At 75.2% G+C, this 57,245-nt stretch carries 47 protein-coding genes and 1 pseudogene (2 of these 48 running past the window's edge); 15 read left to right on the top strand and 33 right to left on the bottom strand.

Annotation, left to right across the window (positions count from 1 at the left end; all coding sequences use genetic code 11):
* Both KBX06_RS18005 and KBX06_RS18000 read right to left on the bottom strand, forming a co-directional pair.
* A protein-coding gene (locus KBX06_RS18005) for an MFS transporter (RefSeq protein WP_210836310.1) crosses the window boundary here: on the bottom strand, nt 1-5 show its 5' end (the start). It extends 1,597 nt beyond the left edge of the window; the window shows 5 of its 1,602 coding nt (coding positions 1-5); the start codon lies at nt 3-5; its stop codon lies beyond the left edge, outside the window.
* A gap of 31 nt (nt 6-36) precedes the next feature.
* Complete coding sequence (locus tag KBX06_RS18000; RefSeq protein WP_210836309.1) at nt 37-705, bottom strand: DUF899 domain-containing protein; 669 nt, start codon at nt 703-705, stop codon at nt 37-39.
* A gap of 358 nt (nt 706-1,063) precedes the next feature.
* Here KBX06_RS18000 and KBX06_RS17990 point away from each other — a divergent pair, with 358 nt between their 5' ends.
* Nucleotides 1,064-4,528, top strand: coding sequence for a BTAD domain-containing putative transcriptional regulator (locus tag KBX06_RS17990; protein WP_247686130.1), 3,465 nt, complete (start codon nt 1,064-1,066; stop codon nt 4,526-4,528).
* Nucleotides 4,529-4,795: 267 nt separating this feature from the next.
* On the opposite strand, the gene KBX06_RS17985 is transcribed toward KBX06_RS17990, so the two are convergent.
* The 3 genes from KBX06_RS17985 to KBX06_RS17975 all read right to left on the bottom strand — a co-directional run bounded on the left by KBX06_RS17985 (nt 4,796) and on the right by KBX06_RS17975 (nt 8,778).
* Complete coding sequence (locus KBX06_RS17985; protein WP_210836308.1) at nt 4,796-5,209, bottom strand: SgcJ/EcaC family oxidoreductase; 414 nt, start codon at nt 5,207-5,209, stop codon at nt 4,796-4,798.
* Between the two features lie 66 nt (nt 5,210-5,275).
* On the bottom strand, nt 5,276-5,668 hold the full coding sequence (locus tag KBX06_RS17980; protein ID WP_210836302.1) for a hypothetical protein: 393 nt from the start codon (nt 5,666-5,668) through the stop codon (nt 5,276-5,278).
* Between the two features lie 80 nt (nt 5,669-5,748).
* Nucleotides 5,749-8,778: a hypothetical protein gene (locus tag KBX06_RS17975; protein WP_210836301.1), complete on the bottom strand. Its 3,030-nt coding sequence runs from the start codon at nt 8,776-8,778 to the stop codon at nt 5,749-5,751.
* Nucleotides 8,779-9,124: 346 nt separating this feature from the next.
* On the opposite strand from KBX06_RS17975, the gene KBX06_RS17970 reads away from it, so the two are divergent.
* Nucleotides 9,125-10,474 carry an acyltransferase gene (locus KBX06_RS17970; RefSeq protein ID WP_210836300.1) on the top strand — a complete coding sequence of 450 codons (1,350 nt, stop codon included), beginning with the start codon at nt 9,125-9,127 and terminating at the stop codon, nt 10,472-10,474.
* A 73-nt stretch (nt 10,475-10,547) separates the two neighbouring features.
* Complete coding sequence (locus tag KBX06_RS17965) at nt 10,548-11,939, top strand: NAD(P)/FAD-dependent oxidoreductase (RefSeq protein ID WP_247686129.1); 1,392 nt, start codon at nt 10,548-10,550, stop codon at nt 11,937-11,939.
* Nucleotides 11,940-12,075: 136 nt separating this feature from the next.
* Here the strand turns inward: KBX06_RS17965 and tpx are convergent, their stop codons facing one another.
* The 14 genes from tpx to KBX06_RS17895 all read right to left on the bottom strand — a co-directional run bounded on the left by tpx (nt 12,076) and on the right by KBX06_RS17895 (nt 26,804).
* The gene (gene tpx / locus KBX06_RS17960; protein WP_210836299.1) at nt 12,076-12,603 is read right to left on the bottom strand and encodes a thiol peroxidase; all 528 of its coding nucleotides are present in this window, start codon (nt 12,601-12,603) and stop codon (nt 12,076-12,078) included.
* 180 nt (nt 12,604-12,783) lie between these two features.
* A complete protein-coding gene (locus KBX06_RS17955; RefSeq protein ID WP_210836298.1) occupies nt 12,784-14,019 on the bottom strand; it encodes an MFS transporter in 1,236 nt (411 codons plus the stop codon).
* Complete coding sequence (gene treY, locus KBX06_RS17950) at nt 14,016-16,337, bottom strand: malto-oligosyltrehalose synthase (protein WP_210836297.1); 2,322 nt, start codon at nt 16,335-16,337, stop codon at nt 14,016-14,018. The genes KBX06_RS17955 and treY overlap by 4 nt, the downstream gene beginning before the upstream one ends.
* Complete coding sequence (gene malQ, locus KBX06_RS17945; protein ID WP_210836296.1) at nt 16,337-17,839, bottom strand: 4-alpha-glucanotransferase; 1,503 nt, start codon at nt 17,837-17,839, stop codon at nt 16,337-16,339. Before malQ ends, treY begins: the two co-directional genes overlap by 1 nt.
* A complete protein-coding gene (locus KBX06_RS17940; RefSeq protein ID WP_210836294.1) occupies nt 17,820-19,247 on the bottom strand; it encodes a glycogen synthase in 1,428 nt (475 codons plus the stop codon). The genes malQ and KBX06_RS17940 overlap by 20 nt, the downstream gene beginning before the upstream one ends.
* Entirely contained in the window at nt 19,244-19,978 is a 735-nt protein-coding gene (locus tag KBX06_RS17935) for an HAD family phosphatase (protein WP_210836292.1), read from the bottom strand. Before KBX06_RS17935 ends, KBX06_RS17940 begins: the two co-directional genes overlap by 4 nt.
* A complete protein-coding gene (locus KBX06_RS17930) occupies nt 19,978-20,253 on the bottom strand; it encodes a MoaD/ThiS family protein (protein WP_210836290.1) in 276 nt (91 codons plus the stop codon). Before KBX06_RS17930 ends, KBX06_RS17935 begins: the two co-directional genes overlap by 1 nt.
* Before the next feature lie 14 nt (nt 20,254-20,267).
* A complete protein-coding gene (locus tag KBX06_RS17925) occupies nt 20,268-21,041 on the bottom strand; it encodes a thiamine biosynthesis protein ThiG (RefSeq protein WP_210836288.1) in 774 nt (257 codons plus the stop codon).
* Nucleotides 21,042-21,318: 277 nt separating this feature from the next.
* Nucleotides 21,319-21,918, bottom strand: coding sequence for a nitroreductase family protein (locus KBX06_RS17920; protein WP_210836334.1), 600 nt, complete (start codon nt 21,916-21,918; stop codon nt 21,319-21,321).
* A gap of 240 nt (nt 21,919-22,158) precedes the next feature.
* Entirely contained in the window at nt 22,159-22,974 is an 816-nt protein-coding gene (locus tag KBX06_RS17915; RefSeq protein WP_210836286.1) for a SigB/SigF/SigG family RNA polymerase sigma factor, read from the bottom strand.
* A gap of 235 nt (nt 22,975-23,209) precedes the next feature.
* Nucleotides 23,210-23,677, bottom strand: coding sequence for a MaoC family dehydratase (locus KBX06_RS17910; RefSeq protein WP_210836284.1), 468 nt, complete (start codon nt 23,675-23,677; stop codon nt 23,210-23,212).
* Nucleotides 23,674-24,846, bottom strand: a complete 1,173-nt coding sequence (locus KBX06_RS17905) for an acyl-CoA dehydrogenase family protein (protein WP_210836282.1) — start codon at nt 24,844-24,846, stop codon at nt 23,674-23,676. Before KBX06_RS17905 ends, KBX06_RS17910 begins: the two co-directional genes overlap by 4 nt.
* 34 nt (nt 24,847-24,880) lie before the next feature.
* Nucleotides 24,881-25,639: a 3-oxoacyl-ACP reductase FabG gene (fabG, locus tag KBX06_RS17900; RefSeq protein ID WP_210836280.1), complete on the bottom strand. Its 759-nt coding sequence runs from the start codon at nt 25,637-25,639 to the stop codon at nt 24,881-24,883.
* A 16-nt stretch (nt 25,640-25,655) separates the two neighbouring features.
* The gene (locus KBX06_RS17895; protein WP_210836278.1) at nt 25,656-26,804 is read right to left on the bottom strand and encodes an acyl-CoA dehydrogenase family protein; all 1,149 of its coding nucleotides are present in this window, start codon (nt 26,802-26,804) and stop codon (nt 25,656-25,658) included.
* Nucleotides 26,805-26,892: 88 nt separating this feature from the next.
* On the opposite strand from KBX06_RS17895, the gene KBX06_RS17890 reads away from it, so the two are divergent.
* Genes KBX06_RS17890 through KBX06_RS17880 form a run of 3 tightly spaced genes read left to right on the top strand, consistent with a single transcriptional unit; the run spans nt 26,893 to nt 30,101 of the window.
* Complete coding sequence (locus KBX06_RS17890; RefSeq protein WP_210836276.1) at nt 26,893-27,558, top strand: TetR/AcrR family transcriptional regulator; 666 nt, start codon at nt 26,893-26,895, stop codon at nt 27,556-27,558.
* 48 nt (nt 27,559-27,606) lie between these two features.
* On the top strand, nt 27,607-29,025 hold the full coding sequence (locus tag KBX06_RS17885) for an aldehyde dehydrogenase family protein (protein ID WP_210836274.1): 1,419 nt from the start codon (nt 27,607-27,609) through the stop codon (nt 29,023-29,025).
* On the top strand, nt 29,022-30,101 hold the full coding sequence (locus KBX06_RS17880) for an alcohol dehydrogenase catalytic domain-containing protein (protein ID WP_210836271.1): 1,080 nt from the start codon (nt 29,022-29,024) through the stop codon (nt 30,099-30,101). Before KBX06_RS17885 ends, KBX06_RS17880 begins: the two co-directional genes overlap by 4 nt.
* Nucleotides 30,102-30,197: 96 nt before the next feature.
* Here KBX06_RS17880 and KBX06_RS17875 read toward each other — a convergent pair whose 3' ends face one another.
* The 3 genes from KBX06_RS17875 to KBX06_RS17865 form a co-directional block, all read right to left on the bottom strand.
* Nucleotides 30,198-32,963, bottom strand: coding sequence for a LuxR C-terminal-related transcriptional regulator (locus KBX06_RS17875; RefSeq protein ID WP_307854670.1), 2,766 nt, complete (start codon nt 32,961-32,963; stop codon nt 30,198-30,200).
* An 87-nt stretch (nt 32,964-33,050) separates the two neighbouring features.
* On the bottom strand, nt 33,051-33,680 hold the full coding sequence (locus KBX06_RS17870; RefSeq protein ID WP_247686128.1) for a TetR/AcrR family transcriptional regulator: 630 nt from the start codon (nt 33,678-33,680) through the stop codon (nt 33,051-33,053).
* A gap of 85 nt (nt 33,681-33,765) precedes the next feature.
* Nucleotides 33,766-34,533, bottom strand: coding sequence for an SDR family oxidoreductase (locus KBX06_RS17865; RefSeq protein ID WP_307854669.1), 768 nt, complete (start codon nt 34,531-34,533; stop codon nt 33,766-33,768).
* Between the two features lie 246 nt (nt 34,534-34,779).
* On the opposite strand from KBX06_RS17865, the pseudogene KBX06_RS17860 reads away from it, so the two are divergent.
* Nucleotides 34,780-35,112, top strand: a pseudogene (locus tag KBX06_RS17860) (acetyl-CoA C-acyltransferase); the annotation flags it as partial.
* Between the two features lie 87 nt (nt 35,113-35,199).
* On the opposite strand, the gene KBX06_RS17855 reads toward KBX06_RS17860, so the two are convergent.
* The 6 genes from KBX06_RS17855 to KBX06_RS17830 all read right to left on the bottom strand — a co-directional run bounded on the left by KBX06_RS17855 (nt 35,200) and on the right by KBX06_RS17830 (nt 41,196).
* Nucleotides 35,200-36,483, bottom strand: a complete 1,284-nt coding sequence (locus KBX06_RS17855; protein WP_210836263.1) for an ABC transporter substrate-binding protein — start codon at nt 36,481-36,483, stop codon at nt 35,200-35,202.
* A gap of 91 nt (nt 36,484-36,574) precedes the next feature.
* Nucleotides 36,575-37,690, bottom strand: coding sequence for a branched-chain amino acid ABC transporter permease (locus KBX06_RS17850; RefSeq protein WP_210836261.1), 1,116 nt, complete (start codon nt 37,688-37,690; stop codon nt 36,575-36,577).
* Complete coding sequence (locus KBX06_RS17845; RefSeq protein ID WP_210836259.1) at nt 37,687-38,565, bottom strand: branched-chain amino acid ABC transporter permease; 879 nt, start codon at nt 38,563-38,565, stop codon at nt 37,687-37,689. Before KBX06_RS17845 ends, KBX06_RS17850 begins: the two co-directional genes overlap by 4 nt.
* A gap of 27 nt (nt 38,566-38,592) precedes the next feature.
* Nucleotides 38,593-39,315 (bottom strand): ABC transporter ATP-binding protein, encoded by a 723-nt coding sequence (locus tag KBX06_RS17840; RefSeq protein ID WP_210836257.1) that lies wholly within the window; start codon nt 39,313-39,315, stop codon nt 38,593-38,595.
* Nucleotides 39,312-40,097, bottom strand: coding sequence for an ABC transporter ATP-binding protein (locus tag KBX06_RS17835; protein ID WP_210836256.1), 786 nt, complete (start codon nt 40,095-40,097; stop codon nt 39,312-39,314). Before KBX06_RS17835 ends, KBX06_RS17840 begins: the two co-directional genes overlap by 4 nt.
* Nucleotides 40,098-40,293: 196 nt before the next feature.
* A complete protein-coding gene (locus KBX06_RS17830; RefSeq protein WP_210836255.1) occupies nt 40,294-41,196 on the bottom strand; it encodes an alpha/beta hydrolase in 903 nt (300 codons plus the stop codon).
* 270 nt (nt 41,197-41,466) lie between these two features.
* On the opposite strand from KBX06_RS17830, the gene KBX06_RS17825 reads away from it, so the two are divergent.
* The 8 genes from KBX06_RS17825 to KBX06_RS17790 all read left to right on the top strand — a co-directional run bounded on the left by KBX06_RS17825 (nt 41,467) and on the right by KBX06_RS17790 (nt 49,489).
* On the top strand, nt 41,467-42,258 hold the full coding sequence (locus tag KBX06_RS17825) for a shikimate dehydrogenase (protein ID WP_210836254.1): 792 nt from the start codon (nt 41,467-41,469) through the stop codon (nt 42,256-42,258).
* Nucleotides 42,259-42,432: 174 nt separating this feature from the next.
* Nucleotides 42,433-43,365 carry an STM4015 family protein gene (locus KBX06_RS17820; RefSeq protein WP_210836253.1) on the top strand — a complete coding sequence of 311 codons (933 nt, stop codon included), beginning with the start codon at nt 42,433-42,435 and terminating at the stop codon, nt 43,363-43,365.
* Nucleotides 43,366-43,371: 6 nt separating this feature from the next.
* Entirely contained in the window at nt 43,372-44,322 is a 951-nt protein-coding gene (locus KBX06_RS17815; protein ID WP_210836252.1) for an STM4015 family protein, read from the top strand.
* 1 nt (nt 44,323) lies between these two features.
* Complete coding sequence (locus tag KBX06_RS17810) at nt 44,324-45,412, top strand: STM4014 family protein (protein WP_210836250.1); 1,089 nt, start codon at nt 44,324-44,326, stop codon at nt 45,410-45,412.
* Nucleotides 45,400-46,203, top strand: coding sequence for an STM4013/SEN3800 family hydrolase (locus tag KBX06_RS17805; RefSeq protein ID WP_210836249.1), 804 nt, complete (start codon nt 45,400-45,402; stop codon nt 46,201-46,203). The genes KBX06_RS17810 and KBX06_RS17805 overlap by 13 nt, the downstream gene beginning before the upstream one ends.
* A complete protein-coding gene (locus KBX06_RS17800) occupies nt 46,200-47,522 on the top strand; it encodes an STM4012 family radical SAM protein (RefSeq protein WP_307854668.1) in 1,323 nt (440 codons plus the stop codon). Before KBX06_RS17805 ends, KBX06_RS17800 begins: the two co-directional genes overlap by 4 nt.
* Nucleotides 47,519-48,472: an STM4011 family radical SAM protein gene (locus KBX06_RS17795; protein WP_210836247.1), complete on the top strand. Its 954-nt coding sequence runs from the start codon at nt 47,519-47,521 to the stop codon at nt 48,470-48,472. The genes KBX06_RS17800 and KBX06_RS17795 overlap by 4 nt, the downstream gene beginning before the upstream one ends.
* An 87-nt stretch (nt 48,473-48,559) precedes the next feature.
* Complete coding sequence (locus tag KBX06_RS17790; RefSeq protein WP_210836246.1) at nt 48,560-49,489, top strand: diacylglycerol kinase family protein; 930 nt, start codon at nt 48,560-48,562, stop codon at nt 49,487-49,489.
* 22 nt (nt 49,490-49,511) lie between these two features.
* Here the strand turns inward: KBX06_RS17790 and KBX06_RS17785 are convergent, their stop codons facing one another.
* The 5 genes in view from KBX06_RS17785 to KBX06_RS17765 are tightly spaced (at most 56 nt apart) and all read right to left on the bottom strand, a layout consistent with a single transcriptional unit that may run on beyond the window.
* Nucleotides 49,512-50,687 carry a PLP-dependent aspartate aminotransferase family protein gene (locus KBX06_RS17785; protein ID WP_210836245.1) on the bottom strand — a complete coding sequence of 392 codons (1,176 nt, stop codon included), beginning with the start codon at nt 50,685-50,687 and terminating at the stop codon, nt 49,512-49,514.
* A 56-nt stretch (nt 50,688-50,743) separates the two neighbouring features.
* Nucleotides 50,744-51,604, bottom strand: a complete 861-nt coding sequence (locus tag KBX06_RS17780; protein ID WP_210836243.1) for a carbon-nitrogen hydrolase family protein — start codon at nt 51,602-51,604, stop codon at nt 50,744-50,746.
* Nucleotides 51,586-51,915 carry an AzlD domain-containing protein gene (locus KBX06_RS17775; protein WP_210836240.1) on the bottom strand — a complete coding sequence of 110 codons (330 nt, stop codon included), beginning with the start codon at nt 51,913-51,915 and terminating at the stop codon, nt 51,586-51,588. The genes KBX06_RS17780 and KBX06_RS17775 overlap by 19 nt, the downstream gene beginning before the upstream one ends.
* Nucleotides 51,916-51,920: 5 nt before the next feature.
* Nucleotides 51,921-52,808 (bottom strand): AzlC family ABC transporter permease, encoded by an 888-nt coding sequence (locus KBX06_RS17770; RefSeq protein ID WP_210836239.1) that lies wholly within the window; start codon nt 52,806-52,808, stop codon nt 51,921-51,923.
* Nucleotides 52,801-57,245: the 3' portion of a non-ribosomal peptide synthetase gene (locus KBX06_RS17765; RefSeq protein ID WP_210836237.1), read on the bottom strand. Its footprint extends 526 nt past the window's final position; 4,445 of the gene's 4,971 nt are visible here — the last part of the coding sequence; its start codon lies beyond the right edge, outside the window — the gene reads right to left on this strand; its stop codon occupies nt 52,801-52,803. Before KBX06_RS17765 ends, KBX06_RS17770 begins: the two co-directional genes overlap by 8 nt.

Below are 57,245 nucleotides of genomic sequence, written 5' to 3'. Positions count from 1 at the left end.
TCCATGGTGGTCCTTCCTCGGAGTCGCCTGCGGCGCCTAGTTGTCGTACTCGTCGTGCAGTCGCCACCAGCCGTACGGCTCCGCCTGTGGGCGTCCGTCCGGGGTGTCCTCCCACGTCTCCTGGCGGCCGAGCGGGGTGAGGTCGAGCAGGGTCCAGTTGCTGCCGAGCGACTCGACCCCCCGCTCCGAGGTGAAGTAGGTGCGGTACACCTCGTCGCCGTCGCGCAGGAAGACGCTCAGCCCGAACGACTCCCCCGCCTTCGTGGTGAGCCCGAGGTCGGTGTTGAAGTCGGTGCCGTACGACGAGTACCAGGGCACCGTCCAGCCCATCCGCTCCTTGAACGGGGTGATCTCCGCCAGCGGCGCCCGCGAGACGAGCGCCAGGGTGGTGTCCCGCGCGTTCAGGTGGGCCGGGTGACCGAGGTTGTCGACGAACATCGAGCACCCCTCGCAGTAGTGCGGCTCGCCCGGCCTGAGCATGAAGTGGTAGACGATGAGCTGACGCCGGCCGTCGAAGATGTCGGCCAGGTTGGCCTTCCCGCCGGGGCCGTCGAAGACGTACTCCTTGTGGATCCGCGTCATCGGCTGTCTACGGCGCTCCGCGGCCAGCGCGTCCCGGGCCCGGGTCGCCTCCTTCTCCTTGGTCAGCAGCCGTCCCCGGGCGGCCTCCCATTCCGACTGCGACACGATCGTCGGCAGGTTCATGTGTCTCTCCATTCGTGGTTCTCGGCTGTCCCCCACCGGAAACGGCGACGAGCGCGGGCGCGCCGCCGTACGGAGGCGACGCGGGCCGCTGCCCGGGACACACGTGTGGGCACGCTCCCGCGCTGAGGACGCGGCCCGTCGTCCGGCCGGTCGGCGGGGCCGATCGGAACGGACCGACCGGCGACGACGTCGTGCCGCGACTTCCGGCGTGCCCTCCTCGCGTCGCCGGCCCTGCCCCCTGGCCCGTCCCACTCTGCCGCCCGCCACTCCCGGTTCACTCCCGGTACGCTCCCGGTCGCCGCGCCGCCGCGCCGCGACGTGACCGCCCGCCGTCGGTGCGCTGCGCTACGGTGACGCCATGCGTTTCGGGCTCCTCGGTCCGTTGGCGGTCTGGACGACGGACGGCGCACCGGTCAACGTGCCCGATCTCAAGGTTCGTGTCCTGCTCGCCGACCTGCTGGCGCACCAGGGCCGGCCCGTGCCCGTCGACCGGCTGGTCGACGACCTGTGGGGCGAGCGGCCGCCGGCCAACCCCAGCGGGGCCCTCCAGACGAAGGTCTGGCAGCTGCGGCGGGCGTTGAACGACGCGGAGGCCGGCGGCCGGGACCTGGTGGTGTCCCGGCCGCCCGGCTACCTGCTGCACGCGCCCGGGCAGACCGACGCCGACCGGTTCGACGCCCTGGTCGAACGGGCCACCGGCACGCCCGCGTGGCCCGCCCGGGTCACGCTGCTGGACGAGGCCCTGGCGCTGTGGCGCGGCCCGGTGCTGGCCGACTTCGCCGACGAGCCGTTCACCCGCGCGCTGGCCACCCGGCTGGAGGAGCAGCGGCTGGTGGCCGTCGAGGAGCGGGCCGCGGCCCGGCTGGCCCTGGGCGAACACCAGCTACTGGTGGGAGAGCTCGCCGACCTGGTGGTGCAGCACCCGTTCCGGGAGCGGGCCCGTGCCCTCCAGCTGCGCGCCCTCTACCGGGCCGGGCGGCAGGGCGAGGCGCTGGCGAGCTACGCCCGCTTCCGCCGTCAGCTCGCCGACGAGCTGGGCCTGGATCCGGGGCCGGAGCTGGTGGCGCTGCACCGGGCGATCCTGGCGCACGATCCGGTGCTGCTCGCCGACGCGCCGGCGGCGACGGCGGTGCTCACCGGCCGGGCCGGCCTCCGCACCGACCCGAACCAGTCCGCTGGCCCGGGCGGCGCAGGCGGGCGGCGCGACCCCGGCGGTGCCAGCGGCGCGGGCGGCGGGGACGGCCCGGCGGGCCCGGACGGTCCGCGCGGCGCGGACGATTCCCTGACGAGATCGCTCTGGTCGGCCGGCAGCACCAACACGCCGCCCCCGGCGGGCTCGGGACGGGTGCCGCCGCGGACCAACCTGCCGGCCCCGCTGACGCCGCTGGTCGGGCGCGCGGAGGCCGTACGGCACGTCCACGACCTGCTGCGCGTCGAACGGCTGATCACCCTCGTCGGCCCCGGCGGGGTGGGCAAGACCCGGCTGGCGGTCGAGGCGGCCCACCAGCTCGCCGAGGCGTACCCGGACGGGGTGTGGCTGGTCGAGCTGGCCTCGCTGCGCCCCGACGACCCCGCGGCGCTGGCCGGCTCGCTGCTGGCGGTGCTCGGCATCCGCGAGGCCACCGGGGCCGACCGAGGGCCGACGGGCGCCCCGGCCACGCCCGCCGACCGCCTCGTCGACGTGCTGCGCGGCCGGTCCCTGCTGCTGGTCCTCGACAACTGCGAGCACGTCGTGGAGCCGGTCGCCGAGCTGGCCCAGCGGGTGCTGCCCCACGCCCCGGGCGTACGCCTGCTGGCCACCAGCCAGGACCCGCTCGGCGTGGCCGGTGAGCGGGTCTGGCCGGTCCCCCCGCTGGAGCTGCCCGACCCGGAGGTCACCGAGCCCGAGGTGCTCGCCCGCTCCAGCGCGGTGCAGCTCTTCGTCGCCCGGGCCGCCGCGGCCGTCCCCGGGTTCGCCCTGGACGCGGCCAACGCCCGCGCCGTCGCCGAACTCTGCCGCCGCCTCGACGCGGTGCCGCTCGCGCTGGAGCTGGCCGCCACCCGGGTGCGGGCGCTGGGCGTGCACGGGCTGGTCGACCGGCTGGACGACCGGTTCCGGCTGCTCTCCGGCGGCCACCGGGGCGCCCCGCCGCGCCAGCAGACCCTGCGCGCGATGATCGACTGGAGCTGGGAGCTGCTCTCCGACCCGGAGCGGGTGGTGCTGCGGCGACTCGCCGCGCACGCCGACGGCTGCACCGTGGAGGCCGCGGAGGCGGTCTGTGCCGACCGGGAGCTGCCCGCCGGCGACGTGCTCGGGCTGCTGGTCCGGCTGGTGGACCGTTCGCTGGTGGCGATGACCGAGGGGGCCGGCGAGCCGCGGTACCGGCTGCTCGAGTCGGTGGCCGAGTACTGCCTGGCGCGGCTGCGCGAGGCCGACGAGGTGGCGGTGGTGCGCCGGCGCCACCGACGCCACTACGTCGAGCTGGCGCGGCGGGCCGACGAAGAGCTGCGCGGGTCGGCGCAGCGGCGCTGGCTGGCGCAGCTGGACCAGGAGACGGCCAACCTGCGCCTCGCGCTGGACGGCGCGCTGGCTGACGGCGACGCGGCCGGCGCGCTGGAGCTGACGACCGCCCTGGCCTGGTACCGGTACCTGCGCGGCCGACTGCGCGAGGCACGCCGGTCGATCGAGGCGGCGCTCGCCGTGCCCGGCACCGTCCCGGCCTCGCTACGGGCGGCGGCCACCTGCTGGCGGGCCGGGCTCGCCCTGCTGGAGGCCGGCGGCGACCACGCCCCGCTGGTGGGCCCGGCGCTGGCGGGTTGGCCGCCGGACGAGGACCCGGCGGGGCGGGCGCGGGCCGCCTGCTTCCTCGGCCTCGCGCTGCTCAACACGGGCGACGTGGCGACCAGTCAGGAGCTGGTCGACGACGCGCTGGCGCAGTTCGAGCGGCTCGGCGACCGGTGGGGGGTGGCGATCGCGCTGAGCCTGCGGGCCGGGCACGCCCAGTCCCGGGGTGACCTGGAGGCGGCCAGCCGGGACGGCGCACGCAGCGTGGCGCTGTTCCGCGAGCTGGGCGACCGGTGGGGCCAGCTCCAGGGGTCCTTCGCGCTCACCTCGCGGGCGGAGGCCGTCGGCGACTACCCGGAGGCGACCAGGCTGCACCGGGAGGGCCTGCGGATGGCCGAGGAGCTCGGGTTGTGGCTGGAGGCGTCCGACCGGCTCTCCGGCCTGGGCCGGATCGCGCTGCTCAGCGGCGACTACGACCGGGCCCGGGAGTTCCACGAGCGGGCGCTGCGGCTGGCCGCCGAACAGAACTTCAAGCCCGGGGAGCTGTACGCGCAGATCGGCCTCGGGCTCGGGGCCCGCCGCGAGGGCCGGCTGGACGCCGCCGAGGAACTGCTGCGGGGTGTCCTGGAGTGGACCCGCCAGCCGGGCCTGGACGCCGACGTGGTGCGCGCGCTGCTCCTGGCCGAGCTGGGCTTCGTCGCCGAGCAGCGCGGCGGGGCCCGGAGCGCGCACGAGTTGCACGCCGAGGCGTTCGACGTCGCCACCGCCACCGGCGATCCCCGGGCGCAGGCGCTCGCGCTGGAAGGGCTGGCCGGATCGGCGACGCTCGACGGGCGGCCCGCCGACGCCGCCCGGCTGCTCGGCGCGGCGGCGATGGCGCGGGCCTCGGTGGGGGCGCCGCTGCCGGCCGGGGAACGTGGCGACGTCGACCGGATCACCGGGGCCGCGCGGGCCGCGCTCGGCGCGGCCGCGTTCGCCGGCGAGTTCGAGCGGGGCACGGCGCTCTCCCCCGCCGAGGCCTACCGCTCGCTGGTGGCCGGTCTTCCCCGCCCCGCCTGAGCACGCGAGCAGACCGGCCCGGGCACAGCCCGCGCGGACGGGCGGAACGGGCGGAACGGGCGAGACGGGCGGGACGCTGCGAACCGGGCCTCGGCCGAGCCGTCGTGAACGAGCCGGCCCGAACGGCCGCGGGCAGGCCGGGCGTCGCCGGTGCGCGCGGCCGGCACCCGACAAGGGGCCACCCGGACGCGCCGACGCACCCCGTACGCCCCGTGGGCGCGGCGGAGGGCGTCGGCGGCCGGGCGGCCCATTGCCGGATGCGTGCCGTCAGCGGTTGGCCGTGCCCTTGGAGTTCTGGTAGGCGGCGATGCCCCACCCCCCGTCCACCCGGACCACCGTCGAGGTGGCGAGGAACGCGCGCTCGGCGACGAACTCCGTCTCCCCCTCCAACAGCACGCTGCCCTGGGTCACCAGCAACGCGATGTCGTCGGTCAGGAAGCGAACGTCGAGCGGCTCGACGAGGACCCGGGTCCCCGCGTACGGCCCGCCGAAGCCGGCGGCCATGTAGGAGCGGATCTCCTCCCGGCCCTTCATGTAGGCGTCGCCGATGAGCGTGCCGTCCTCGACGAAGATCGCCGCGAACGCGTCGGCGTCGTTGGCCGCCCAGGCCGTCACGATGCGTCGCGCGACGTCCCGTACGGCCGTCTCGTCGCTCACGACGGCGGCATTGCCTGCGGACATGTCGTTCCTCCTCCTCGTTTGACCGGTACGCCGCGGGCGTCCGGACGTGCGGGCCGCGTGGGCGGGTCAGCAGGTGATGCGGACCTCGGGAGAGGTCACGTAGGCCATCATGTTCGGGTCCCAGACGACGGACCGGTAGATCCGGGTGCCGCTGGCCCGGCACGGGAATTCGAGCCGCGTCGTCGACCCGGGTTCCATGTAGCGATCCAGCACCGTCCGCCAGCCGGTGTCGGTGGTTTCGTAACGCATCAGCCAGATGACCGCGAGGACCATGCAGTCGTTGGTCGCGACGCTCCGGACCATCACGCCGGTGGGGCTCTTCTCCGGGGTGCTCGGCGCGCTTATGCAGCTCTGCGGCTCCGCGACCGCCGCCGCGGCGGCGGTCGGGCCCGAACCGGCCGCGCCGACGGCGAGGACGACGGCCAGCGTCACCGACAGCCATCTCGATACCGTTGCCATGTTTCCTCCTGTCCGGCCGGCCGGCCGGCTCCCGCACCGGGGCGCGGGAGCGGCGGCCGGCCTGCCCGTGTCGTACCGGATCACTTCGCGAACCGGTACGCGTCGACGATGGTCTGGTCCAGCCGGTTGCCGTGCGAGTCGACCAGGGTGGCGCGCAGCGACACCGTCCGGGTGCCTCTCGGCGCGTGCACCACGGCGCGGTAGCCGCCGTCGCCCGCCAGCACCACCGGGGCCTTGCGCCAGGTGCGGCCCCCGTCGACGGAGACCCGCACGGTGAGCTGCCGGACCCGACCCACGCGGGCCTCCGGCTGGGACATCACCGACACCGGCAGCAGGGTCACCGGCGCCCAGCGGGTGACATTGTGGTCGTCGACCGTCGGCGCGTACCGGACGACCCACAGCGGGAAGATCTCGTCGGCCTCGCCGGCGGTGCCCGACCGGAACGTCCACGTCGCGTCCACCCGCGTCGACAGGCCGGAGTACGACGGTCGGCTGGTCCGCTTCTCCACGCGGAACGTCGCGGGCCCCGGCGGCACCTCGGCCTCCAGGTTCCCGGCGCCGGAGGCGCCCACCAGCCGGCCGTCGCGGTACATCCGGGTCGACGCCGCGTCGGTGAGGGAGCCGGCCCGGTGCCCGTCCTGGTCGGAGTACATGGGGATGCCGAACCAGACGGTGTCGCCGCGCCGGCCGGCGTGACCGGCGAAGTCGAACATCGGCCCCAACACCGCCGCGTTCCACCGGTCGGTGTACCGCTGCCCGGCCTGGTACGACTGGTTTGCCTGGCCGAAGGCCGTGATCTCGACCGGTAGCCCGTCCCCGCCTGGGACGTTCTCGCCGAAGGCGGCGCTCCACAGGGTCGCACCGCCCTCCAGCAGGTGCGTCGTGCGCGCCGGCAGTCTGTACGGCAGCAGCGGAGTCAGCGTGCCGTTGACGCCGGGCGCGGTGGGGAACATGGCCTTGGTCGCCGCGCGGCCGGTCACCTGGGCGACCAGCCGGCTGTCCACCGTCGCCAGGTCCCGATCGGCCACCTTCCGGTCGAAGCCGGTGAAGAAGCCGCCCGGGCGGGTGTCGAGCAGCCCGTAGCTGTAGGGGGTGTCGCGGAAGTCGCCCGCCGGGCCGGGCACGGCCCAGGCGGAGTGGAGGTAGCCGGTCATCCGCTCGGCGGGCAGGTCGGGGCCGAGCTGCCCGGAGCGCAGCCCCTCGAAGCCGTCGAGGGCCAGGGCGAGGCCGAACCCGGTGCCGTCCTCGGCGCGCCGGTCGAAGCCGAGGTCGACGATGGCGGTGCGGGCGTCCGGGCGGGGCACGGTGGTGCGTACCGGGGCGGTGCGCCGGGCGTCCATGGTCACCGTGGCGTCGGCGTCGAGGACCAGCTCCGGCTGGACCAGGCGGTGCCAGGTCGACTCGGTGTCGCCGAAGTCGACAACGTCGCCGACGAGGACGTAGCTGCCCTTCGGCAGCCGGGCGGTGGCGACGCCGTCCTCGCCGTACAGCAGCGCCCGCAGCTCGCCGGTGAGGTCCAGCACCATCGTCTCCGCCCGGCCGGTGGGCCGACCGTCCGGCCCGAGGTGCCGGACGGTGAGCGCGTGGCTCTCGACCTCCTTCTCCACTTCGACCCGCGAGCGGACGGCCAGGTCGGGCGCGTCGGCCGGGGTGGCCGTGACGGTGCCCGTGTAGCGGCCGTCGGGCCCGTCGTGGCGGGTGTCTGCGGTGACGGTGGCGCTCGCCGATCCGCCCGCCGGCACGGTCACCGTGGCCGCGTCGAGCCGCAGCGCCCCGGCGGGGGCGGGCGTGCCGTCGGGGCCGGTCAGCGCGGCGTCGAGCCGCAGCTCGACGGGCCGGTCGCCGTGGTTGTGCCAGGTGAGCGTCCGCTGCCGCGGCCGGTCGTCGGTGTGCGGCCACCGCTGGACGCCGAAGTCGAGCAGCGCCGTGGCCGGGAGTGCGTTCCGCCGGGCCAGCGCCGCCGCGTCGAGCGCACCGTCCACCTCGGAGGCGGCGAGGGCGGCGCGGAGCCGATCCGCGGACCAGTCCGGGTGACGCCGGGCGAGCAGGGCCGCGCCGGTCACCGCGCCGGACGGCGGCAGCCCGGTCGCACGCCCGTCGGGCCCGTCGTGGGTGGCGGTCGTCCGGGCGCCGGGTCCCGGCGCGGCGGGCCCGTCCGGGGCGGGGGTCAGCACGAGGGCCCCGGTGCGTTCGCTGATCCGTTCGACCGCCCGGCCGAGCGGGCCGGTGCCGAACTGCTCCGCGCCACCGACGCCGAGGTCGACGACGTCGGCCCGGCCGGCGGCCCACTCCAGGCCGGCCAGGACCGCCGACTCGGGGCACCGGCCGTCGTCGGCACAGACCTTGCCGTCGAGCAGCGTCGCGCCGGGCACGGCGGCGGCGGTACGGGTGCCGTGCCCGTGCCGGTCACCGGTGCTCGCGCCGACGAAGACCCGCCGGTGCGCCACCCGTACGGCCGGCCCGGCCCGCTCGGCGTCGACGCCGGTGCTCAGCACGGCCACGGTCGGCGCGGCGCCGCCCGCCGACGGGGCCGGGGGCAGGTCGGTGGACGGCGCCGGCACGGGCGCCGGGGTCAACGGCGTGTCCAGCCAGATCCGCTCGATGCCGGCCCGCTGCTCGTGGATCGCCGACCAGGCCGAGGCGACGTCCGCCTTGACCACGGTCACCGCGCTCGCCCCGGCTACGGCGAACCGGCCGGTCGTGCGCAGCCCCGGCCCGGTCAGACCGGCCGCGGGATCGGCGCCGCGTCGCGTCACGATCAGCGGCAGCCCGGGGCTGCGGGCGTCGTCGTAGCCGGCCCGGACCAGTGCCGTGACGTCGAACAGGCGCCGGTCCAGCAGCCCGGCGGCGACCAGCGGGCGGGCGTCCTCCGGGAGGACCGTGCGGTGCCCGCCGGCGCGGTGGCTCGTAAAACGGGTGCCGGCGCGGCCCGGGGCGGCGGTCACGGTGACCCGCGCGCCGTCCGGGGAGACGGTGACCCGGTCACCGGTGATCAGGGTGACCCGATGGTCGGACTGGCCGGCGGGCGCCGGCGCGGGTTCCGCGTCGCCGCCCGCGACCGCGGGGGTCTGCTGCCCGGTGATCACCAGTACGGCCGCCAGGGTCGCCACGCCCCCGACCGCGACGGCCCTTCGGCGGCGCCCTCCGCTACCGGTTGCCGCACGTTTCTCGCCCACCCTGTTTCCCCCTCCGCCGTTCGGTCCGCCACACGTACGGCGGTCATCGGTGGTGCCTGGTCATCAGGATCGTCGTCCGGCCCCTCCGGGCCCCGCATCTCCCGTCGTGCGCTCATCCCGTCACCGGGCGATGGGCTGCGCACGGTGGAAGGTGCGCCGGGTCCGGCGGAGCAGCACGATCCGACAGTGGAGCGGACGGACGCGCCGGGGCGCCCGAGTCGGCCGAGGTGGAGCTCAACCAGATCCCTTCCGGACAGTGCGGGCGCGTGAGGAGCGGACGATGACATCAGTACGAGGGGACGTGCCAGGGGCCACATCCGCCACCGGTGGGCCCGCCCCACCGAGGATCTTCTTCCCGGAGCTGGAGGGCTTGCGGGGGGTGGCAGCCGTGATGGTCATGCTGACCCACATCGCGCTGACCACGGGCGTGATCGCCTCCGAGATGTACGGCGCGACCGGCAACCCGGTCGCCGGACCGATCTTCAACACCATGGACGTCAGCGTGCCGATCTTCTTCGTCCTCTCCGGACTGGTGCTGTACCGGCCCTTCGCGCTGGCCACCCTGACCGACCGGCCCGCACTGGCGCTGAAGCCGTACTTCTGGCGGCGGGCCCTGCGGATCCTGCCGGCGTACTGGTTGCTGGGCGTGACGGCGCTGCTCGTGCTCAACGCCGACGCCGTCACCGGGCTGTGGCACGTGCTGCGCCCGCTGCTCGTGCTGCACGTCTACCAGCCGAACGCGATGCCCACGGGCATGGAGCAGACGTGGAGCCTCGCGACCGAGGTCGCGTTCTACGTCACCCTGCCGCTGCTGGCCTGGGCGTTGCGCCGCTGGGCGGTACGCGCCGCCGACCCGGGGGCCCGCGCGAGGCGGCTGCTGGTGCCACTGGGCGCCCTGGTGCTGACCGGCGCCGGCTTCGCCGCGTACCACCACCTGCCCTCGATGGGCGCCTTCCCGATTCAGCACCTCTGGCCGACCGAGTACATGGGCTACCTGGCGGTCGGCATGATCCTGGCGACCCTCTCCGCCGTCGCCGAGGTGGCGCCCGGGCGGACGCCGGCCGCGTACCGGTTGCTCGCCCGGCACCCGGGCGCCGCGTGGATCGGCGCGGTGCTGGCGTACGCGGCGGCCTGCTCCCCGCTCGGCGGCCCGAACGAGATGAACTATCCGCCGCTCGGCCCGGCGATGGTCGACCACACCCTCTACCTGGCCATCTCCCTGCTACTGGTGGCGCCGCTGACCCTGCCGGGGGGCCGTCCCGGCTACATGCGGGCGGCCCTGTCCAACCCCGTGCTGCGCTTCCTCGGCCGGGTCTCCTACGGGGTCTTCCTCTGGCACGTCTTCTACCTGTGGGTCTACTACGCCACGACCGGCACGCCGCTGGGCACGGGCAACTTCTGGCTGGTGACCACGGCGGTGGCCGGCGCCAGCGTGGTCACGGCGACGCTGAGCTTCTACCTGTTGGAGCGCCCGGCGATGGGGCTGCGGCCGTGGTTGGGCCGGGCGCCCGTGGAACCGGGGGCCCAGGCGCCGAGCACGGTCCGCGAGCAGCTCCCGGCCGGCCCCGAGGCGGCGCAGTGGGAGCCGCGCAGCACCGAGCCGGCCGCCCCGGCAGTAGCGGCCGAGTGAGAGCGACCGCAGACCGGCACCCCCTGTACCGGGCGGGAGGTCCGCCCGGCGGCGAACCGAGAGGAACCACACGATGAGCGACACCGCGAGAGGCCGGGCCGTCGTCCTCGGCGCGAGCATGGCCGGACTGTTCGCCGCGAGCGTGCTCGCCGAGGCGTACGGCGAGGTGGTCCTGGTGGACAGGGACCGGCTCGCCGACGCGACCGAGGTGCGCCGCGGCGCACCGCAGGGGCGGCACCTGCACGGCCTGCTCGCCCGGGGTCAGCAGGCCATCGAGGAGCTGCTGCCCGGCTTCACCGACGAGGCGACCGCGGCCGGACTGCGCTCGGGCGACCTCGGCACCCGGATCCGCTGGTACTTCAACGGCCACCGGCTGAAGCCGGCCGAGACCGGCCTGCTGGTGGTCGGGGGCTACCGGCCGGGCATCGAGGCGCTGGTACGGCGTCGGGTGCTGGCTCTGCCGGGGGTACGGCTCGTCGAGGACGCCGACGTCGTCGCCCCGGTCGCCACCGCCGACGGCAACCGGATCACCGGCGTACGGATCTACCACCGCAGCGCCGACGTCGCCGAGGTGCTCGACGCCGACCTGGTGGTCGACGCCACCGGCCGCGGCTCCCGGACCCCCACCTGGCTGACCGAGCTCGGCCACGGTCCGGTGCCGGAGGAGCGGATCAAGATCGGGCTCACCTACACCAGCGCGCGGTTCCGCTTCTCCCACGACCCGTTCCACGGCGACGTCTCGATCAACCCGGTGGCCACCCCCGCCCATCCGCGCGGCGCGTTCCTCGCCACCCTGGGCGGCGACACCGGGCTGCTCTCGCTCACCGGCATCCTCGGCGACGAGCCCCCGACCGACCGGGAGGGCTTCCTGGCGTACGCGGCGTCCCTGCCGGTGCCCGACATCATCGACGCCATCCGGGACGCGGAGTTCCTCGACGAGCCGGGCTCGTTCCGCTTCCCGGCAAGCGTCCGGCGCCGCTACGAGCGGGTGTCCCGGCTGCCGGAGGGGCTGCTCGTGGTCGGCGACGCGGTCTGCACGTTCAACCCGGTCTACGGCCAGGGCATGACCGTCGCCGCCCTGGAGGCGCTGGTCCTGCGCCGGCACCTCGCCGGCGGCGGGACGCCCGGGCCGCGCGCCTTCTTCGCCGACATCTCCCGGCAGCTCGACGCCCCCTGGGAGGTCGCCGGCGGCGGCGACCTGGCCCACCCGCGGGTGGAGGGTCCGCGCCCGCTCAAGGTGCGGATGGCCAACGCCTACATCGCCCGGGTGCACGCCGCCGCCACCCGGGACAGCCGGGTCACCGACGCCTTCCTGCGGGTGGCCGGGCTGATCGACCCGCCGCAGTCGATCATGCGCCCCTCGGTGCTGCTGCGCGTGCTGCGCGCTGGCAGGCAGCCGGCCGGCTCCGCCGCCACCCCGTCGGGCCCGCTGCCGACCCGTCCCCCGGCCCGCGACCGCGGCTGAGGCGGATCCGCGCTCCGCATCGACCGGTCGCCGCCGGCGGGCCCGGGTGCGCCGAGGGGCGGACACGCCGACGCGGTGGCCACGACGTACCGACGTCGTGGCCACCGCGTACGCGCGGGACGGGCCCGGAGGTGGGTCAGCGGGACGACGCGGACCTGGCCGCGGCGGTCGCCTCCTCGTAGCGCGGGTGCTCGCCGACCTCGCGCACGTACTCGACGTGCACGACGCGGTCCCCGGCGTCGACCACGAAGACCGCCCGGGCGAGCAGCCGGAACTCCGCGATGACGACGCCGTAGGCGAGCCCGAAGGACAGGTCGCGGTGGTCCGAGGCCGTCCGGACCCCCTCGATGCCGGCGGCGCCGCACCACCTGGCCTGCGCGAAGGGCAGGTCCACGGAGATGGTAAGCACGCTCACCCCCGGCAGGGCGGCGGCCTCCTCGTTGAACCGCCGCGTCTGCTGGTCGCAGACGCCGGTGTCGAGCGACGGCACCACGGACAGGATCCGCACCGTCCCGGCCGACGAGGCCAGGTCGACCGGCGAGAAGTCGTTGGCCAGCGCGGTGAAGGCCGGCGCGGGATCGCCGACGCGCACCTCCGGCCCGAGCAGCGTGACCGGGCGACCCCGGAACGTCGTGACGCCGGCACGTTCCAACGCGACTGTCATCAGGTTCTCCTTGCGTCCAGCGGGAGGTGGCGGGTCGGCCGGCGCCGGCGGGACCCGCCGGGCGCCGGGGGCCCCGGGGGCGCGGCCGGCACCGGGGGGGGGTACGCCGGCCCGCGCCGCAACCAGCATCGTCCGCCGCGCCCGACGGCCGCACCTTCGCGCGTGCCGCGTCGCGCCGGGTCAGCGCACCGCGTCGGCGTGCTCGACGGTGGCCGCCGGCTGGTCGGTCGGCGGCCGGCGGCGCAGCAGCGGCACCGGGATCAGGGAGACGATCCCGGCGGCGACCGACAGCACCACGTAGTTGGTGGTCGCCAGCACCACCCCGGCCACCACGCTGGCCACGGCCGAGGCGGCCCACACGAGGGCGTCCACCCGGCCCTGCACCGCCCGCCGGGCGGCCGGGGCCAGCGCCTGGGTGAGCAGGGCGCTGCCGCCGACGAAGGTGAGGTTCCAGCCCCAGCCGAGCAGGAAGAGCGAGACGACCAGGCGGGTGAGGCCGCTGCCGTGGGTCGCCGGCCACGACGCCACCACGACGGAGGTGACCAGCAGGCCGATGCCCATCAGGATCGCGGCCCGACCGCCGAAACGGTCCGACAGGTAGCCGGAGAGCGGCGCCAGGGCGAACATGCCGATCATGTGGCCGCTGAGCACCACGCCCACCGCCGTGAGGCCGTGGTGGTTGCTGCTCATGTGCAGCGGCGTCATGGTCATCAGGGCGACCATGGCCAACTGCCCGGCGATCATCGACACCAACGCGACGGACACCACCGGGTGCCGCCACACCTGCGCCGGGGTCGGATCGTTGGCGCCCCGTCGGGCCGCCGTCCGCGACCGGGGCATGGCGGCGGAGGCGAGCACGCAGATGCCGGCCGCCAGCAGGGCCACGAGGAACGGCCCGGCCAGGTCCGGCAGTCCCAGCCGGCTGGCGAAGCCGGCGCTCGGATCCATCAGGTTGGGCCCGAAGACCGCCCCGACGGTGCCCGCCCAGACGATGACCCCGACGGCCAGCCCCTGCCGGCGGGGCGGGTACAGGTCCGCCGCGCAGTACCGCGACAGCTGCGCCCCGCCGTTGCCCACCCCGAGCAGCGCCATGCCGAAGATCAGCAGCAGCACCTGCCCGGAGGCCACCGCGGCGCCGGCCACCGCCGCGCCCACGATCGCGACCAGGTAGCCCAGCGACAGCGCGGAACGGGTGCCCCGACGCGCCATCAGCGCGGCCAGCCAGAGCGTGCCGGCGGCGGTGCCCAGCACGCCGGCCGCGTTCGGCACGCCGCTCCAGAGCTCGGTCAGTTCCTCCGCGCCGATCAGCGTGGACGCCGTGCTGGCCCCCACCATGGAGGTGTTGGTGGCGGCCACCCCACCGAGCAGGGCCGCCATCGACCGTCGCCGGCCGGTGGTTTCCACGTCGACGCTCATGTTCCTCTTTCCTTGACGAGCAGTGCCACCGGCAGGTGGCCGAACAGGTCCTCGACGCGGGGAGCCGACGTGCGGACCGGCGCCCCGGTGAGCACATCCACCCAGCCGTCGGCGCCGCCGGGCAGGGGCACCACGGTGTCGGCCCAGCCGCCCCGTTCGGCGAGCCGCACCGGCAGTCGGGTCGCCAGCGCCACGACGCCGCCGTGACCGCCGCGCGCGAAGCCGATGAGGTGCTCCGCCGCGCAACCCTCCGCGTGGACGGGCCGGTAGCCGCGGAACAGCCGCGGCTTCTCCCGGCGCAGCCGCAGCACGCGGGAGGTGACCAGCAGCTTGGCCGCCCCCGTGGCGTCGACCGGCGGCATCCGTCCCGCGTCGATCTGCGCCAGCAGCCGCCGGCGGGACGCGAAGTCGACCGGACGGCGGTTGTCCGGGTCGACCAGCGAGTAGTCCCACAGCTCGGTGCCCTGGTAGACGTCGGGCACCCCGGGACCGGCGAGCTGCAGCAGCTTCTGGCCCAACGAGTTCGACCAGCCGGGCGCGGCGATCCGGTCGACGAAGGCCCGGACCTCCGCCGTGAGGGCCGCGTCGGCGAGCACCCGGGCGGGCCAGCTCGTGACGCCGGCCTCGTAGTCGGGGTCGGGATCGTGCCAGTTCGTGCGGAGCCGGGTCTCGCGGGCGACCTTGAGCAGGTAGGCGGAGAGCCGCTCGGGGCCGATCGGCCAGGCGCCGAGCAGGGTCTGCCACGCCAGCGGTTCGAGCACCGGGTCACCCAGCGGCTGCCGGGCGGACCAGCGACGGAAGTGCTCGGCGTACGCCTCCGGCAGCTCGCTGAGCACCGCCAGGCGGGCCCGTACGTCCTCGGAGCGTTTGGTGTCGTGGGTGGACAGCGTGGTCATGGTGGCGGGCCAGCCGGCCTCCCGGGCCGCGTTCGCCGCGTGCAGCTCGGCCGGGGACACCCCGAACCGGCCCGGGTCGACGCCCACCTCGTTGACCGCGACGAGACTGTTGTGCCGGTAGATCGCCGTGTCCTCGACGCCCTTGGCCATCACCGGGCCGGTCGCCTGCTGCACGCGCACCGCGAGCGGGCCGGTGGGCCGGGCGACCAATTCGTCCCGGACGGCGGTGAGGATGTCGCGCAGCCCGGGCCGGCGCCGGGCGGCCCGCTCGACCGCCTCGTCCAGCGCCCAGCGGTGCTGCGGAAGGTACGACCGGTAGACGGGAAACTCCACCAGCAGGGCCCGCACGGCCGCCGCGCGGTCGGCCGTCGGGCAGCGCGGCAGCAGCGCCGCGACGAGCGCCTCCACCCGCCGGGCCTCGGCCACCAGCATCGTCGTGACGACCTGCTCGCGCGCCTCGCGTACGACGTCGGCCAGCGCGGTGCCGGTCAGGCCGGCCGCTTCGGCCAGCCGCTGTCGGCCGGTCGGGGCCACGAAGACCCCGCAGACCTCGGCCAGGGCGTCGTAGCCCGTGGTGCCGTCCACCGGCCAGCCCGCCGGCAGTTCCTCGCCGGCGCCCAGCACCTTCTCCACCACGATCCACGCCCCCGGCGCCGCCGCCCGCAGCCGACGCAGGTAGCCCGAGGGGTCCGCCAGGCCGTCCGGATGGTCGATGCGCAGCCCGGTGACCTGGCCTTCCCGCACCCAGCGCAGCGTCTCGGCGTGCAGCGCCTCGAACACCTCCGGATCCTCCGTGCGCAGGCAGGCCAGGGTGTCGATGTTGAAGAACCGGCGGTACGTCAGGTCGGCCACACCCCGGCGCCAGGACACCAGCCGGTAGTGCTGGCGACCGTGCACCTGCGCCACCGTGCCGTACCCGGTGCCGGGCGCCAGCGGGAAGCGGTGCTCGTGGTAGACCAGCGCGTCGTCGGCGACCTTCAGCTCCCTCTCGGCCGCCGCACCGCCGTCGCCGTCGTCACCGAGCACGGGCAGCAGCAGTGGCCCCGCCGACCAGTCGACGTCGAAGTACCGCGCGTGGCGGGACTCCGGCCCGCGCCGCAGCACGTCCCACCACCACGGGTTGGCCGCCGCGTCGGCGACGCCCATGTGGTTGCAGACCACGTCGACCACGAAGCCCAGCCCGGCCCCGGCGAGCCGGCGGGCGAGCGCGAGGCGCGCCGGCTCGCCGCCCCGGCCCGGGTCGACGCGCGTGGGGTCCACCAGGTCGTAGCCGTGCGTCGAGCCCGGGGTGGCGGCGAGCAGCGGGGAGGCGTAGAGCGCGCCGACGCCGAGGTCGACCAGGTAGTCGGTCAGCGCGACGGCGTCGTGCAGGTCGAGGTGGGGACCGAACTGGAGGCGGTACGTGGAGGTCGGCGCCACCATCAGCCGGTGAACCCCCTGGCACGCCGGGTGGACGCCCGCCGGTCCCGGCCGTACGTCTCCGTCAGCCGGCGCAGCCGGAACTCCAGGCCGGGGGTCAGCGCCTCCGCCCGGAACCGCCACCGCCAGCTCCCCTCGGCCTGCCCCGGGACGTTCATCCGCGCCACCGGGCCCAGCTCCAGCACGTCCTGCAACGGCAGGACGGCGAGCTCGGCCACCGACGCGAAGACGGCCCGCGCCATCGACCAGCAGATGCCGTCCGGCACGCCCCCGAGGTAGCGCTCCACGCGGAGCCGCTGGTCGGCGCTCGACTCCTCCCACCAGCCCAGTGTGGTGTCGTTGTCGTGCGTTCCGGTGTAGGCCACGCAGTCGGTCGGGTAGTGGTGCGGCAGATGCTGGTTCTCGTCGCCGGCGAAGGCGAACTGGAGCAGCCGCATGCCCGGGATGCCGGCGTCGACGCGCAGCTGCTGCACCTCCGCCGAGGCGGGCCCCAGGTCCTCGGCCAGCATCACCACCTCGCCGAGCTCCTTGCGGATGGCCTGGAACAGTGACGGGCCCGGCCCGTCGCGCCACCGCCCCGCACTCGCCGGCCGGCCCACCGGCACGGCCCAGTAGCGCAGGAAACCCCGGAAGTGGTCGAGCCGGATCATGTCGTACAGCTGGGTCATCCGGCGGATCCGGTCGACCCACCAGGTGTAGTGGTCCTGCGCCATCAGCTCCCAGCGGTAGAGCGCGTTGCCCCAGACCTGGCCGTCGGCGCTGAACTCGTCGGGCGGGAACCCGGCCACGGCGGTCGGACGGCCCTGCGCGTCGAGCTGGAACAGCTCCGGCGCCGCCCACGTCTCGCAGCTGTCCGTGCCGGCGAACATGGCCACGTCGCCGATCAGCTCGATGCCGAGCCGGCGGGCGTGGTCGCGGACGGCGGTGAAGTGCGAGGCGAACAAATACTGCTCGAAGCGGTAGTAGTCGAGGCGGTCCCGCTCGGTGTCGTCGAGCCGGGCCAGCGCGTCCGGGTCCCGCCGGGCCAGCGGCGCCGGCCAGCTCGTCCACGGCCCGCCGTGCCGCTCCCGCAGCGTCATGTAGCGGGCGTAGTCGTCCAGCCACCACGCCTGGTCCCGGGCGAAGGCCTCGCTGCCGGCGGTCGGCGTGAAGGCCGCGTACGCCCGGGCCAGCAGGTCGGCCTTGACCGCGCCCGCCGCCGGGTAGTCCACGGTGTCCGGCGGCAGCGCCGGCACGGCGGCCACGTCGGCGGCGGTGAGCAGGCCCTCGTCGCGCAGTCGATCCACGCTGACGTAGAGCGGGCTGCCGGCCAGCGTGGAGCAGGCCTGGTACGGGCAGCCGTCCGCGCCGACGGGGTTGAGCGGCAGCAGCTGCCACACGCTCTGCTCGGCGGCCGCGAGGAAGTCCAGCCACTCGACCGCGGCCGGCCCGAACTCACCCACCCCGAACCGGCCCGGCAGTGAGCTGGGATGCAGCAGGATCCCGCTACGTCGGTTGACCGGCACCCGAGTCGTCCTCCCGTCCTGTCGCCTGGGTCGGGGCGCCGGCGGCGGCCGGCACCCGGACGTACAACTGCTCGTACCGCTCGGCGGCCTCGTCCCACGAGAACCGGGCCCGCATGCCGCGCTCGCGCAGCCGCGCCCACGTCTGGCGGTCGGCCCAGCGCGCGACCACCTGTGCGATCAGGTCGACCAGGTCGGGCGCGCGGTAGCCGTCGAACGAGAAGCCGAGCCCCGTCGCGGCGACCGTCTCCGCCATGCCACCGACCCGCCGCACCAAGGGCACCGATCCGTAGCGCAGCGCGATCAGCGGCGCCAGCCCGCACGGCTCGAACCGGGAGGGGGCCAGGAAGGCGTCCGAGCCGGCGTACGCCAGCCGGGCGACCGCCTCGCCGCTGTCCGGGTGGAAGGCGACGTGCGGGTAGTAGCGGGCGGCGCGGCGCAACGACCGCTCGTATTCGGCGCCGACGCCGACGACGACCAGTTGCAGGCCGAGGGCGGCGATCTCGTCGATGCCCTCCAGCAGCAGGTCGACGCCCTTCTGGTCGACCAACCGGCCGACGAAGGCGAACAGCGGCACGTCCGGGTCCGCTGCCAGGCCGCTGCGCTGCTGGAGCACGCGCTTCGCCACCGCCTTGCCGGTGAGGTCGTGCACGTCGAAGTGGGCCGGCAGGTACGGGTCCGTGGCGGGGTCGAAGTCGTCGTAGTCGACCCCGTTGCGGATTCCGTGGTAGTCCGCCCCCCGGGCGCGCAGCAGCCCCTGCAACCCGACCCCGTGCGCGGGGGCCATGGTCTCGTCCCGGTAGCGGGCGCTGACGGTGGTGACCGCGTCGGCGTAGCGGATGCCCTGGGCCAGCAGGTTGCCGGTGCCGTAGCGGGTCAGGTCCAGTTCGTCGGCCTTGTCGTGCGGGAAGAGCCCCTGGTAGGCGAGGTTGTGGATGGTCATCACGGTCCGTGGCGCCGCGTCGAGGGTACGCAGGTAGGCCGGGACGTGCCCGACGTGCCAGTCGTTGCAGTGCACGGCGTCGGGCGGGGTCGCCGACCGGACGGCCAACTCGGCGACCGCCCTGGAGAACAGCACGAAGGACGACAGGTGCTTCTCGACGTACCCCTCGGGCCGCTGCCAGTCGGGGTGCTGCGGCGTGCGCAGGGTGAGGTACCGGACGCCGTCATGGTCGCCCAGGTCGTCGACGGTGAACTCGGCGCGCGCCGAGCCCGCCGTGACCGCCACCGTGCCGACCCGGCGGCCGGCCGGCAGCCCGGCGTAGCCGGGCAGGAACAGTCGGACGTCGTGACCGCGGCCGGCCAGCGCCCGGGGCAGGGCCCGGGCGACGTCCCCGAGACCGCCGACCTTGACCAGGGGCGCCACCTCGGAGGTGGCGAAGAAGACCCGCAGGGGGCGGCCCGCGCTCATGCCGGCGTCCCCGACAGCGCGGCCGGCCCCGCGGCCGTGGACAGGCCCGCGATCGGGGCACCGGCCAGGCGCAACTGGACCGCGCCGTGGCCCCGGGCGACGCTCAGCGCGGTGAGGTCCGGCGCGGTCCAGGCCGCCCCGGCGGCCCGCAGGGTCGACGCGTCGCCGACGCCGACGGTCGCCGCCCCGGCGGACGCGGCCGCGCGTACGCCGCTGGGCGCGTCCTCGACGACCAGGCAGTCCGCCGGGGCCAACCCGAGCCGGTGCGCCGCGAGCAGGTAGCAGTCCGGCGCCGGCTTGCCGCGGGCCGTCTCGCCCCAGGTGACCATGGCGTCGAACGCGGCGGCGACGCCCAGGTGCTCGACCACCCGGCGGGCCCGGTGCGCGGAGGCGCCGGTGACCAGCGCGAGCCGGACACCGGCGCCGCCGAGCGTCGCCAGGAGTTCCCGGGCGCTCGGCACCTCGACGAAGGCGAGGTCGGCCTCGGCGACGCGCACCCGGCGCAGGATCTCCTCCCGCGTGTCGGGGTCGAGGTCGCCGAAGAGCGCCGAGACCGAGTGTTCCGGGGAGCAGCCGAGCACGTCGTCGTGGATCGCCGACGCGGACAGTGCCCGATCGTGCTCGGCGGCCAGGCCCCGCCAGAGCGACAGGATGGCCTCGGTCGAGTCGATCAGGACGCCGTCCAGGTCGAACAGCACACCGGCGAAGACAGGGACCGGTCCGGACGCCATCAGCCCCCCGCCACGGCGGGCAGGATGGTCAGCGAGTCGCCGTCGCGCAGGCGGGAGTCGAGCATCCCGCTGGTACGCACGTCGACGTCGTTGACGTAGAGGTTGACGAAGCGGCGCAGCTGCCCGTCCGCCCCCATCACGCGGCTGCCCAGCCCCGGGTGCCGGGCCTCGAGGTCGGCCAGCACCTCGGCCACGGTCGAGCCGTCCGCGGTCACGTACTTGCTGCCACTGGTGTAGTTGCGGAACACGGTCGGGATGCACACCTCGACGGCCATGGTCGGCTCCTCGGTCAGTAGGGGATCTCGTCGCCGGGCATCGCACCGGCCAGGTAGGACAGTCGGCCGGCCGCCACGGCGTGCTTCATCGCCTGCGCCATCAGCATCGGCTCCCGCGCCTTCACCAGGGCGGTGTTGACCAGGACGGCCGCCGCTCCGAGCTCCATCGCCAGGGTGGCGTGCCGAGCGCTGCCCAGGCCGCCCTCGACGACCACCGAAATGTCGACCGTGTCGATGATCTGGCGGATCGGGCCGGGGTTCGGGATGCCGTGGCCGGAGGCCACGGGGGCGCTCATCACCCGCAGTGCCGCGCAGCCGAGCGCCGCCAGCTCCTTGGCGACCGCGAGGTCGGGCAGGATGAACGGCATGACCTCCCAGCCCTGCTCACGCAGTTGGGCGGCGACCTCGACGGTGGCGCGGTTGTCCGGTTCGTTGGTCCGGCCACGGACGTCCAGCTTGAACACGGTGATGCCGTAGGCGTCGTGCAGGATGCGGACGGTCTTCCACGCGCTCTCGGCCGACCGGGCGAACGAGGTCGTGCCGATCCACAGGTAGTTCTCGATGGCAATCTCGTCGGCCAGGTCGGACAGCAGGAGACTCGAACGGTTGTTGTCGGGGTCCACGGTGGTGATGAAGACCTGCGACCCGGTCGCCTCGAGCACCTGGCGGATCACCGACGGCGACGTGTACTGCTCGATACCGACGAGCAGGCGCGAGGTCAGTTCCGTGTCACCGAGCCTGACCCACGCGTCCCGGAGGCCAGCGACCTCCATCGAATCCACGGACATGTACACCCTTTCTGGTCGAGCCGGGCACGACCGGCGGCGGAGAGCGTCAGCCCGGGTCGGGGTGGGGGCGGGGCCCCCGAGGCCCGCGAAAGACCCGGACGCACCGCCGGCCGGCGGATGACCGATCGGTCCGTCACAGGAGTTGCGAAGAGAATCTTGGTTGCCACGGCGCGCGGCGGCATCTTCCAACGTGCGGCGCTTCATGACACGCGGGCGATTGATTGTTCGCGCCGACGGTGCTAAGCGATCTCGCCCCGGGCAGCCCGGAGACGAGCCGTCACCGTCGGATCAGGACCTCCGGCAGCGGCTTGCGGACCAGGTCCGGCACCGTGGCGTCGGGCGCCGCGAACCCGACCGGCATGACCACGTACGGTCGCTCCTCCGGCGGCCGTTCGCACACCTCGTTGAGGAAGCGCATCGGGCTCGGCGTGTGGGTCAGGGTGGCCAGGCCGGCGTGGTGCAGCGCCGCGATCAGCACGCCGACCGCGATGCCCACGGATTCCTTGACGTAGTAGGGCTTCGGGGAGTGCGGGCCCTGGTGCACCTCGAACACCACGATCACGACCGGCGCCACCTCCAGGAAGGGCTTGCGCCAGTCCGTACCGATCGGGGCGAGCGCCTCCAGCCACTGCGTCGGCGCGCGCCGGGCGTAGAACTCGCGCTCCTCGGCCTCGGCGGCCTCCCGAAGCCGGCGTTTGCGGGCCGCGTCGGTGATCACGACGAACCGCCATGGTTGCAGGTTGGCGCCGCTCGGCGCGGTCGCCGCGGCACGGACCGCCTCCTCGACCGCCGCCATCGGCACCGGCTGTTGCGAGAAGTGCCGGATCGAGCGCCTGGCGGCCATCCGGTCGGCGAAGGTGCGCGCGTCGCGCACCATGTCCCCCGCCGTGGGCGAGTCGGGTGCCGGGTCACCGGTCGTGCCAGCCATGAGCGCCTCCCGCGCGATCGACGGGTCCCAGCATCGTCCAGCGACGCGGGGCGCGTCCAGGCGACCGGACCGGGAAACTCGACGGGCGGCGGGAACGGCCACGTCCGCCCCGCCGGGCACGGCGGGGCGGACGTGGGGCGCTGTTCCGGGCGGGCCCCGGGGCGACATGGTCGCCCCCGGGGGAATCCGTCAGTGGCTGCTCTCGAGCTGGCCGCGCAGCTTGACCAGCGCGCGGGCGAGCAGGCGGGAGACGTGCATCTGGGAGACGCCGACCTGCGCCGCGATCTCGCTCTGGGTCAGGTTGCCGTAGAAGCGGAGGGTGAGGATCTTCTGCTCGCGCTCGTCGAGGGTGGCGAGCGCCGGGCCGAGGGCGACCCGCAGCTCGGCCAGCTCGTACTCGCCGTCCTCGGCGCCCAGGGTGTCGCCGAGCTCGGTGGCGCTGTCGCCGTCGCCGATGGGGGTGGACAGGGACACGGCGTTGTAGGCGCGCGCGCCCTCCAGCCCTTCCAGGACCTCTTCCTCGGTGATGCCGAGGTGGGTGGCGATGTCGGCGACCGTCGGGGCGCGGTTGAGCGTCTGGGTGAGGGTGCCGTTGGCCTCGGAGATGCGCAGCCGCAGCTCCTGAAGGCGACGCGGGACCCGGATGTTCCAGGTGCGGTCGCGGAAGTGGCGCTTGATCTCACCGAGGATCGTCGGGATGGCGAAGCCGGCGAAGTCGACGCCGCGGGAGGCGTCGAACCGGTCCACGGCCTTGATCAGCCCGAGGGCCGCGGTCTGGGCCAGGTCGCCGTTGGGCTCGCCGCGCCCGCTGTAGCGGAAGGCCAGGTGGTGGGCCAGCGGCAGCCACGCCTCGATCACCCGCGCCCGCAGCGCCGGCCGGTCGGGGTGCCCCTCCGGCAGGGCGGCGAGGGCGGCGGTCAGCTCACTCGCGCGGGTCTCGTCACCGGAGACCGCGGTGGCGGCCTCGGTGGTGGTGGTCGTCGGCGCGGTCGTCGTGGTGATCATGCTGCCCTTCCTGTCCCACTGATGCGGCAACGCCGGGATCCGGCGAACGCAGTGCCACCACCCTAGACCAACGGCCGCCGCCACATCAACCGAACGGCCGATGGACGAAAGCGACAGACTCTCCCATACATGGCATGATCGGTGTGCTCCCCGCCACACGGCTGGCATCACCGGCGATTCGGCGCCGCCGGGCTGCGGGACGCGGAGCCGCCGGTGACGCAGCACCGCCGGCTGCTCAGGAGGGCGCCGGCGACGCGTAGAGCCGACTCACCGTCTCGGCGACGCAGACCGGCTTGCCGCCGGCGTCGCACTCCACGCTCACGGCGGTGACCAGCTGCACCCCGCCGGTGACCGGCGACACCTCGGCGATGGTCGCGACGGCCCGGACCGCCGTGCCGACCCGCACCGGGGCGGGGAACCGCACCCGGTTCAGCCCGTAGTTGACCCCCATCCGCACGCCCCGCACCCGGTAGAGCCGGCCCACCAGCGCCGGCAGCAGGGACAGGGTCAGGAAGCCGTGCGCGATCGTGCCGCCGTACGGGCCGGCGGCGGCCCGCTCCGGGTCGAGGTGGATCCACTGGTGGTCGTCGGTGGCGTCGGCGAACAGGTCGACGCGCCCCTGGTCGATCCGCTGCCACGGCCCGGGGCCGAGGGTCTCCCCCACCGCCGCGGCCAGCTCGTCGACGGAGTCGAAGGTCCTCATGCCAGGTGCCCCCCGAGCCGCGTGTAGCCGCGCAGCAGGTCCCGCGCGATGATGAGCCGCTGCATCTCGTCGGTGCCCTCGAAGATGCGGTAGAGCCGGACCTGCCGGTACCACCGCTCGACGGGCAGCTCCCGGGTGTAGCCCATGCCGCCGTGGATCTGCAGCACCCGGTCGACCACCCGGTTGACCATGCCGGCGCCGTAGAGCTTCGCCATCGAGGAGGCGTGCCGCGGGTCCATGCCCTGGTCCACCGTCCAAGCCGCCCGCAGGATGAGCCAGCGGGCCGCCTCCAACTCGGTCTCGGAGTCGGCGATCATCCACTGGATCGCCTGGTTGTCGCCGATCGGCCGGCCGAACGTCTGCCGCGTGGTGGCGTAGTCGATCGCCATCCGCAGCGCCCGCTCGGCGATGCCGACCGCGTGCGAGGGGATGGTGTAGCGCCCCTTGCCGATCCACTCCATCGCGAGGGCGAAACCCTGGCCGGGCTCGCCGAGGATGTTGCGCTCCGGCACCCGTACGTCGTCGAAGACCAGCGCGGCCGGCCCGCCCTCGCCCATCGTCTGGATGAACTCCGAGCGCCAGCCCATCGCCCGGTCCACCAGGAAGGCGGTGGCCCCGCCGTTGCGGGCGCCCTTCTCCCGGTCGGTGACCGCGATGACGATGGCGAAGTCGGCCTCGTTGCCGCCGGTGATGAAGGTCTTCTCGCCGTTGAGCACCCAGTCGCCGCCGTCGCGGTGGGCGCTGAGCCTGATGTTGGCGGCGTCGCTCCCGGCGCCCGGCTCGGTGATCGCGAAGCAGCTGCGCCGCTCCCCCTCGATCGTCGGGATCAGGAACTCCCGCCGCTGCTCGTCGTTGGCCCGGAACAGGATGTTGTCGGCCTCACCGCCGAAGCGGAACGGCACGAACGAACGGCCGAGCTCGGTCCAGATCAGCGACTGGGTGACGGCGGGCAGGTCCATGCCGCCGTACTCCTCCGGGGTGGCCAGCCCCCAGAAGCCGAACGCCCGTGCCTTGAGCTGCAACTCGCGCAACTCGTCGGGCTCCAGCCCGGGCCGGTGGGCGCGTTCGCGCCGCAGCAACTCCTGCTCCAGCGGCATGACCTCCTTGGCGATGAAGTCGCGGGCCGTGTCGCGGATGGCCCGTTCGGTGTCCGAGAGCGCGAAGTCCATGTCCCCTCCGGGTCGGTGCGGTGCCGCGCGCGAATCAGCGCGCGCCGCCGTTGACGTACAGGGTCTGACCGCTGACGTACGAGGCGTCGTCGCTGGCCAGGAAGGCGATCACCGAGGCGATCTCGGCCGGCTGGGCGACCCGGCGCAGCGGGGTCTGCTCGGCGACCATCCGCTGGTGCTCCTCGGGGTTGCTGCCCACCCGTTCGGCGGTGGCCGCGGTCATCGCCGTGGCCACGTAGCCGGGGGCGACCGCGTTCACGGTGACGTTGAACGGGCCCAGCTCGACGGCCAGGGTGGCGGTGAGGCCCTGCACCCCGGCCTTGGCCGCCGCGTAGTTGACCTGCCCCCGGTTGCCCAGCGCGGAGCGGCTGCTGAGGTTGACGATCCGGCCGTAGCGGGCCGCCACCATGTGCTCCTGCGCCGCCTGGCAGCAGAGGAACATGCTCGTCAGGTTGGTGGTCAACACCGCCTCCCACTCGGGCAGTGGCATCTTGAACAGCAGGTTGTCGCGGGTGATCCCGGCGTTGTTGACGAGCACGTGCAGCCCGCCGTACGCCTGCACCACCTGGTCGGTCATCGCGGCGACCGCCCCGGCGTCGGTCACGTCGCAGCCGATGCCGACGGCCCGGCCCCCGGCGGCGGCGATCTCGTCGGCGACGGCCCGGCTGCGCTGCGCGTCGAGGTCGACCACGGCGACCGCCGCGCCCTCGGCGGCCAGCCGGTGCGCGGTGGCTGCCCCGATGCCCTGCGCGGCGCCGGTGACGACGGCGACCCGGTCGGCGAATCTGGTCACGGTCTCTCCCTGGCTTCTAGAAGGCGTTGACGCCGGTGAGGGCGCGTCCGATGAGCAGCTGCTGGATCTGGCTGGTGCCCTCGTAGAGGGTGGCGACGCGGGCGTCGCGCAGGTACTTGCCGACCGGGTACTCGTCGATGTAGCCGTAGCCGCCGAAGACCTGGACCGCGTTGTTGGCCGCCCGCACGGCGGCCTCGCTGGCGAAGAGCTTGGCCATCGACGCCCCGGTGGCGAACGGCTCGCCCCGGTCGACGAGGTCGGCCACCCGCCACACCAGCAGGCGCGCGGCGTCGGTGTCGACGGCGATGGCGGCGAGCAGTTGCTGCACGAGCTGGTGGCCGGCGATGGGCTTGCCGAACTGGGTGCGCTGCCCGGCGTAGCCGACGGCGGCGTCCAGGCAGCCCTGGGCGATGCCGACGCAGCCGGCGGCCACCGACATCCGGCCCTTGGCCAGGGTGGCCAGCGCGAGCCGGAAGCCGGCGCCCTCCTCGCCCAGGAGGGCCGACTCCGGCACCCGTACGCCGTCGAAGCGCAGCTCGCCGGTGGCCTGCCCGCGCAGGCCCAGCTTGCCGTGGATCTCCCGCCGGGTCAGGCCCGGGGCGTCGGTGGGCACCAGGAACGCGCTGATGCCCCGGTGTCCCGGGCCGCCGGTGCGGGCGAAGACCAGCGCGACGTCGGCCGTGGTGCCGTTGGTGATGAACATCTTCGCGCCGGTGATCAGCCAGTCGGTGCCCTCGCGGACCGCGCGGGTGGTCAGGGCGGCGGCGTCGGAGCCGCTGTCCGGCTCGGTCAGCGCGAAGCAGCCGAGCGCCGCGCCGGAGCAGAGCCGGGGCAGCCACTGCGCCCGTTGGGCCGGGGTCCCGTGCGCGGCGATCGACTTGGCGACCAGCCCGAGGGAGACCGAGACGATGCCGCGCACGGCGGAGTCGCCCCGGCCGAGTTCCTCCAGCACGAGACAGTACGACAGGTGGTCGCCGCCGGACCCGCCGTCGTCCTCGCCGATGGTGAGGCCCAGGAAGCCCAGCTCGCCGAGCTTGCCGACGATGTCGGGGTCGACGGACTCCCGGCGGTCCCAGGTGGCCGCGTGCGGCACCACCTCGCGGTCGACGAAGTCCGCGGCGAGCCGGCGGACCGCCGCCTGCTCGGCGGAGAGTTCCAGATCCATGAGGCTTAAACTAGCGGTGCAAGTTTAAATTCGTCCAGACCCGTTGTGGCAGAGTCTGCGACGGACCACCCGAGCGAAGGAGAACCGGATGCCCCGGCCGCGGCAGGCGCTGCTCAGCCGGCAGCGGATCGTCGAGACCGCCGCCGCGCTGATCGACGCCGAGGGGCTGGCGGGCTTCTCCACCCGCCGGCTCGCCGCCGAACTCGGGGTACGCGGGCCGTCGCTCTACAACCACTTCGCCACCAAGGACGAGATCCTCGACGCGGTGGCCGACAGCGTCACCGGCCAGGTGGACGTGGCGTTCTTCGGCAGCGTCGACTGGCGCGAGGCGCTGCGCCGGTGGGGGCACTCCTACCGGGCGGCACTGGCCGCGCACCCGAACATCGTGCCGTACCTGGCCCGGGGCCCGGGGCGCCGGCCGGCGGCGCTGGCCATGGCCGACGCCGTCTACGGCGGCCTGGTCGCCGCCGGATGGCCGCCGGCCCGGGCGACGCACATCGGCGCGCTCATGCGCTACTTCGTGGCCGGCTCCGCGCTGGGCTCGTTCGCCCGGGGCTTCGTCGAGGACCCGGGGCTGTACGCGGAGCAGTACCCGCACCTGACCCAGGCCCACCGGCTGGCCGAGCACCAGCAGCAGGTGGACGAGGGTGCCTTCGCGCTGGGCCTCGACGCGCTGATCCACGGGCTGTCGCGCACCTACGAGCAGCACATCGGGCCGCTGCCACCCCTCCCGCCGGCCGACGGCGCGTACTAGAGTCAAAACTTGCACCGCTAGTTTTGGCTGACGTACGTGAGGGGCGCGATGGATCTCGCACGGACCGACTTCTACCTCGACGGACAGTGGGTCGCCGCCGGCGCCGGGGAGACCGTCGCGGTGCGGAACCCGGCGACCGAGGAGGTCGTCGCCGCCGTCCCGGCCGGCACGGCCGCCGACGTCGACCAGGCCGTCGCGGCGGCCCGGGCCGCCTTCCCCGGCTGGGCCGACACCACGCCCGCCGAGCGGGCCGCCCGCCTGGACCGGCTGCACGCCGCGCTCTCCGCCCGGGCCGACGAGATCGCCCGCACCGTCGCCCTGGAGCTGGGCACCCCGCTGAAGGTGGCCACCCGGGTCCAGGCCGGCCTGCCGCTGACCGTCCTGCACAGCTACGTCGAGCTGGCCGCCCGCCCCCCGGCCGAGGAGACCGTCGGCAACTCGCTGGTGGTCCGGGAACCGGTCGGCGTGGTCGGGGCGATCACCCCGTGGAACTACCCGCTGCACCAGGTCATCGCGAAACTGGCCCCCGCCCTGGCCGCCGGCTGCACGGTGGTGCTCAAGCCCAGCGAGCTGACCCCGCTGACGGCGTACCTGCTCTTCGACGCGATCCACGAGGCCGGCTTCCCGCCCGGGGTGGTCAACCTGGTCACCGGCACCGGCCCGGTGGTCGGCGAGGCCATCGCCGCGCACCCCGACGTCGACATGGTCTCCTTCACCGGCTCGACGGCCACCGGCCGGCGGATCTCCCACCTCGCCGCCGACCGGATCGCCCGGGTCGCCCTGGAGCTCGGCGGCAAGTCGGCCAACGTCGTCCTCGACGACGCCGACCTGGGCACGGCCGTGAAGGTGGGGGTCGGCAACGCCTTCCTCAACTCCGGCCAGACCTGCACCGCCTGGACCCGCCTGCTGGTGCACCGCGACCGCTACGACGAGGCCCTCGACCTGGCCGCCAAGGCCGCGGCGGGCTACCGGCTCGGCGACCCGTTCGACCCGGCCACCCGGCTCGGCCCGCTGGTCTCCGCCGCGCAGCGGGAACGGGTCCTCGGGCACGTCGCCCGAGGACTGGCCGACGGGGGCCGGCTGGTGTGCGGCGGGCCGGAGGCAGCACTGCCGGAGCGGGGATGGTTCGTCGCCCCGACGGTGATCGCCGACGTCGACCCCGACAGCGCCCTGGCCCAGGAGGAGGTCTTCGGCCCGGTGCTCGCGGTCATCGGGTTCGACGACGAGGACGAGGCGGTGGCCATCGCCAACAACTCCCGCTACGGGCTGGCCGGCGCGGTCTGGTCCGCCGACGAACAGCGGGCGCTACGGGTGGCCCGGCGCATGCGCACCGGCGCCGTCGACGTCAACGGCGCCCCGTTCAACCCGCTCGCCCCGTTCGGCGGCTACAAGCAGTCCGGGCTCGGCCGGGAGCTGGGCCGGCACGGGCTCGACGAGTTCCTCCAGGTCAAGGCCATCCAGCGGTGAGGGCCCTGATCGTACGGGCCGTCGACGCCCCGCTGCTGGTGGAGGAGATCGAGCTGCCGGCCCCCGGCCCGCACGAGGTACGGGTGAGCGTGCGGGCGGCGGGCGTCTGCCACTCCGACCTGTCCATGGTCGACGGGACGCTCGCGCCGCCGTACCCGCTGGTGCTGGGGCACGAGGCGGCCGGTGTGGTGGTCGCGGTCGGCGACGCCGTCACGCGGGTGGCACCCGGCGCGCACGTGGTGCTGAACTGGGCCCCGCCGTGCCGCGCCTGCTGGTACTGCGGGCGGGACGAGCCGTGGCTGTGCGAACGCACCGGGGCGCCCTCGGCCCCCCGGGGACGGACGCCGTCCGGCGAGGTCCTGCACGTCACGCTCGGCCTCGGCGCCCTCGCCGAGGAGGTGGTGGTGCCGCAGGACGCCGTCATCGCAGTCCCGGCGGAGCTGCCCTTCGAGGCGGCGGCGCTGCTGGGCTGCGCCGTGCTCACCGGCGTCGGCGCGGTCCGCCGTACCGCGCAGGTGACCCCCGGCGAGTCGGTGGCGGTGATCGGTCTCGGCGGGGTGGGGCTCTCGGTGGTCTCCGCCGCGCGGGCCGCCGGCGCCGACCCGGTGCTCGCCGTCGACGTCTCCCCGAGCAAGGCGGCGTTGGCCGCCGCGGCCGGGGCCACCGACTTCCTGCTCGCCGACGAGTCGCTCAACCGGGCGCTGCGGGCGCGCACCGGCGGCCGGGGCGTCGACCACGCGCTGGAGTGCGTCGGGCGCAGCGCCACGATCCGCGCCGCCTGGCGGGCGACCCGCCGGGGCGGTCAGGTGACCGTGGTCGGCATGGGGGCCAAGGACGACATCGTCGGGCTCGGCGCGCTGGACATCTTCCACTCGGCCCGGACGCTGCGCTCCTCGGTCTACGGCTCCTCCGACCCGGACCGGGACGTGCCGGAACTCGCCCGGGCCGTACTCGACGGCAGCCTCGACCTCAACTACCTGATCACCGACCGGACCACCCTCGACGAAGCCCCGGAGGCCTTCGCCCGCATGTCCCGGGGCGAGGGCGCCCGCACGATCGTCCTGCCCACCCCCTGATCCGCGTCGACCACGCACCTGTGGTGGGCGGTCACCGCCACCTCGTGGCTTTCGCGGGGCACCGCAACCGCGTGATCGACCCGGGCGGGCGCGGGGTCAGGAGAGGGCGCGGGCCAGCTCCGTGCGGGAGCGGATGTTGAGGCGGTGGAAGATGTTGCGCAGGTGGTGGTCGACGGTGCGGGTGGACAGGAACATCCGGGCGGCGATCTCCCGGTTGGTGGCGCCCTCGGCGACCAGTCGCGCGATCCGGAGCTGCTGACCGGTCAGCAGTCGCGCCGCCGACTCCTCCGGCGGGCCGACCGACTCCCCGGCCGCCCGCAGCTCGGTGGTGGCCTGTTCCGCCCAGGTGGCCGCCCCGAGCAGGGTGAACGCCTCCCGGGCGGCGTGCAGGTGCTCGCGGGCCGCGCGCGGTCGGCGGCTGCGGCGCAGTTCCCGGCCGAGGAGAAGCTCGGTGCGGGCCCGCTCGAACTCGTCGGCGTCCGTCGGGTGCAACCGCAGGGCGGTACGGAACTCACGCTCCGCCTCGGCGCTGCCCCGGGGCGCGAGCAGCCCGTGGCAGCGCGCGGACAGGGCCCGGCGCGACGGGCTCGCCGTACTGCTGGCCCAGCGGTCGAAGACGGCGAGGGCGGCGCCGGCCGCCGGCCGGTCCGCGACGGCGGCGGCCGCCTCCGCGAGGTACGGGGTGGCCATCACCAGGACCAGCACCTGCCCCCGGCCCGTGCCCGGGCAGGCCAGCGCGGCCAGGCGCGCGGCGGCGGCGGTCGGGCGGCTGTCGACCAGGTCGAGCACGGCCAGCGCCCACTGCGCGAGGGCGCGGGGCCGGCTGTGCGCGCCCGGGTCCTCCCCCATCTCCCGGATCCGGCGCAGGGCGGTGTCGCGGTCGGCCCGGACGGCGGCCAGCACCGCCAGCATCCCCAGGTGTACGCCGGCCCAGTTCTCCTGGCCGGTCTCCCGGGCGATCCGCAGCCCCTCCCGGGAGCTGTCCGCCGCGGCGTGGTGCCGGCCCAGCCAGTACTCGGCGGCGGCCCGCAGCTCCAACGCGCGTGGCAGGGCGGACACCTCGCCCCGCTCGCGGGCCAGCTCGACGGCGCGCTCGGCGAGCCGGTGCGCCGCGCCGTCCACGGCCACCAGCAGCCCGGCCGCCGCGGCGCAGGTCAGGGCCGCGGGGGTCAGCGCCGCCCCGGCCAGCTGTCCACCGAGGACGACCGTCCGGCGCAGGGCGGGGCCGGCCTGCTCGTGGTCGCCGCGCAGGGTCGCCGCCGTCCCCGCGACGTAGGCGCTCAGCAGCTCGGTCGCGGGCGGGTCGTCGGGGCGGCGTAGCAGCTCCGCCCGCCGCGCGATTTCGGCGTAGCGGTACTGGTCGCCGGCGAAGCAGGCGGCCTCCCCCGCCCGCACCAACGCCCCGAGGGCCAGCGCGCGATCGGCGTCCGCCACCTCGGCACCCGTGCCGGACCGTGCGCGTCCCGTGGCGGCCAGGGTGTCCGCGGCGGCCAGCAGCGTGGTGAGTGCGGCCCGGGGCCGGCCGGTGCGCAACTCCAGTTCCCCGCGCAGCAGGCCGGCCCGGCCCGCCACCGTGGCGTCCAGGGCGGCGGGCAGTTCGCCCAGCAGCAGCCGGGCCCGGTGCCCCCGGCCGGCCGACCAGGCGTACCGGGCGGCGGCCACCAGCCGGGCGGCGGCGCGTGGCGGATCGTCGGTGAGTTCGGCGGCCCGGTGCAGTGCCGCCGAGGCCGCCGCTCCCGCGCGTTCACACTCCGCCGCCGCCCGCTCCAGCTCGTCGGCCAGGGCCGGGTCGGGGCCCTGCGCCGCGGCGGCGAGGTGCCCCGCCCGGCGCAGCCGGTGCCTCGTCCCGTCCAGCACGCCGGCGAGCAGCAGGTGCGCCGCGCGGCGCTCGGCCAGCGGCGCGGCGGCCCGGACCACGGTGCGGACGAGGGGCTGCGGGAACGTGACCCGGCGCGAATCGACGCGGACCAGGCCGGCGAGTTCGGCCGGTGCGAGCGCCTCGACCGCCGTGCCGGCGACCCGGGCCGCCCGGACCAGGGTGCCGGGTTCCCCGTCCTCGTCGAGCGCGGCGAGCAGCAGGACGTGGCGGGTGTCGGCGGGCAGCCGGTCCAGCCGGGCGCGGTAGGCGCGGCCCAGCCTGCCGTCGGGCGGGGGTGTCTCGGGCACGGGCTCCTCCCCGCGGCACTGCCCCGGCGTGAGCACGTCGGCCAGGTCGACCAGGGCCTGCGGGTTGCCGCCGGCCGCCGCACCGAGCGCGGCGGCCACGGGTGGCGCGGGTGGACGGCCGGCCGACCGGTCGACGAGCAGGGCGACGCTGTCCCGGTCGTCGAGCGGGCGCAGCCGGTGGCGGGCTATCCCGCCGAGCGGCACGTCCGCGGCGGTGGTGAGCAGGACGGCCACCCGCGACCGGTGCAGGCGGCGGGCGACGAACGCCAGCGCGTCCGCGGTGGGCTGGTCGCCCCGGTCCACGTCGTCCATCGTGCACAGCAGCGGGCGGTCCCGGGCGGCGGCGGCGAGCAGCCCGAGCACGGCCAGGGACAGCGCCAGGCACCGGTGGGCGGGGCAGCCCCCGCCGGCCAGCGCCCGCAGCAGCACCCGCCGCTGCTGCTCCGGCAGCGCCCCGGCCCGGTCCAGCACCGGGTCCAGCAGCCGTTGCAGCCCGGCGTACGGCAGGCCGGCCTCCTCGGGGAGCCCGGTGCCGGCCAGGACGGTGCAGCCCGCTGCGTGCCGGTGTGCGTAGTCGACGAGCGTGCTCCGGCCGGATCCCGGCTCGCCCTCGATCAGCAGCGCGCCCCCGCCGGTGGGCAGGTCGCCCAGCAGGCGTCGGATCGCGGCGCGTTCCTCGGCCCGGCCACGCAACACGGTTAATTGCACTGACGATGCAGTAACCATGCATCGAGTGTTACCTATCGGTAGCCCGATGGAAAGACCGGCGTACCCGCTCGCGCGTCAGCGCACCGCGACGTCGGCCAGCAGGGCGGCGACGGTTCGGGCCATCACCGCGCGGGCCTGGTCCACGCCCAGCCCCAGCCCGTCGCGCAGCATCGACCAGGCGGGCCACATGCTCGCGGCCACCAGGGCGTCGACCACCTGGCCCCGCTGCGGACCGGCCTGTTCCAGCTCGGCGGCGAAGAGGTGCTCGACCTCGTCGCGGACCCGCTCGATGTGCTTGAGGCGGTTGCGGCGCAGCTGCCCGGAGACCGGCTCGCGCATCTGGGCGGCCCGGGCCGACGGCGCGACGAGTTGGAGCAGCCGGGCCCGCTGCCGGCAGTACGCGTCGACCCGCCGGGCCAGCGGCAGCGCCGGCGAGATCGGCCGGAAGGCGGCGTCCTGCTGCCGGAGCAGCTCCGCCCCGCTGGCCTCGAACAGGGTCTCCATGTCCTTGAAGTTGGTCCAGAGCGTCCGCAGCGAGATGCCGGCCCGCTCGGCGATGCGCTCGCCGGTCGGCCGCAGGTCACCCTCGGAGATGAGCGCCAGGTGCGCCTCGACGATCGCCGCCCGGGTGCGTTCGGCCCGGGCGGTCCGGCCGTCGACCCGGACCGCCGCCTCGGCACCGCCCATCGCCGCCCGCCTCCTCATCGCCGTCACCTCGCCCGCACCGCCGCGCCGAGTCTAGCGGCGGGTGACACGGCGGCCGGTCGGCACCGGCCCAGGTCCGACGCGGTCATCCGGCGGGCCGGCCGACGAGGCTGACCCCGCCGTCGAGGACGAGGGTCTGCCCGGTGAGCCAGGCCGCGTCGTCGGAGGCGAGGAAGGCGACCGCGCCGGCCACGTCGCGCGGCAGCCCGAGGCGCTTCAGCGGGTACGCCCCGGCGACCTCCTCCTCCCGACCCTCGTGCAGCGCCGCCGCGAAGCGGGTCTTCACCACTGCCGGCGCGACGGCGTTGACCCGGACCTGCGGGGCGAGTTCGACGGCCAGGCAGGCGGTGAGGTGGTCGACGGCGGCCTTGCTCACCCCGTAGAAGGCGATGCCGGGCGACGGGGTGCGGCCGGCGATCGAGGAGACGTTGACGACGCAGCCGCCGCGCTCGCCCATTCCGGCGGCCACCTGCTGCACCCAGCCGAGCGTGCCGACCAGGTTGACGTCGAGGATCTTGCGGGCCGCCGCCAGGTCCAGGTCGACCAGCGGCCCGTACGCCGGATTGATCCCGACGTTGTTGACCAGCACGTCGACCGGCCCGAACGCCTCGGTCACGGCGTCGACCGCCGCCCGGCGGTGCCCGGCGTCGTCGGCCCGGCCGGGGACGGCGACGGCGTGGGTGGGCCCGCCGAGCGCCTCGACCGCCTCGGCCAGGGCCTGCGGGTGTCGCGCGGTCAGCCCCACGCGCGCGCCCTCGGCCACGAGCCGGCGGGCGACGGCCAGGCCGATGCCGCGACTGGCGCCCGTGACGAGCGCGACCCGGCCCACGAGTCGCCCTGAATCTGCATTCACGATGCAGACAGTAGGGCCGCTGGCGACCCTCGTCAACGACGGAACGCCGATGGAGACGTCACATTCCATCGACAGCGCATCAGCGAAACCACACTGTCGATGCAGATAGTTTGATCCTTCGGAGAGGACGCCGTCATGCCCGAAGCCGTCATCGCCGCCGCCGCCAGGTCACCCATCGGGCGCGCGCACAAGGGCTCCCTGCGCGACCTGCGCGCCGACGACCTCGCCGCCACCGTCGTGCGCGCCGGGCTCGGGCCGGTGGGGGCGCCCCGGCAGGCGCTGCGGCGGGCCGGCATGTCCGTCGACGTCGACCTCGTCGAGGTCAACGAGGCGTTCGCCGCGCAGGTGCTGCCCAGCGCCCGGGAGCTGGGCGTCGACTGGGAGCTGGGCGTCGACTGGGAGCGGCTCAACGTCAACGGGGGCGCGATCGCGGTGGGCCACCCGTTCGGCATGACCGGCGCCCGGATCACCACCGCCCTGGTCAACCCGCTGCGCTGGCACGACCGGGAGATCGGGCTGGAGACCATGTGCGTCGGCGGCGGCCAGGGCATGGCCGTGGTGATCGAGCGGCTGAGCTGACCCTGACCGGGCGGGGCGGGCCGGGAAGCCGACGCGCCACGCCACGGTCACCGGCCCACCGCTACGGGGCTGGTCGGAACCGCCCGGTCAGGAGGCCGTCGGCACCCCGTTGGCCGGCGGCGCCACCGGCGCGGCGGAGTGTTCGCGTACCGGCCCGTCGCCCTCGTCCGTCTCGTACGTGGGCCCGAAGTAGGTCTGCGTCCCCCCGCTCACCCGGGTCAGCCGCTGCCCGCCGTAGCCGGAGTGGTCGGTGTCGGAGTAGCGCAGCGGGGCCAGCCCGGGCCCCTGGTAGCCGCCCTTGCGGACAGCCTCGGTGACCGCCTCGCGGGTGAGGTCCTTGCCGGCGGCCAGGAGCACCTGCACGAAGAGGTAGCCGACCGCCATGCCGTAGACGGTGTTGCCGTCGAACGGCGCGTCGCCGTTGTGCTCCTTGTTCACCTTGGTGAAGAGCTGGATCCACGGGTCGGCGGCGTCGTTCTGCATCGGCAGGTAGTTGGCGCCGACCATGCCCTCCAGCAGCCCGGCGTTGGCGCCGAGCTGCTTGGCCAGCGTCGGGTGGTCGGCGCCGACGTTGGAGACCAGCCACTGCGGCTTGAAGTTCAGCCGGGCGGCGGTGCCGACGGCCAGGGCGGTGAAGCCGGGCACGGTGGCGAGGACGACCACCTGGCAGCCGGCCGCCTTGAACGCGCCGAGCTGCGGTGCCAGGTTGGTGTTGCTGGTGACGTACGTCTGCTTCGCCGCCACGGCGTCGGCGCCGAGCACCTGCTCCACGCCGACCAGGCTGTCGCGGCCGAAGTCGTCGTCCTGGCCGAGGAAGCAGACCTTGCGCCCCGGCAGGCTGGTCTTGACGTGGTGGGCCAGGATCTTGCCCTCCACCGTGTAGTCGGGGTTGAAGCCGAAGGTGCCCGGGTAGCGGTCGGGCTGGTCCCAGCTGCGGCTGCCGGAGGCGACGAAGAGGTCGGGCACCCGGTTGCTCTTGAGGAAGTCGAGCACGCCGGTGTGCGTCGGCGTGCCGAGCCCGTTGAGGATCGCGAAGACCTTGTCCTGGAGCACGAGCTGGCGGACCACCTGCTGCGTGTTCGCCGGGTTGTAGCCGTCGTCCATGATCTTGTAGGTGATCTTCCGGCCGTGCACGCCGCCGTTGGCGTTGACGTGGTCGAAGTACGCCTTCGTGGCCGGGGCGATCTTGGAGTAGCCGGCGGAGGCCGGACCGGTGAGCGGCATGTGCGTGCCGACCACGATCTCGGTGTCGGTGACGCCGGGGACCGTTCCCCGGCCGCCGCCACCGTCGTCCCCGGTGCAGGCGACGGAGGTGGCGAGCAGGGTGATGGCGGTGGCGAGCGCGAGGCCGCGCCGTGCCGTTCGTGTCATGTCAGACACCGACCTTTCCTCGGTCCGGTTGGCGGGGTGGTGGATGGGGTGGGTGGGACGGGGTGCGGGCTCCCGGCGGGTCGGGACCCGCTCAGGGCCGCCGTCGGCCCGGCCGACGCGCGGAGACGGCGCGGGCGAGCCGGGACAGCAGGCCCTGCACGCCGCCGGGAGCGGCGATCATGACGACGACGAGGGTGATCCCGAAGATCGCCAGCGGCAGGTTGCCCTCGACCCGCTGCGCGACCGCCGGCGACAGGGTGAGCTGCTCGGTGACGGCGTGCGTCAGGTCGGGCAGGGCGACCAGCAGGACGGCGCCCCACGCCGCGCCGGTGAGGCTGCCCAGCCCGCCGACGACGACCGCCATCAGCAGGAACAGCGACAGCGTCAGCGAGAACGCCCCCGGCGACACGCTCTGCGCGAGGACCGCGAGCAGGGCGCCGCCGAGCCCGGCGCCGGCCGCGCTGACCACGAAGGCGATGACCTGGGTGCGGGCGACGTGGATGCCGGCGAGGCGGGCGGCGACCTCGTCGTCGCGGACCGCCCGGAAGGTGCGGCCGTACCGGCTGCGGACGAGGTTGGCCAGCAGCACCAGGGCCAGCAGGGTGGCCGCGGCGGTGACCCAGAGCTGCCACCGCTCGTAGGGGAAGTAGACGCCGAGGAACGCCGGCGGGGGCTCGACCGGCACCGCCAGCCCCTGTTCCCCGTTGAACACCCCGTCGAAGGTGACGGCCAACGCCGGCACCACGACCGCGACGGCCAGGGTGACGCCGGCAAGATACGGGCCGCGCAGGCGGGCGGCGGCGACCCCGACCACGGCCCCCACCGCGAGGGCGGCGACGACGGCCGCGCCCAGCGAGACCGGAAGCAGCCAGCCGCCGGTCATCCCGGCGTCGGCGAACGCGTTCTGGCACAGGGCGACGGTGTACGCGCCGGTGGCCATCAGCGCGCCGTGCCCCAGCGAGAGCTGCCCGTTCAGGCCGGTGAGGATGGTCAGCCCGGCGGTGGCGCACAGGTAGGCGGCCACGGTGGCGAGCTGGAAGTTGCGGAACGGCTCCAGGTTGTAGCTGGCGGCCACCAGCAGCAGCGCGGCGATCACCGCGAGGCCGGCGTGACGCCGCAGGGTCGAGCCGCGCCGGGCCCCGTCCGGACCGGCCCCGTCGGCTCGCCTGCTCGTGTGCGGCGGGGTCGCCGCCCGGGTGGCGCTCACACCCGCCTCGCCGCGACCGGGGCGAACAGCCCGCCGGGACGGATCAGCAGCACCGCGAGCAGCAGCACCAGCACCGCGAGCGGGGTGAGGTCGCTGCCGGCGTAGCCGCTGACGTAGGAGAGCAACAGGCCGACCGCCAGGCCGCCGACCACCGCCCCCGGTGGACTGTCCAGACCACCTACCACGGCCGCGGTGAACGCCGAGACGAAGACCAGGTCCATCGCGTGCGGGTGCAGGCCCAACTCGGTGGGGATGACCAGCATGCCGGCCAGCGCGCCCACCCCGGAGGCGAGCGCCCAGCCGAGGGTGAGCATGCCGCCGACGTTCACGCCCAGCAGCCGGGACACCTCGGGGGCGAACGCCGCCGCGCGCATCCGCAGGCCCACCGCCGTGCGGGTGAAGGTCCAGGCGAGCCCCACGACCACCACCGCGACCGCCGCGAAGACGAACAGGTCGTACGGCGACAGGACGGCGGCGCCGCCCACGGTCAGCGGGTTGCGGGAGAACGGGGTCCCGGCGGGCAGGAACTCGCTGCCGTACGCCATGCCGAGCACGGCCTGGATCAGCAGCACCAGCCCGAGCGCGACGATCACCGGGTTGAGCGGTGAGGCGTGGTCGACGAAGCGCATGACGACCAGGTCCACCGCCGCGCCGAGGAGCAGCCCGGCGACGAGCGCGGCCAGGAAACCCAGCCAGTAGGAACCGGTCGCGGCGGACACGCTGTAGGCGACGTAGGCGGTGGCGACGGCCATCGCGCCCTGGGCGAAGTTGACGATCCGGGCCGCCCGCCAGATGAGTACCAGTGCCAGGGCGAACGCGGCGAGGACCGCGCCCCTGGACAGTCCGTCGAGGGTGAGGAAGACGAAGCGGTCCAACGGTCCTCCCTTGCGGGGACGAGGGGTTCAGAAGCCGAGGTAGGCGTGCCGCAGGTCGGCGTCGTCGCGCAGCCGGGCGGCAGGGGCGGTGGTGACGATCCGCCCCAGGGACATCACCACGCCCTGGTCGGCGACGGAAAGCGCGCTGCGCACGTTCTGCTCGACCAGCAGGACGGTCAGCCCGGTGCCGTCGCGCAGCCGGCGCAGCAAGGCCATGGTCTGGGCGACCACCCGCGGCGCCAGGCCGAGTGACGGCTCGTCGAGCAGCAGCAGGCGGGGCCGGGCGACGAGGGCCCGGCCGAGGGCGAGCATCTGCCGCTCGCCGCCGGAGAGCTGGTGACCGAGGTGCCGCCGCCGCCGGGCCAGCGGCTCGAACAGCTGGTAGACCTCGTCGAGGGCGCGGGCGGCGTCGGCCCGGTCGCGCCGCCACAGCCCGCCCAGTCGCAGGTTCTCGTCGACCGTCAGCTCGCCGACCACCCCGCGGCCCTCGGGCACGTGGGCCATGCCGCGACGAACGAGCTGCTCCACCGCGACGCCGCGCAGGTCCTCGCCGGCCAGCACGACCCGGCCGGCCGCCGGGCGCAGCATGCCGGAGAGGGCGCGCAGCAGGGTGGTCTTGCCGGCCCCGTTGGCGCCGACCACGGCCGCGATGGCGCCCCGCGGGACGGTGAGGTCGATCCCGTGCAGCACCGGCGCGCCGCCGTAGCCGGCCACCAGGTCGCGCACCTCGAGCAGTCCCTCGCCGCTCATGCGGCGGCCTCGTCGACGGCGGCGCCGAGGTAGGCGTCGGCGACCGCCGGGTCGTCGCGCACCTCGTCGGGGGTGCCGGCGGCGATCACCCGCCCGAAGTCGAGCACCACGATCTCGTCGCAGACGGACATCACCAGGTCCATGTGGTGCTCCACCAGCAGCACCGCGCAGGGGTCGGTGTCGCGTCGGGGCAGCCCCCTGATCAGCTCCGCCAGCTCGGCGATGTCGTCGCCGCCCAGGCCCCCGGCGGGTTCGTCGAGCAGCAGCAGCCGGGGACGCGCGGCCAGCGCGCGCGCCAGGGCGACCCGCTGGCGTACGGCGAAGGGCAGCGTGCCCGGCGCGGCGTCGGCGTGCCCGGCGATGCCCAGGGAGTCGAGGACGTCGAGGGCGTGCCGGCGCAGCCGGCGCTCGTCGCGGTCGCTGCGGGGCAGGCCCAGCAGGGCGGCGAGGAAGCCCGCCCGGGCCGTGTGGGTGGCCCCGGTCATCACGTTCTCCAGCACGGTGAGCCCGGCGAAGAGCCCGGTGCCCTGCAACGTGCGGGCGACGCCGAGGCGGGTCAGCCGGTGCGGGCGGGGGCGCAACGGGCGGCCGTCGAGGGTCAGCGACCCCTCGTCCGGCGGGACGAAACCGCAGACGACGTTGAACAGCGTGGTCTTGCCGGCCCCGTTGGGACCGATCACGCCGACCACCCGGCCGGGCGGCACCCGCAGCGAGACGTCGTCGAGGGCGGTGAGGCCGCCGAAGCGGACCCCGATGTGGTGCAGTGCGAGCCCTTGCTCCATCGCCCGTCCCCCCGGCAGCCGCCAGTATTTACACTGGGAGTGTACGTTTCTGAGCTGCGCCGTCAATACCTTCGACACCCCGGGCGCACATGCTCGTCGGTCGCCGCCCGAGCCGGGCGGCGACCGACGGTTTCTGCACCGACCCGGCAGCCACGCGCCACGGGGCGGCCGCGGACGACGGCCGCCCCGGACGGCGTCAGGCGCTCGGGCAGGTGTTGCGGTACTCCTCGATCGCGATGCCGCTCGGACCGGGGCAGAGGAACTGCTCGTAGCGGGTGTCGTCGTCGACGAACCGCTTCAACCAGGCCACCGCCTGGCGGGCGGTGGGCGTGTTCACGGACTGCGGGAAGAAGTGGCTCGCCCCGTTGAGCTCCAGGTACGCCTTCTCCGACGAGGCCGGGATGCTGCTGTAGAACGGCTCCGAGTGCGACGAGACCGGCGCGACGCTGTCGTTCTCGCCACCGATGATGAGCGTGGGCACCCGGACGCCGGACCAGGTCTTGTCCAGGTTCCACGGCGCCAGCGGCACGGCGGCCTGCAACGACGGCCGGGAGACGGCGGCCTCCAGACTGCCGCCGCCACCCATCGAGTGGCCGGAGACGGCGAGCCGGCCGGCGTCGATCCGGCCGCGCACCGAGCTGCGCTGCGTCAGGTAGTCGAGCGCGGCGAGCAACTGCCGGCCACGGCTGGCGGGCTGGTCGAAGCGGCTGTTGGTCTCGATGCCGATCACGACGAAGCCGTGCGAGGCGATCCGCGGCCCGAGCCAGCTGATGCTGGACCAGGCGGCCGTGTAGCCGGGCGAGATGGCGACGGCACCGAAGGTCCCCTCGGCGGTGCTGGTCGGGTAGTAGATGACGCCCCCGCCGAAGCCGCTGACGCTGAGCGAGGAGACGCTCTGCGACGCGGTGGCGAACGGGCCACGGCTGGCCTCCAGCAGGGCGACGGTCGGGGCGGGGCCGCGCTCGTACGGGTTGGCGGCGGCCCGGGCGGCGGCCGGCGGCGCGGCCAGGGCGCCCACCGCGGCCAGGACGGCGGCCAGGACCAGGCGGGCGACGCGGGTGGCGGGACGGGAACGGACGGTGACGGTTGGTGATGACACGTCGGGCACTCCCTACGGGACGGGGCATATCGACATGCGTCAGTCTTCGGCGGCGCCGACGGCGGCGCATCGGCGAAATCACCAGTCCGCCGGAGCAGATGCGCCCGGACCTCGGCGCTGGCGGTCATCGACCGCGGACGCGACGCGATCCGCCGGCCGTCGTCCAGCGGCTGAGCGCCGCGTCGGAGCGGGTGCCGACGTCGCGTAGGGTCGGCACCGCCCCGCTCCGGCCGCGCCGGACGCCCCCCCCTGCCCCGCGGAGACGCCCCCATGACCGAGATAGGCGGCGCCACGAGGGTGTACGCGCTGCTCGGCGACCCGATCGCGCAGGTGCGCGCCCCCGGGCTGCTCAACCCGGTGCTCGCCCGGCGCGGCACCGACGCCGTGCTCGTCCCGGTCCACGCGGCGCCGGCCGACCTGACGCAGGTGGTGCGTGGGCTGCAACGGGTGGCCAACCTGGACGGGATGCTGGTCACCGTGCCGCACAAGGCCGCCGTACTCGACCTCGCCGACCGGGCCAGCGACCGTGCCCGCCTGGCCGGCAGCGCCAACGCGCTGCGGCGCGAGCCCGACGGGACGTGGACCGCCGACACGTTCGACGGCGACGGGTTCGTGCGCGGGCTGGCCGGGGCCGGACACCACCCGCGGGACCGCCGGGCGTGCGTGGTGGGCGCGGGCGGTGCGGGCAGCGCGATCGCGGTGGCCCTGCTCGACGCCGGCGTGGCGGAACTGCGCCTCAGCGACACCGACCCGGGCCGGCTGGAGACGCTGCGGCGGCGGCTGGCCGCCGCGTACCCCGGCCGGGTCGACGCGACCGCGCGACCGCGCCTGGCCGACGCCGACCTCGCGGTCAACGCCACGCCCCTGGGGCTGCGCGCCGACGACCCGCCGCCGTTCGCGGTGGCCGACCTGCCGGCGGGCGCCGTGGTCGCCGACATCATCATGACGCCGGCGGAGACGGTCCTGCTGGCCCAGGCACGGGCCCGGGGCCTGCGGGCGCATCCGGGCGGGCCGATGCTCGCCCACCAGATCGACGCCTACCTCGCCTTCTTCGGGCTGTGACCGAGCGCCGGGTGGGGCCGCAAGCCCGTGCGGCCCCCGGCAGCGGTCGCCGACCGGCCCCGGCCGCCGGCCGCCGCGTCGCCGACCGGGCCACCCGACCGGTTCGCTGATCATCCTGTCGGGCGGACCTGTTACCGTCGCGCCGCCGCTGCACCAGTCGGACCGGAGGTAGGCGTGATCAGCTCGCACGTGTCGTCGTTCGTCGGATCACCGGTGGTGCCCTTCACCCCGGGAATGGCACTTCCCGACGACCCGTCGGCGGTCGCCTGGCGGCTGGAGGTCGAGGAGCACGACGCGGAGCCCGAGGAGTTCCTCGGTCTCGTGCGGGCGCTGCGGGAGCAGGTGCCGCCCGACGCGGTGCGCGCCCTGGTGGTCGGCGAGTGGGGCGAGGCCTACGAGCGGCCCCTGCCGGTCGAGGCGCTGGTCGAGGCCGCCGCGGAGTGGACCGGGCTGCGGGCGGTCTTCCTGGCCGACCTGACCTACGAGCAGTGCGAGATCTCCTGGCTCGCCCACGGCGACATCACCCCACTGCTGGCGGCCTACCCGTCGTTGGAGGTGCTGTGGGTGCGCGGCGCGCAGGGCCTTCGGCTGGAGCCGATCCGCCACGCCGGGCTGCGGGAGCTGCGCTTCGAGTCCGGCGGGCTGCCGGCCGAGGTGGTCCGCGCCGTCGGCGCCTGTGAGCTGCCGGCCCTGCACCGGCTGGACCTGTGGCTCGGCAGGAGCGACTACGGCGGCGACGCGGGCGTCGAGGACCTGGCCGGGGTGCTCGCCGGCGTCGGCCTGCCGGCGCTGCGTCACCTCGCGGCCTGCAACGCCGAGATCGCCGACGCGGTGGCGGCGGCCGTCGCCACCGCGCCGGTCGTCCCCCGGCTGGAGGCGCTCGACCTGTCGATGGGGACGCTGACCGACGAGGGCGCGAAGGCGCTGCTGGCCGGCCAGCCGCTGACCCACCTGGCGCGGCTCGACCTGCACCACCACTACCTGTCGGAGGAGATGGCCGCGTCGGTGGCCGCCGCGCTGCCGGGCGTACAGGTCGACCTGTCCGACGCGCAGACCGCCGAGGAGTACGACGGCACCCCCTACCGCTACACCGCTGTCGGGGAGTGAGCGACGTTGACCTTCGATTCGCACACGCGTCACTTCGCCGGCCGCCCGGTGGTGGACGTCCCCGCCGACGGGCCGCTGCCCACGGTGGACGGTCCGGTCTCCTGGCGGATCGCCCTCTGGCACTTCGACGAGACCACCACGGAGCACAAGCTCTCGGAGGAGTTCCGGGTCGCGTTCGACCGGTTCGTCGCGCAGGCCGGGCCGTCGGTGGAGTCCCTGGTCGTCGGCTCCTGGGGCTACGCGGCGTTCCATCCCGCCCCGATCGCGCAGCTGTGCGCCGTGGCGTCGCGCCTGCCGGCCCTGCGCGCCCTCTTCCTCGGTGACATCACCTTCGAGGAGTGCGAGGTCTCCTGGATGAAGGTGGGCGACGTCAGCCCGCTGCTGACCGCTTACCCGGCGCTGGAGGTGCTGCGGGTGCGCGGCGGCGAGGACCTCGCGTTCTCCCCGGTGCGACACCCGCGACTGCGGGAGCTGGCGGTGGAGAGCGGCGGGCTGCCCCGGGCGTTCGTCGGCGCGGTGCTCGACTCCGACCTGTCCGCGCTGAGCGACCTGGAGCTGTGGCTCGGCACCTCCGACTACGGCGGCGACGCGCGGGTCGCCGACCTGGCCCCGCTGCTGGCCGGTGAGCGGTTCCCCGGGCTGCGCCGGCTCGGCCTGCGCAACTCGGAGATCGCCGACGAGCTCGCCGAGGCGCTGGCGTCGGCGCCGGTGGTGCCCCGGCTGCGCCGCCTGGACCTGTCGATGGGCACGCTCGGCGACCGGGGCGCGGCGGGCCTGCTCGCCGGGCAGTCGCTGACCCACCTGGCGGAGCTGGACCTGCACCACCACTATCTGTCGGAAAAGATGGCCGCGTCGGTGCCCGCCGCGCTGCCGGGCGTCCGGGTCGACGTGTCCGACCCGCAGGAGCCCGACGAGTACGACGGAGAGAGCCACCGCTACACGGCGGTGTCGGAGTGACATGCGCCTGACCGTCGTCGGCAACCCCGGCAACCGTCGGGTCGACCTGTTCACCCGGGCGGTCCTCGCCGCCGGCCTGCCCCGACCGGAGGTGCTGCCGTGGGCCGACGTGCTGACCGGGGCGGCGCCGCCCGGGGCCGGTGCGCTGGTGCGGATCGACTCGCCCGGCGAGGACGCCGAGGTGGACCGGCTGCTGCGCCGCTGCGCCACCCCGGCGCGGCACGGTGAGCTGGTCGGCCTGGCCGACACGTACGCCGGGCTGCTGGGGGGCCTGGACCGGGTCGCCGCCGGCGGCGCGGAACTGCTCAACGACCCGACGGACGTCGCGGTGCTGTGCGACAAGCGGCGCTGTCACGCGCGACTGTCCGCCGCCGGGGTGCCGGTGCCGGCCGCGCTGCCACCCGTGCACGGGTGGGCGCAGCTGCGGGCGGCGATGGCGACGGCCCGCTGGAGCCGGGTCTTCGTCAAGCCCGCGCACGGCTCGTCGGCCGCCGGGGTCGTCGCGCTGGCCGTGGCCGGGCGGCGGGTGCAGGCGGTGACCACGATCGAGGCGACCCCGGACGGGCTGTTCAACTCGCTGCGGCCGCGCCGCTACAGCGACGAGGCCGAGGTCGCCGCGATCGTCGACCGGATCGCCGCGGAGGGCCTGCACGTGGAGCGGTGGCTGCCCAAGGCGGGGCTCGGCGACCGGGTGGTCGACCTGCGGGTGGTGGCGGCCGCCGGGCGGCCCACCCACGCCGTGGTGCGCGCCGCCCGTGGCCCGCTGACCAACCTGCACCTGGGCAACGCGCGCGGGGACCTCGCCGAGCTGCGCGCGGCGGCCGGGCCGGCGGCGTGGGCGGCGGCGATGGACACCTGTGAGCGGGTGGCCGGGTGCTTCCCCCGCAGCCTCCAGGTCGGGATCGACCTGATGTTCCTGCTCGGCTGGCGGCGCCACGCGGTGGCCGAGGTCAACGCCTTCGGCGACCTGCTGCCGGGGGTGCTCACCGACGGCCGGGACACCTACGCCGAGCAGGTGCGCGCCCTGACCGACGGCCGGTGGGAGCGCCGCCGCGCGGCGGGGCGGCAGGGGCTCACGTGCGCGATCTGATCGGCAGCCACGACCTGCTCCTGCTCACCCTCGACACGCTGCGCCACGACGTCGCCGCCGACCTGGCCGCGCGGGGGCGCACGCCGCACCTGGCGCGGGCGTTGCCCGGCGGCCGGTGGGAGCGCCGGCACTCCCCCGCCAGCTTCACCTACGCCGCGCACCACGCGTTCTTCGCCGGCTTCCTGCCCACCCCGGTCACCCCGGGCCGGCACGAGCGGCTGTACGCGGCGGCGTTCCCCGGCAGCGAGACCGCCGGCACCGACACGTGGGTGTTCGACGCGCCCGACCTGCCGACGGCGCTCGCCGGCGTCGGCTACCACACGCTCTGCCTGGGCGGGGTCGGGTTCTTCAACCGGCGCAGCCCGCTCGGGGCGGTGCTGCCGGGTCTGTTCGCCGAGGCGCACTGGGAGCCCGGGTTCGGGGTCACCTCCCCCACCTGTCTGGACGCCCAACTCGACCGGCTGGCCGAGGTGCTGCCGCGGGTGCCGGCGCGGCAGCCACTGTTCACGTTCCTCAACGTCGCCGCCCTGCACCAGCCCAACCGGCACCACCTGCCCGGGGCGCGGGTCGACGACCTGGCCAGCCACGCCGCCGCCCTGGAGTACGTCGACGGCCGGCTCGACCGACTGTTCGCCCTGCTCACCGGCCGCGGAAGGCCGGTGTTCGCGATCGTCTGCTCCGACCACGGCACCGCCTACGGGGAGGACGGCCACACCGGCCACCGGATCGGCCACGACGTGGTGTGGACGGTCCCGTACGCCCACTTCGTCCTGCGACCGGGGGAATGGTGACCAGCACCGACACGGGCCTCGACGGCTCGCCGTACCAGCAGTACCTGTACGCGTACCCGCACAAGACCTCCTACCGGCCGCTGCGCCCGCGCCCGCTGCTGGCGGACGTGTGGCGGGCCGAGGCGCGCGAGGCGCTCTTCCTCTACGTGCACCTGCCGTTCTGCGAGATGCGCTGCGGGTTCTGCAACCTGTTCACCCGCGCCAACCCGCCCGCCGAGCAGGTCACGGCGTACCTGCGGCAGTTGCGCCGGCAGGCCGGCCGGGTCGCCGAGGCGCTGGGCGACGACGCCGGCTACGCCCGCGCGGCGCTCGGCGGCGGCACCCCCACCTACCTGACCGCCGACGAGCTGACCGAGCTGTTCGCCGTCGCCTCCGCGATGGGGGCCCGGCTGCCGGGCGTACCGCTGTCGGTGGAGACCTCGCCGGCGACCGCGACGCCGGAGCGGCTCGCCGTGCTCGCCGCGCACGGCACCACCCGGGTGAGCATCGGCGTGCAGAGCTTCCTCGACGCCGAGGCCCGCGCCGCCGGCCGGCCGCAGCGGCGCGCGGAGGTGGAGGCGGCCCTGGCCGCGATCCGCGCCGCCCGGATCCCGGTGCTCAACATCGACCTGATCTACGGCATCGACGGGCAGAGCGCCGGCACCTGGCGGCAGAGCCTCGACGCGGCCCTGGCGTGGCGGCCGGAGGAGCTGTACCTCTACCCGCTGTACGTGCGCCCGCTGACCGGGCTCGGGCGGCGGGCGCACAGCCGCGCGGACTGGGACACCCAGCGGCTCGCCCGCTACGAGCAGGCGGTGGCGACGCTGGGGGCGGCCGGCTACCGGCAGGAGTCGATGCGGCAGTTCCGCCGGGCCGACGCGCCCATCCCGGACGGGCCGGACTACTGCTGCCAGGACGACGGCATGGTGGGCCTGGGCTGCGGCGCCCGCTCCTACACCACGTCGCTGCACTACTCGTTCGACTACGCGGTCGGGGTGTCGCAGGTCCGCGCGGTGCTCGACGACTACCTGGCCCGCCCAGCCGACGACTTCCGCCACGCCGAGTTCGGGTTCGCCCTGGACGGCGCGGAGCAGCGCCGCCGGTGGCTGCTCAAGTCGCTGCTGCGCGCCGAGGGGGTCGACGCGGCAGCCTACCGGGCCCGCTTCGGCGCGCTTCCGGGCGACGACTTTCCCGAGCTGGGCCGGCTGGTCGACCGGGGGTGGGCCGACGACGGTGGGCTGCGGCTGACCCCGGCCGGGTTGGCCCGGTCCGACGCGATCGGCCCGTGGCTGACCTCGTCCCGGGTACGCGACGCGATGACCGGGTACGTGCCGAGGTGAGCCTGGCGATCCTCTACCGGGGGCCCCTGGCGAGCTGCAACTACGACTGCCCGTACTGCCCGTTCGCCAAGCGGCACGACCCGCCGGAGCTGCTGCGCGCCGACCGGGCGGCGCTGGAGCGGTTCGCCGGCTGGGTGGCGGCCACCGCCGACGTACGGCTGTCGGTGCTGTTCACCCCGTGGGGCGAGGGGCTGACCCGCGGCTGGTACCGCGACGCGATGGTGTCACTGTCGCACCTGCCGCACGTCGATCGGGTGGTCATCCAGACCAACCTCGCCGCCCGGGTGGACTGGCTGGCCGACGCCGACCCGGGCGCCGCCGCCCTCTGGGCCACCTACCACCCCGGTCAGGTCGACCGGGACCGCTTCCTGCGCCGCTGCGCCCGGCTGACCGGGCTGGGCGTGCGCTACTCCGTCGGAGTGGTCGGCCTGCCGGAGCACCTCGCCGAGGCGCGGGCGTTGCGGGCCGCCCTGCCCGCCGAGGTCTACCTGTGGGTGAACGCCGCCGAGGGACGACGCTACGACGCCGACGAGGAGGCGACCTGGACGCGGCTGGATCCGCTGTTCGGCTACAGCGTGCGACCGCACGTGTCGCTCGACCGCCCGTGCCACGCGGGAGAGACGGCGATCTCGGTGCTCGGCGACGGCACGGTGCGCCGCTGCCACTTCATCGACGAGCCGATCGGCAACCTCTACGACGGGTCGTGGCGCTCGGCCCTGCGGCCGAGGTCGTGCGGCAACGCGGTCTGCGACTGCCACATCGGTTACGTCCACCTCAAGCCGCTCGGCCTGCGGGACGTCTTCGCCGGCGGGGTCCTGGAACGCATCCCGGCGGCCTGGCCGCCGGTACGCCGCCCGGTGCCGGTCGCCGCGCCGGGGCACCGGCAGCCCGCCGATCCCCGGCCCGGAGCCGCTGCCGGCGTTGCACGCCCCGGGCCCGCGCCGGGATAGCAGGCTCGGGCTCCCGCCCCGGCGTCGCACCTGTCGGGCCCCGTCCTCGACGCCCTCACGAGACGCCGGCCGATAGGGTCGGGGCCCATGCGGACGAAGCAGGAACTGGGCGAGGCCATCCGGCGGGACCGGCGGGCCGTCCTCGTCGTCAACGCCCGCTCCCGCCGAGGCCGCCACCTGCACGAACAGGCCCGGGCGCGGCTGACGGCGGCCGGCTTCCACCTGCTCGGCGACCATCCCGTCGACCAGCCCGGCCAGCTCGAACGCGCCCTCGCCGCGGCCGTCGACCTCGGGCCGGACCTGCTGGTGGCCGGCGGCGGGGACGGCACCCTCAGCACCGCCGCACGGCTGCTGGCCCACCGCGACATGGCGCTCGGCCTGCTGCCGCTGGGCACCACCAACAACTTCGCGCGCACCGTCGGCGTGCCGCTGGAGCTCGACCGTGCCGTCGACGTGCTGGCCGGCGGCACGGTGATCGACGTCGACCTCGGCCTCGCCGGCGACATGCGGTTCACCAACCACGTCGGCATCGGCCTCTCCGCCGACATCATGCTCCGGACGCCGCCGCGCCTGAAACGGATCACCGGCCGGCTGGCGTACCCGCTCACCGCCCTGGCCCTGCTGGCCCGGCACCGCCCGCTGCGCGTCACCGTCCGCGCCGGGCAGGCCCGGCACGAGTTCGTCACCCACCAGGTGTACGTCGCCAACGGCGGCTTCCACGCCGGCCGCCCGATCGCCGCGGACGCCGACGCCGACGACCGGCTGCTGGTCGCGTACCCGGTCGGCGGCGCGAACCGGCGTGGCCTGCTACGCGACACCGCCCGCAACGCGGCGACCGGGCACCGCCGCTCCGTCGGCGACGAGCCGTTCCTCGCCGTCGGGGAGCTGTGGCTGGAGACCGACCGGCCGGCGCGCGTCGAGGTCGACGGCGAGCTGTGCGGCCGTACGCCGATCCGGATCGGCCTGGACGCCAACGCGCTGCGGGTGATGGCGCCGGCCGGCAGCCCGGACCGCTGACCGGCGCGGCCGGCCGCACGCGCTACTCCGGCCGGGCCGCCGCGTCGAGGGCCGCCAGGAAGTCGGCGACGAGGTCCTCGGTGTCCTCGATGCCGGTGGAGACCCGGACGAGGCCCTCGCCGATGCCCGTGGCGGCCAACTGCTCGGCGTCCACGATCCCGGCCCACATCGAGCGCGGGTGCACCACGAGTGTGCTGACGCTGCCCAGGCTGGCCGCCCGCTTGGCCAGCCGGAGGCCGTCGAGCAGCCCGGCCGCCGCGCGCCCGTCGCGCAACTCGACGCTGAGCACCCCGCCGAAGCCGGTCATCTGCCGGCCGGCCAGCTCGTGCTGGGGGTGCGTCGGCAGCCCCGGGTAGCGGACCTGCCGCACCGCCGGGTGGCCCTCGACCGCCCGGGCCAGGGCCAGCGCGTTGGCGTTGTGCCGGTCCACCCGCAGCGACAGGGTGCGGATGCCCCGCAGCAGCAGCCAGGCATCGATCGGGCCGAGGGTGCTGCCGGTGACGATGGCGGTCTGCCAGACCCGGTCGACCAGGTCGGCGGAGCCGACGATCACCCCGGCCGAGACGTCGGAGTGCCCGCCGAGGTACTTCGTCCCGCTGTGCCACACCAGGTCGGCGCCGAAGTCCGCCGGCCGCTGGTTGACCGGGGTGGCGAAGGTGTTGTCGACCGCGACCAGCGCGTCGTTGGCGTGCGCCAGCTCGACGACGGCGGCCAGGTCGGTCAGTTCGAGCAGGGGGTTGCTCGGCGTCTCCACCAGGACCAGCCGGGTCTGCGGGCGCAGCGCCCGGGCGAAGGCTGCGGTGTCGGTCTGGTCCACCTGGGTGAAGGCCACGCCGAAGCGGGACAGCAGGCCGGTGACCAGGGACGTCGTGCCACCGTACGTGCTGCGCTGCACGATGACGTGGTCCCCGGCGGAGAGCAGGGCCAGGGCGATCGTGCTGATCGCGCCCATCCCGGAGGCGGTCACCATGCCCGCCTCGGCACCCTCCAACTCGGCGACCACGGCGGCGACCTGCGCGTGGTTGGGATTGCCGTAGCGGGTGTAGAAGGCGTGGCCGCGGGTCTCGGTGGCGACGGCGGCGAACTGCTCGTCGGACTCGGCGCTGAAGGTGGCGCTCTGCATGATCGGCGGCGACACCGCTCCACCCGGGTTCAACCCGTCGTCGCCGTGGACAGCGATCGTGCCGGTGCCGGTCACAGGTTCTCCTCACATGGTGGGTGGCCCGCCGGGCGGCGGATCGGACAGGTAGGGCGTCACCCCGTCGGGACGGACACGGCCACCGGGGGCGGCGCGGGAGCGGCACGGTCGATGAGCATCCGCAGCGCGTCGCGGTGCCATCGCAGGACGGCGTCGTCCAGGTCGGCGACGGCGAGCCCGGGGCCCGTGCCGGCGTCGGCGAGGACCCGGCCGTCGGGAGCGTACACGGCGCTGCGACCGGCGAACTCCCAGCCGCCGTGCGAGCCCGCGAAGTTGGCGAACAGCACGTAGCAGGTGTTCTCCAGGGCGCGGGCCGGGAAGTACACGCCGCGCCGGTGCTCGGAGTCACCCGTCGTGAACGCTCCCGGGCAGAGGTACGCGTCGGCGCCGGCGAGGGCCAGCGCGCGAGCGTGTTCGGGGAAGCTCGCGTCGTAGCAGATGCCCAGGCCGAGCCGCCAGCCACGCACCTCCACCAGGGAATCGGCCCGGCCCGGCACGAACAGCTCCCGCTCGTGGCCGTCCAGGTGACGCTTGTCGTACCCGGCGGCGACCCCGCCGTCCGCGCCGACCACCAGGGCGCCGATCGCCCAGCCCTCGGTGCGTCGCCGGCAGCCGCCGACCACCGCCACCACCCGATGGATGCGGCAGGCCTCGGCGACGACGTCGATCGGGTCACCGCCCGGCTCGACGGCGCACCGCGCGATGTCGTCGCACAGCAGGCCGACGTCGTACCCGCAGAGCGACAGCTCGGGGAAGACGACCAGGTGGACCCCGAGGGCCGCCGCCTCGGCGATGCTCTCCGCCGCGGTCCGCGCGTTGCCGGCCAGGTCGCCGGGGACGGCGGTGACCTGGGCTGCCGCGACCCGCAGCGGGGCGCGACCGGTGGGGTGCGCGGCCGTCACGCAGCCCCCAGCCACCAGCGCAGGCCGAAGAAGACCAGCAGGCCCACCGTCCAGACGATCATGAAGCGCTCGACGAAGAGGCCGGTCACCAGCGTGACCAGTCCCGCCACCAGGTATGGCACGGTGACGACGGTGATCTCGATCCGGTTGTCGACGGGCGCGATCACCGACGGGACGGCGATGGCCGCCAGCAGCGCCGGCGGGAGGTACCCGAGGAAGACCTTGACGTCGTCGGGCAGCACGCGGTCGCGGAAGACCAGCAGCGGCAGGTACCGGGGCGCGAAGGTGGCGAGCCCCATCCCGAGGATGAGCAGCAGCATGGACATTCCCGTCACCTTCCGTCCGTGTCACGGGCCGTCTCCACGGCCCCGCGATCCCCCGCCGCCGCCCCGGCGGTCCGCGGTTGCGGCGTTCGTGGTTCCCGCCCCGGCTCCGCCGGAGTCTCCCCCGGCTCGCCCGACTCCGCCGCTTCCTCCGACTCCGCCGCTTCCTCCGCCGGCTTCGGCGGGAACCACCGCCGTTCCACCACCTCGCAGGCCATGCCGACGAACGCGCCGCCGAACGCCGCCACGATCAGGCCGAGGTTGTAGGGCAGCCCGAGCAGGAGCAGGGCCAGCGCCCCGGCGGAGACCGCCGTCGTCCAGACCTTCCAGCCGACCAGCGCCGAGGCGAGCACCACCAGGAAGACCGCGGTCATCGGGAAGTCCAGACCGGAGCGCAGCCGCTCCGGCAGCAGGTGTCCCGCGATCATGCCGACCACCGTGGCGACAGCCCAGTTGACGTACATGACCGCGGAGGCGCCGAAGTAGAACATGCTCTTGCGCCGGGCCGGCTCGTCGCCCTTGATCCGGTCGAAGGCCACGAAGAACACCGCGTCGATCAGCCCGAAGCCCAGCAGCAGCCGCCACCGCTGGGGCAACTCGCGCACGTGCGGCGCGAGCAGCGTGGAGTAGATCACCATCCGTAGGCTGAGGATCAGCGTGGTCAGGACGATGACCGGCCACGCCGCGCCCTCCGAGATCAGCTTGAAGCCGATGAACTGGGCGGTCCCGGAGTTGACCACCATGGCCAGGCCGAACGTCTCCAGGTAGGACAGCCCGGCGGCCAGGCCGAGAGTGCCGCCGATCACGCCCAGGGGAAAGGCGGAGAGCAGGAACGGCACCATCGAGCGGGCTCCGGCGATGAACTCGCCCCGCGCGGTCGGCGTACGGTCAGACATGATCCTCCCCAGGACGGCGGGCGGACGGAACGGCGGCCGCCGGCGGCGCGCCCGGTCCCGTCGCGCCGACGATAGCGGCCACGTCGGCCGCGCGGGTGCGGCAGAAGTAGTGCCCGCCCCCGTCGATCTCCTTGAGCTGCACGTCGGTGGCGATCCGCCGCCACGCCTCGTGCGCCGAGCCCGGCCCGGCCGTCAACGGGTCGTCGGCCGCCACGACCACGGTGACCGGCACCGACAGCGGCTCCCCCGCCCGGTCCCGCAGGTAGCGGTGCGAGCCGACGGCGTCGTGCCGGAAGGCGGCGACCAGCGCATCGACGTGCCCGGCGTCCAGGCCGTCCAGCTCCGTGAAGCCGGTCTGGTCCACCAGCCAGCCCACCACGTCCGCCGGTGCCATTCCGGTCACCTCGGCGATGCTGGCGTCGATCTCCTCCGGCCCGCGCAGCAGCTTGCCGCCGAGGAACAGCCGCTCGGGTACCCGGCCGGCGGCGGCGAGCAGCCGGGTGACCTCGATCGCCGCCGCCGCGCCGACGCAGTGCCCCCAGACGAGCACCGGCCGCCCGCCCAGCTCACCGATCTCGGCGGCCACCCGGCGGGTCAGCTCCGGCAGGTCCAGCAACGGCTCGGGCCGGCTGACGTCGTGCCCCGGCAGCGCCACCGCGTGCACCGCGATCCGGTGCGGGGCCAGTGCCTCGGCCAGCGGCCGGAAGGCGAGCGGGCTGCCCGCCGCGTACGGGAAGCAGACCAGGACCCGGTCGTACGCGGCGTCCGGCGGCGACAGCGGTTGCAACAGGCCGTCCTCCGGCGCGGCGTCCGCCTCGACGGCCCGGGCCAGCGGGCCGAGCGTGGAGGTGGTCATCAGCTGCCGCAGGGTGACCAGGGGCCGCAGCGCGGCGATCACCCGCATCGCGGCGAGCGAGTTGCCGCCCAGGTCGAAGAAGTTGTCCTCCTCGGCGATGCCGGCCACCGGCACGTCGAGCGCCCGCGCCCAGGCCTCGGCGATCCGCCGGGCGACGGGCGTGCCCGGCGCGGTCCGCCCGGCCGGCGCCTCGGGCCGGCGCGTCGCCGGGGCGGCCCGCTCGAAGCGGCGCCGGGTCGGCGTGGTCCGGGCCTCGGGCAGGCCGGGCCGCAGCCCGTCGTGGGCGCGCTCCGGGTCGGTCGCCAGCTCCGCCAGCACCCGCCGGTACACCTCCCCGATGCCCGCCGCCTGCTGGGACGTGAAGGCCGCCGAATGGTAGTGCAGGCTCAGCCGGACCCGGTCGGTGAAGAAGTCCCGCATGAACTCGGCGCGCAGCGCGAACTCCGTCTCCGTGCTCACCTGCACGTCGAGCAGGTCGAAACCGGGCAGCTCGCGCAGCTGCTTGAGCAGGTAGAAGTGGGTGTAGTTGAAGACGGTCTCGAACAGCAGGTCGGTGGTGCCGGCGTCCGCCTTCATCTGGGCCATCGGGTAGCGCCGGTGGGGCAGCAGGTCCACCTCCGCGCGGTACACCGCGTCGACCAGGTCGGCCCAGGAGCCGGCACCGAGGTCCACCCGCATCGGCACGGTGTTGAGGAACAGCCCCAGCGCCCCGGTGGCGCCCTCCGCCTCGGGCCGCCCACTCTGCTCGTACCCGGTGACCACCTCGGTGTCCCCGGCGAGTGCGCCGACCACCTTGACGTGCGCGGCCAGCAGCACGGTCTTCAGCGGCACCGCCAACCGGTCGGCCGCGCGCAGCAGCCGCTCGGAGAGCGCGTCGTCGATCTCCACCTCGTGGAAGACCACCGGCCGCTCGGCCGGGACCTCCGGCGGCTGCCACCGGGGCAGCTCGGTCACCCCGCCCGCGGCGAGGACGCCGCGCCAGAAGTCGCGGTCCGCCGCCGACTCCAGCGCCCGGCGTTCCAGGCCGATGTAGTCGCGGAAGTGGTTCTCGGCCGGCCCCTCGTCCGGCCGGTCCCCGGCCAGCAGCCGGTAGTAGGTGTCGAAGAGCTGGGTGTGCAGCAGGGTGATGCTCCAGCCGTCCAACGCCGAGTTGTGCTGGCTGACGCTGTAGCGGTAGAGCTCCTCGCCGAGGACGTGTACGTGGATGCGGACCAGGCCCGGCTCCTGCCAGCGGAACCGGTACGACTGCTCGCGCGCGTGCCAGTCGGCGTACCAGCGCTCCTGCTCGGCCGGGTCGCGGCCGCGCAGGTCCACGATCCACAGCGGGCTCGGCGCGTCGGCGTGCACGAGTTGCAGGTACTCGCCGAAGCCGGTCAGGTGGTAGCTGGTCCGGAAGATCGGGTGGCGTGCGACGAGGATCCGCACCGCCTCGGCGAACGTCGCCTCGTCGAACGGCGCGTTGATCAGGAAGCTGATGATGTCGTGGTACTGGGCGGCGCCCCGGGACAGCTCGTTCTCGTAGATCAGCCCGGCCTGGAGCTGCCCGAGCGGGTACGCGTCGACCACCCCGGCGGGCAGCCGGGCCCGGTCCGCCTCGTCGAGCAGGGCGAACGGCGGGTGCGTCACCGCCCGCTCCCCACCGGGCGGGCCGGCCGCGAGCAGCGCCGCGATCGTCGGGTGGCGGAACAACTGCTGGAACGTGAGGTCCACCCCGGCGGCGTGCGCCCGGGCCAGCACGGTGACGAAGTGGATCGAGTTGCCGCCGAGGGCGAAGAAGTTGTCCTCCACGCCGACCCGGTCGAGGCCCAGCACGTCGGCCCAGATGTCGGCGAGGAACCGCTCGGGCCCGGTGCGCGGCGCGACGTACGACCGCTGCGGCGCGGTCGGCTCGGGCAGCGCCCGCCGGTCCAGCTTGCCGCTGCCCGACAGCGGGAACTCCGCCAGCTCGACCACCCGGGCAGGGACCAGGTAGCCCGGCAGCAGGGTACCCAGGTGGGTGGTGAGCGTCGCCTCGCCCACCGGCTCGTCGGCGACGACGTACCCGACCAGGTTGCCGTCGCGGGCCACCACCACCGCGTCCTTCACGGCCGGGTGCCCGCGCAGCGCCTCCTCCACCTCGCCCAGCTCGACGCGGTAACCGCGCACCTTCACCTGGTGGTCGAGGCGGCCCAGGTAGTCGAGCGTGCCGTCGGGCAGCAGTCGGGCCAGGTCGCCCGTGCGGTACACCCGCGCCTCGGCCACCTCCGGCGCGGCGACGAAACGGTCCCGGGTCAGCTCCGGCCGGTTCAGGTAGCCCCGGGCGAGCTGCACCCCGGCGATGCACAACTCCCCCGGCACCCCCACCGGCTGGGGGCGCAGCCGCTCGTCGAGCACGTACAGGCGGGTGTTGTCCACCGGCCGGCCGATCGGTACCCGCTCCCGGCCGGGCCGGCAGCGGTGGTGGGAGACGTCGACGGTGGCCTCGGTGGGCCCGTACAGGTTGACCAGCGTCGCGGCGGGCAGCAGCTCCGCGAGCCGGTCCACCTGCCGGGGGCCCAGCGCCTCGCCGCTGGCGAAGACCTGCCGCAGGCTCGACAGCCGACCGGTGTCGGCGGTGCCGAGATAGTCGAGGAACGCGCCCAGCATCGACGGCACGAAGTGCGCGGTGGTGACGCCGTGCGCCTCGACCGCCTCGATGATGGCCTCCGGGTCGCGCTCCGCGCCGGCGGGGAGCAGGCAGACGGAGGCACCCTCCCGGGCCCACCAGAACAGCTCCCACACCGACACGTCGAAGGTCGTGGGGGTCTTGTGCAGGATCACGTCGGCGGGGCCGATCGGGTACAGCCGCTGCATCCAGGCCAGCCGGTTGGCCAGCGAGCGGTGCTCGATCATCGCGCCCTTCGGGGCGCCGGTCGAGCCGGAGGTGTAGATGACGTACGCGAGGTCCCGCCCGTCGCGCGGGGCGTCGGGGCCGGGCGACGCGGCGGCGGACACCGGGGCGGCGGTCGGCAGCGGGAGCACCGGCACGCCGTCCGGGACCCGCGCCGGGTCGGCGGCGAGCACCACGGCGGCCCCGCTGTCGTCGAGCAGATAGGCGACCCGCGCCGCCGGGTAGCCGGGGTCGACCGGCAGGTAGGCGCCGCCGGCGCGCAAAGTGGCCAGGATCGCCACCAACTGCTCGCGGGAGCGCTCGGCGAGCACGGCGACGATCGACTCCGCGCCCACCCCGGCACCGCGCAGCCGCTCGGCGTACGCGACCACCCGGGCCTCCAGTTCCGCGTACGTCCAACTGCCGGCCGCGGTACGCACGGCGACGGCGGCCGGCCGGGCGGCGGCCCAGCGGGCGACCCACTCGTCCGGCCGACCGGCCGGGTCCTGGTCGACGCCGGTGTCGTTGACCTCCCGGAGCACGTCCCGGTCACCGTCGGTCAGCAGGCTCAGTTCCGCCACCGGCGCGTCCGGCTCCGCCAGCGCCCGGCCCAGCAGCAGCGCCAGGTGGGCGCCGATCCGCTCGGCCGTGGCGCCGTCGTAGCGGCGGGCGTCGTGGTGGACCGTCACCTCGGCGGCGCCGAGGGCGAAGAACACCCCGACCCCGGCGCCGT

Source organism: Micromonospora sp. C31, from assembly GCF_018070575.1.
GTDB lineage: Bacteria > Actinomycetota > Actinomycetes > Mycobacteriales > Micromonosporaceae > Micromonospora.
This window is presented reverse-complemented; position numbering and strand designations above follow the sequence as displayed.

What these genes read in the sequence shown, in the direction of transcription:
- KBX06_RS18000 (WP_210836309.1), bottom strand. Translation starts at nt 705, where the DNA reads ATGAACCTGCCGACGATCGTGTCGCAGTCGGAATGGGAGGCCGCCCGG.
- KBX06_RS17990 (WP_247686130.1), top strand. Translation starts at nt 1,064, where the DNA reads ATGCGTTTCGGGCTCCTCGGTCCGTTGGCGGTCTGGACGACGGACGGC.
- KBX06_RS17985 (WP_210836308.1), bottom strand. Translation starts at nt 5,209, where the DNA reads ATGTCCGCAGGCAATGCCGCCGTCGTGAGCGACGAGACGGCCGTACGG.
- KBX06_RS17980 (WP_210836302.1), bottom strand. Translation starts at nt 5,668, where the DNA reads ATGGCAACGGTATCGAGATGGCTGTCGGTGACGCTGGCCGTCGTCCTC.
- KBX06_RS17970 (WP_210836300.1), top strand. Translation starts at nt 9,125, where the DNA reads ATGACATCAGTACGAGGGGACGTGCCAGGGGCCACATCCGCCACCGGT.
- KBX06_RS17965 (WP_247686129.1), top strand. Translation starts at nt 10,548, where the DNA reads ATGAGCGACACCGCGAGAGGCCGGGCCGTCGTCCTCGGCGCGAGCATG.
- tpx (WP_210836299.1), bottom strand. Translation starts at nt 12,603, where the DNA reads ATGACAGTCGCGTTGGAACGTGCCGGCGTCACGACGTTCCGGGGTCGC.
- KBX06_RS17955 (WP_210836298.1), bottom strand. Translation starts at nt 14,019, where the DNA reads ATGAGCGTCGACGTGGAAACCACCGGCCGGCGACGGTCGATGGCGGCC.
- treY (WP_210836297.1), bottom strand. Translation starts at nt 16,337, where the DNA reads ATGGTGGCGCCGACCTCCACGTACCGCCTCCAGTTCGGTCCCCACCTC.
- KBX06_RS17940 (WP_210836294.1), bottom strand. Translation starts at nt 19,247, where the DNA reads ATGAGCGCGGGCCGCCCCCTGCGGGTCTTCTTCGCCACCTCCGAGGTG.
- KBX06_RS17935 (WP_210836292.1), bottom strand. Translation starts at nt 19,978, where the DNA reads ATGGCGTCCGGACCGGTCCCTGTCTTCGCCGGTGTGCTGTTCGACCTG.
- KBX06_RS17930 (WP_210836290.1), bottom strand. Translation starts at nt 20,253, where the DNA reads ATGGCCGTCGAGGTGTGCATCCCGACCGTGTTCCGCAACTACACCAGT.
- KBX06_RS17925 (WP_210836288.1), bottom strand. Translation starts at nt 21,041, where the DNA reads ATGTCCGTGGATTCGATGGAGGTCGCTGGCCTCCGGGACGCGTGGGTC.
- KBX06_RS17920 (WP_210836334.1), bottom strand. Translation starts at nt 21,918, where the DNA reads ATGGTGCGCGACGCGCGCACCTTCGCCGACCGGATGGCCGCCAGGCGC.
- KBX06_RS17915 (WP_210836286.1), bottom strand. Translation starts at nt 22,974, where the DNA reads ATGATCACCACGACGACCGCGCCGACGACCACCACCACCGAGGCCGCC.
- KBX06_RS17910 (WP_210836284.1), bottom strand. Translation starts at nt 23,677, where the DNA reads ATGAGGACCTTCGACTCCGTCGACGAGCTGGCCGCGGCGGTGGGGGAG.
- KBX06_RS17905 (WP_210836282.1), bottom strand. Translation starts at nt 24,846, where the DNA reads ATGGACTTCGCGCTCTCGGACACCGAACGGGCCATCCGCGACACGGCC.
- KBX06_RS17895 (WP_210836278.1), bottom strand. Translation starts at nt 26,804, where the DNA reads ATGGATCTGGAACTCTCCGCCGAGCAGGCGGCGGTCCGCCGGCTCGCC.
- KBX06_RS17890 (WP_210836276.1), top strand. Translation starts at nt 26,893, where the DNA reads ATGCCCCGGCCGCGGCAGGCGCTGCTCAGCCGGCAGCGGATCGTCGAG.
- KBX06_RS17885 (WP_210836274.1), top strand. Translation starts at nt 27,607, where the DNA reads ATGGATCTCGCACGGACCGACTTCTACCTCGACGGACAGTGGGTCGCC.
- KBX06_RS17870 (WP_247686128.1), bottom strand. Translation starts at nt 33,680, where the DNA reads ATGAGGAGGCGGGCGGCGATGGGCGGTGCCGAGGCGGCGGTCCGGGTC.
- KBX06_RS17855 (WP_210836263.1), bottom strand. Translation starts at nt 36,483, where the DNA reads ATGACACGAACGGCACGGCGCGGCCTCGCGCTCGCCACCGCCATCACC.
- KBX06_RS17840 (WP_210836257.1), bottom strand. Translation starts at nt 39,315, where the DNA reads ATGAGCGGCGAGGGACTGCTCGAGGTGCGCGACCTGGTGGCCGGCTAC.
- KBX06_RS17835 (WP_210836256.1), bottom strand. Translation starts at nt 40,097, where the DNA reads ATGGAGCAAGGGCTCGCACTGCACCACATCGGGGTCCGCTTCGGCGGC.
- KBX06_RS17825 (WP_210836254.1), top strand. Translation starts at nt 41,467, where the DNA reads ATGACCGAGATAGGCGGCGCCACGAGGGTGTACGCGCTGCTCGGCGAC.
- KBX06_RS17810 (WP_210836250.1), top strand. Translation starts at nt 44,324, where the DNA reads ATGCGCCTGACCGTCGTCGGCAACCCCGGCAACCGTCGGGTCGACCTG.
- KBX06_RS17790 (WP_210836246.1), top strand. Translation starts at nt 48,560, where the DNA reads ATGCGGACGAAGCAGGAACTGGGCGAGGCCATCCGGCGGGACCGGCGG.
- KBX06_RS17775 (WP_210836240.1), bottom strand. Translation starts at nt 51,915, where the DNA reads ATGTCCATGCTGCTGCTCATCCTCGGGATGGGGCTCGCCACCTTCGCG.
- KBX06_RS17770 (WP_210836239.1), bottom strand. Translation starts at nt 52,808, where the DNA reads ATGTCTGACCGTACGCCGACCGCGCGGGGCGAGTTCATCGCCGGAGCC.